Below are 53,595 nucleotides of genomic sequence, written 5' to 3' on the forward strand. Positions count from 1 at the left end.
GTGGGGGGCGGCGGGCGGGTTGCTGCGGCGTCGTCGAGCCAGATCTCTGGGCCGCTCTGGATGGGCGGTGAGCCCATCCCACGCGGTGGGCCGCCGCGAGTCCAGCGGAGGTCCGGTCAGCACGTCACAAGGGCGGACTCGCCGCCATCCGGAACCTGTCGGTGCCGTTTGCAGGTGCGGCGAGGTCCGGGTGACCCGGTGTGACGGCCCTGCGACCGGTACCCGTCATGCCGGCGGTGCCGACGCCACCGCCCGACGGTGGGGACCGGCACGTGACACCACCCGTCGGCGGACTGGGCCGGGCCCGGGCGGATGCCTACGGTCGCCCCACCCGCCCACGGTGCAGCCCCGCGGCCCGGTGACGATCCGCAGGTGCTGCAGGTGGTGGGTGAGCTGGAGGCCGCCGCGTTCGGGGCGCAGGCGGCGTTCGACGCCGTCGTCGGGCCCCTGGATCGGGCGCTGCGGGCCGAGGCGGCGGGCGCACCCCTGGCCGAGGCCGAGGTGGACGCGGTGTACACCGCCGTCTACGCCGCCCAGCAGGTGATCGCTCGGGCCGCCCTCGACGCGGCGACCGGCCTGTTCGAGGTGGGCGGGGCCTCCGCGACCCTGCGCACACGCGGGCTGGACCGGCACTGGCGCAATGCGCGGGTGCTCGCCAGCCACAACCCGCTGATCTACCGCGCCCGGCTGCTCGGCGACCGGGCCGTCAACGGCACGCCGCTCGAGCGCCACTACCGCCTGGGCGGCTGAGACCCAGGACGGCGTGGCACCGGGTCCCGGGGACCCGGTGCCACGCCGAGGAAGACGGTCGCCGAAGACACCGGACCGCATCGATGCTTCCCGCAGGCCCTTCTGTTTACCGAAACGTCATCCAGACTGTATACGCTTCCCACGGCTCTCAGACCACGCCCACCATTCCCCGGCACAGGAACTGGTTCCCCCCTGAGGCCGAGAGACCTGAGAAACAGCACTATGGTGGGTGTGAACGACGTTTCCCGAAAGGAACTCCTGCACCGATGACGGCAACATCAGCGCGCCCGAGGTTCGACCACCTGCCTCCCCTGGCCCGACATCTGCTGTTGATCCTCTGGGACAGCCTCTCCTGGGTCCTCGCGCTGCTGGGCTTCCTGCTGGTGCGGTACGACTTCGGCCTGTCCAACGCCCAGTGGAACTGGGTCCTCCTGTTCACCGGCATCGCCGTGGTGCTGCAGGTGGGCGCCGGCCTGGTCACGCAGAACTACCTGGGGCGCAACCGCGTCGGCAGCTTCTCGGACGTCGGATGGACCGGCGTCCTCGTCACCGGCATCGCCCTGGTGATCGGCCTCGCCCTGAGCGTCGTCTCCATGAACTTCCCCCGCGGCGTCGCGCTCACCCTGCCGCCGCTGGCTCTGCTGTTCATGCTGGCCGGCCGCTTCACCGTCCGCAATATGACCGACACCGGCCCCCGTGCCGACGTGAAGGACGCAGTCCCCGCGCTCGTCTACGGCGCCGGAAACGCCGGGCACCAGATCGCTCAGCTGATGCGCCAGGCCGAGGAGCCGCCCTACCGGATCGTCGGCTTCCTGGACGACGACAAGGGCAAGGCACGCCTGCGCGTCCACGGCCACAAGGTCCGCGGTCGCGGCAAGGACCTCGCCGCCGTGGCCGAGAAGCAGGGCGCGGAAGCGGTGATCTACGCGATCTCACGGGCGGATGCGGCACACGTGGACAACGTGAGCAAGGTCTGCGAGGACAAGGGCCTCGACCTGATCATGGTGCCCCCGCTGCGCGAGATGGTGGGCGGCCAGGTCACGCTCGGATCCCTGCGTCACCTCAACGTCACCGACCTGCTGGGCCGCCGGCCCATCAAGACCGATCTGACCTCCATCTCCGACTACGTGACGGGCAAGGTCGTGCTGGTCACCGGCGCCGGCGGCTCCATCGGCTCCGAGCTCGCCGTGCAGCTGCACCGCCTGGGCCCGAAGAAGCTCCTGCTCCTCGACCGCGACGAGTCCGCCCTCCACGGCGTCCAGCTGGACATCTACGGCAACGGCCTGCTGGACACCGATGACATCGTCCTCTGCGACATCCGCGACACCGAGGCGCTCCAGGCGGTCTTCGAGCGGCATCGTCCGGAGGTCGTCTTCCACGCCGCCGCACTCAAGCACCTCCCGATGCTCGAGCGCTTCCCCCTGGAGGGATGGCGGACCAACGTCCTGGGCACCCGCAACGTCCTGCAGGCTGCGCACTCGGTGGGCGTCGAGCGCTTCGTGAACGTGTCCACGGACAAGGCGGCCGCGCCCACGAGTGTCCTCGGAGCCACCAAGCGCCTGGCCGAGCGCCTCACCGCCTGGTACGCCAACGAGTACGGCGTCCCCTACCTGTCCGTGCGGTTCGGCAACGTCCTCGGCTCCCGCGGCTCGGTGCTGATCTCCTTCCGCAACCAGATCGAGAAGGGCGGGCCGGTCACCGTCACCCACCCGGACGTCACCCGCTACTTCATGACGATCCCCGAGGCCTGTGAGCTCGTCCTGCAGGCAGGCGCGATCGGACGTCCCGGAGACGTGCTCGTGCTGGACATGGGGCAGCCGGTGAAGATCCTCGACGTGGCCAAGCGCATGATCGCCGAGTCCGGCCAGGACATCGAGATCAACTTCACCGGCCTGCGGCCCGGCGAGAAGATGCACGAGGTGCTCTTCAGCAATGCCGAGGCAGGGGCCACCAGCGAGCATCCGCTGATCAGCGAAGTCCAGGTGCCTGCTCTGGATCCTGTCGACGTCGCGGCGGTGCCGGACGGCAGGGATGCAGTGCTGGGCATGATCACCGAAGAGCCGACCGCGGACGCGACGCCGGCCGACAAGGCCGCGGACGAGCCCGCCGCCACGGACCACCACGAGACCGAGACGACCGGAAACGACCAGACAGGACTGCGCCCGTGAACGACCGCATCTTCCTCTCCTCTCCCGACGTCACCCAGGCGGAGGAGGACGCCCTCGTCCGGGCATTCCGCTCTGGATGGATCGCCCCGCTCGGCCCGGAGGTCGACGCGTTCGAGACCGAACTGGCCGAGTACACGGGCCGCCGGCACGCCGTCGCCCTGTCCTCCGGCAGCGCGGCCCTGCACCTCGGCCTCCTCAACCTCGGGGTCGGGCCCGGCGACGTGATCCTGACCTCGTCCCTCACCTTCGCCGCCACCACGAACGCGATCGTCTACACCGGGGCGGAGCCGGTGTTCGTGGACGCTGACGAGACCGGCAACATGAACCCGAGCCTGTTGGAACAGGCCTTCGCCGAGCTCGAGGCCGAGGGAGTGCGCGTAAAGGCGGTCGTGCCCGTCGACCTGCTCGGAAAGGTCGTGGACCACGAGCGCATCGGACAGATCGCCGAGTCCCACGGCGCCACGGTCCTCTCCGATGCCGCCGAGTCCCTCGGCGCGACGCGCAACGGACGCTCGTCCGGCGCCTACGGCGTCGCCGCCGCCGTGTCCTTCAACGGCAACAAGATCATGACGACCTCGGGTGGCGGTGCCCTCCTGACCGACGATGAGGACATGGCTCAGCGGACCCGCTACCTGGCCACGCAGGCCCGCCAGCCCGTCGTCCACTACGAGCACACGGACGTCGGCTACAACTACCGCCTGTCCAACATCCTGGCCGCGCTGGGCAGGGCACAGCTGGCTCGCCTCGAGGACATGATCGAGCGCCGTCGTGCCCTCCGCCTCCACTACCGGGAGCTCTTCTCCACCGTGCCCGGCGTGGACATGTTCGGTGAGCCTTCGGGCGCCGACGGCGGTGACACGCAGGACAACTTCTGGCTGTCGTCCATCCTCGTGGACCCCCAGGAGGCCGGCTTCACCGCCGAGGACCTGCGCGCGCACCTGGCGGACCAGAACATCGAGGCGCGCCCGCTGTGGAAGCCCATGCACCTGCAGCCGGTCTATGCACAGAAGCGGGCCTTCACGGACGGCACCGGAGAACGCCTGTTCACCACCGGCCTCTCGCTGCCGAGCGGCTCGGTGCTCGACCAGCAGCAGATCGCACGCGTCACCGAGTCGATCACGACCTTCCTGGAGGCGCGTGCATGAACATCCTCCTCTCCTCTGTGGGACGTCGCCCCTACCTCGTGCGCTGGTTCCGGGACGCACTGGCGGAGAACGGCGTCGAGGGCAGGGTGATCGCCGCCGACGTGGACCCGTTCGCCCCGTCGCGGCCCTTCGCCGACGCCTTCGTCCAGGCGCCGACGGTCGTCGACCCCACGTACGAAGACTGGCTGCGGCAGACGTTGCTCGACCACGACGTCGATCTGGCCGTGTCCATCAACGACTTCGAGCTCTCCACCTGGGCCATGCTCCCGGACTCCGACGACTGGTCTGCCCTGGTCCGGTTGGACGCGGACACCCAGCGGCTCATCGAGGACAAGTACTCGACGAGCCAGGCGCTGTCCGAGGCGCAGGTGCCGTCCCCGGTGACCTGGCTCGGCAGCGAGCCTCCCGCCGAGGGCGAGGCCGCCGGACCGTTCGTGACGAAGGGGCGCTATGGCAGCGCCTCCCGTGGACTGAGGTTCGTGGACTGCGCCGGCCTGGCGGATGCGCTGCGGGAAGCGTCCCAGGAGGTGACCACCCGCCAGGGGGTCCCCGCCGCCGAACAGGACGAGGTGGCGCCGGAGGAGCTGCTGGTCATCCAGGAGAAGATCGAGGGCGTGGAGTTCGGGCTGGACGTGGTCTGCGATCTGGACGGCCGCTTCGCCGGCGTGCTCGCCCGCCGCAAGATCGCCATGCGCAGCGGGGAGACCGACCGTGCCGTCTCGGTCGATTCGGCGCCCTTCGAAGAGCTTGCCCGCGGCATCGCGGAGGCGATCCCCCACCCCGGAACCATCGACGTTGACGTGTTCGTCGACGACGACGCCAATCCCTTCGTGATCGACATCAACCCGCGGTTCGGCGGGGGCTACCCCTTCTCGCACATGGCGGGAGCCCGCGTCCCCAACTGCTATGTCGCCTGGAAGCTCGGCCGAGAGCCGGCGGCGCAGTGGCTGCGCAGCCGCGCCGACGTCGTCGCCGGAAAGTTCGTGGAGATCGCTGCAGTGAACGGGGAGGACACGCGTGCTCACTCCTGACTCGTCCTATGAAGAGAAGTTCTCCGCCCTCAACCAGCGGATGCGGTGGGAGGTGGCGGACGAGCTGCGCGCGGCGAACCTGGACCACGTCAACCGTCTGCACCCGGTGGTGGAACCTCGGGACACCTTCTACACCCGGTACGGCAAGAGGGCCCTGGACATCGGCCTGTCCGGGGGCGCTCTGCTGGCCTCCTCCCCCGTCATCGGAGCCCTGTGCCTCGTGACCCTGAAGGACCTGGGGCGACCGATCCTGTTCACCCAGGAACGGCCCGGCCGCCTCGGCAAGAAGTTCCGCATGGTGAAGCTGCGCACCATGCGCAACGCCTATGACGATCAGGGCAAGCCTCTGCTCGGAGAGCTCCGGGTGACGAAGATGGGGCGTCTGATCCGACGAGCGTCCCTGGATGAGTTGCTGAACTTCTGGAACATCTTCAAGGGGGACATGTCCCTCATCGGTCCACGGCCGCTCGTGCCGGAGTACGTCGAACGGTTCAGCGATCGCCACCGCCAGCGCATGGCCGTCAAGCCGGGGTTGGAGTGTCCTACGCCCCGGCCGCCCAAGGGACCCATGTCCTATGACGACCAGTTCGAGAACGACTGCTGGTACGTGGAGAACGTCTCGCTCAAGACCGACGCCTGGCTGATGTTCCGGGTCCTGCAGACGGCCCTGGACCGTCGGCAGAACAAGGCGAGGGGCTCCTCCTCACGCGGGTCCTTCATGGGCTACGACCGCGAGGGGCGAGTGATCACCACGGCGGCCCTGCCGGCCTGGGCCCTGGACAAGGTGCTGATCCGCAACGGACTCATGACGGCCCCCGCCCCTCACGCTCAGCAAGGAGCATGACCATGGACCTGAACTCCAAGCCACTGGCCGGAAAGAAGCTCCTGCTGCTGGACGGTTCGCGCAAGGCCATCGAGATCATCGACGAGGCCCACCGTCTCGGACTGCATGTGATCGTCACGGACTACAACACGCCCGAGCAGTCCCCGGCGAAGTTCGCCGCAGACGAGCACTTCCAGGTCAGCACCAGTGATGTGGCGGCCGTGGTGGAGCTCGCCCAGCGCGAAGGCGTATCCGGGATCCTCGCCGGCTTCTCCGACCGGTGGCTGCCCACCTATGCGGAGATCTGTGCCGAGGCCGGCCTCCCCTGCTACGCCACCGTCGATCAGATCAAGCTGTTCACGGACAAGAAGCGGTACAAGGAGCTCCTGCACGAGTTCGGCGTGCCCACGCTGCGGAACTACTCGGTGGAGGAGGCGACTTCGGGCGACATTCCCGCCGCGGAGTTCCCCCTGATCATCAAGCCCTCCGACGGAAGCGGCTCCCGGGGCATCAGCATCGCGCAGACCCAGACGGACCTCGAGGACAGCCTTGCCGTGGCCCGGGACTACTCCTGGACCCAGGACATCGTGATCGAGCGCTTCATGCCGGGCGAAGAGGCCACCGTCTACTGGGTCTTCCAAGACGGAGAGTGCCACGTCTGCCTGATGTGGAACCGGCACATGCACGACTTCGGGCCGGACCTGCAGTACCGCCTCCCGGTCGCCTATTCGTCTCCGAGTTCGCTCCTTCCCCGGTATCTCGAGGAGGTCGCCCCCCGCGTCGTGGAGATGATGAAGTCGGTCGAGATCACGAACGGCATCATGTTCATGCAGGGGCTGATCCACGACGGCGTCTTCCACACCTACGACATCGGCTACCGTGTCACGCCGACGCAGGAGTACCGAATCGTGGAGCAGCTGTGCGGGTACAACCCGCTGGCCATGCTGCTCCACTTCGCCGTCACCGGCTCCATGGGCGTGCCCGAGCTCGGCAGGCTCGCCCGTCCCTGCCATGACGGCTTCGGGTACAACGTCTCCATCCTGGTCCGCCCCGGCACCGTCGGCGAGTACCAGGGACTGGACGCCGTGGCGCAGCTGCCCGGGGTCCTCTCCGTGGGCACCTCCCTCTCCGAGGGAGAGACACTCCCCGAAGAAGGCTGGGGGCAGCTGCGGCAGATCGCCGTTCGTGTCATCGGCGTCAGCGACACGGTCGACGGCATGCGCGAGAGCATGGCCACGATCGCCGACCTCGTGGACGTGAAGGACACGTCCGGGGAATCCATGGTCATTGCAGACACGGTCCCCCCGGGCGACCTGGCAGAACGAGTCCTCTGAAGGCACAGACAGACGTCAACGTTGGGAGAGACATGCGCTTTGTGGTGACCGGTGCAGGCGGATTCCTGGGAAGCACCCTCGTGCGAGAGCTGCTGGCCACCACCGACCATGAGGTGGTGGCGGTGAGCTCGCAGGGGCCGGCGGAGATGAAGGAGCTGCTCGAGCGGCCTCCGTTCCCCCGGCTCTCCCGGGCCCCGCACGTCCACGCCCGTGAGGAGCTGCTCCAGGAAGGATTCCTCCGGAGCGGAGACGTGGTGGTCAACTGCGCCTTCCCCTGGAACCGCGGCGGGACGGCCATGGCCCAGGGCCTGGAGTACCTCACCAGGCTCTTCAAGGCCGCCGCGTCCGTGGACCTGCACAGCTTCGTGAACGTGTCCTCCCAGAGCGTCTACTCGCAGGCACGCACGGAACCCGCTGCTGAGGACAGCCCGATCGAGTGCGACACCCCGTATTCGACCGGCAAGTACGCCATGGAACTGGCCGCCGCGCTGGTGCTGAGCCCACAGGTCCTGGTCAACGCCCGGATGTCCAGCCTCATCGGCGTGGGCTATGACGTCCGGATCGTCAACCGGTTCATCACGAAGTTCCTGGCCGGTGACACGGTGACGATCCAGGGCGGGGAGCAGACGTTCGATTTCATGGATGTCCGTGATGCGGCACAGGCGCTCATCACGGTCGCCGTGGCCGGTCCTCGCCCCGAGGGCCCGGCACTCAACATCGGGAGCAACAATCCGCTGACGTTGAAGGAGATCGCCCAGACGGTCGCCGACGTCGTCCGAGCAGAGACAAGTCATCCCGCGGAGATCTCCTGGGAGGCTTCGGCCGGCGACGACCGGACACTGGGATTGGATTCAGGCGTTCTGAGCCGGCACTACAACTTCTCTGCGCGCTACCGCCTGGAAGAGTCCGCACGCCATATCCTTCACGGTCTGCTCCAGTCCCCTGAACGTCGGTGACCGGCTGGAGGATCAGCTCACGATAGTCCAAGGCCTCTGAACCCGTTCAGGTTCAGAGGCCTTGGACGTGGAGCACGCTCCTCATGCAGTCCCGGCTGAGTCGCGACGTTCTGAGAACTCACGCCACAGCTCGTCATCCATTTCGCTCCGGCTCATCCCGTCGAAGCGTCCGGCAGTCGCCAGTCTCTGCGCTTCGAGGTCGGCGAAGTCGCCAATCCTCTTCGCCGGCACACCGCCGACGATCGAGTCCGGCGGAACGTCCTTCGTAATGACACTGCCGGCAGCGACGACGGCTCGAGGTCCGATCCGCACCCCCGGAAGGATCACCGAATCAGAGCCGATGAACACGTCATCCATGACCTCGATGCAGTCCTCATGCGTCGGAAGCGAAACTCCGTTGCGCCTGCCGATCATGCGGTTGATCACGTCGTGGGCGACGAAGGTCACCCCTGCGGCGACGACGACATTGTCATGGAATCGGATGAGGTTGGCATCATTGGGCAGCTTCCTGGGCTGAAACAGGACGCCCTCGCCCATCCCCCGCACCAAACCCTTGTCACGCATGTACTTGGCGCGCCCATCGCCGGTGACGATGAACATGAAACGGGCCTTTCGTGCCATTTTGGCCATCATGCGGAGCTTACGCATGGCCTGACTCCTTCACATTCGCGGTCATGTTGCATCCTAGTCCAGTCCGCGCCCCGCAGGGCCACGGGAAACTGCGCGCACAGCACGAATCCACGAATCCGGCAGACACGTTGCCGCTCAACCGTATTCCGGTTCCGGCGCACCCGGACGTCCACGAACACCGGCTCCGAGCTCCTCCCGCGGCAAGGTGAGCGACCTCCATGTGACAGCCAGCAGTACCCAGAACCACACCGAGAGCAGGTAGGACATCGAGACCCACAGCTGGAAGATCAGGGGCAGGAAGACGACCATCAGCGCGGCATGCAGCGTGTGACGAGCTCGGAGGTAAGCCCGGATGGCCAGGGCCACCCCCACGATGACCAAGAGTGTTCCGCCCAACCATCCGTAGGTCACCCACATCTCGTCAAGGAAGTTGTGGGGATACCCCCAGTGGTACTGCCTGCGGATGTGGTAGCGGTCTCCGTAAAGACCTAGGCCGAAGGGTCCGCCCTCATCGATCAATCGGGCCGAGATCAGACCGAGGTTGTCCCGCGCATCGTCCTCCGTGAAGGAACCGTCGATGAGTCTGTCCAGGGAGCGGGCGTTCGACCCTCGAGCCGCCATCCAGGACTGGATCGAGACGAGGATCCGGTTCAGGTTGGCGATGAGGACAAGCCCCGCCGCAGTAAGGAACAGGATCATGAAGAGACTCACCGCGGCGCCTGCCAGATGCAGCCAAGGCCTGCGCCCGCTGAACGCCAGAAAGGTGAAGACGATAACGGACAGCAGCACGCTGTACCCGAACCCCAGGTCATAGGCGGAAGCGTATTCGTTTCCCTGGGAGTCCACGGCGATCCAGTACCCGCGGAGAGTGGACGCGGCGTAACGGACGACGTTTCCGGCGAACGTGGCATACGAGGCGATGATCAAGCTCAACAGGATGAGCTGGCCGGACGGGGCCAGCGTGACGATGAGGAACGCCACCACGGGTGCTGTCGGTGACAGCAGGGTGCTCCAGAGACTGCCGCTCCAGGTCTCATCGAACATGGTGGGGACGTACTCCGGATGCAGGACCACCGAGAGCAGCATCATGATCAGGAGAATGCTGTAGACGACCACGAACGGCATGAATCGCAACGGCCGCCGCTCGATGAACCTCGCGCAGATGTACAGGGCGAATGGCACGTGGATGGCCACGGGAGTGAACCAGTCGTCCGTGACCGCAGGGATCACGGCGCCCAGCGTGGAGGCGATGGTGTTCAGGACTCCCTGAGAGAGGAATCCGGTCAGAGCCAGCAGGTAGCACCAGTCCGACAGCGACAGGCTCGACAGCCTGATGAACGCAGACATCGGTTCAGCGTCCTTGCGCCCACTGTCCGTGTCAGGCCTGGCAACCACATGCGTCATTCGTCTTGTCTCCTGCAGGCTGTACCTCGACCCAGGGCCTTCGGCACCGTCGTACGATCAGTCCGCTGTGGAACTGAGGGGACGTGTGAACCCCCTATGATTCTATCTGATCTGTTCATCAGGCACGGCGGGTGCGGTCAGGGCATCAGACCTCCTCACCATCGTGCCGACATGCCACTTGACAGACGTACGGTTCGAGTCAATGATGGGCGCGCCCAGACGACTCCGTCTCGATCCACCACGACTGGTCAACGGCGGCCATTCTGATACAGGAGCCCCATAGATGAACCGCTCGCGACAGTTCGTGATGCTCCATCTCATACTGTTCAGCATCGCGAACCTGGGCCTTCCCATCCTGGCGATGCTGGTGCTGCAGCCGGCCCAGTACGGAGCATTCTCCCTGGTCTACCTGGCCGGTGCCCTCGCCAACACCTTGCAGCTGTCGACCGTGAGCGAAGTCTGGGTCAGGGCCGGGACAGACACGAATGCGGAGAACTCGTGGAATCGGTTCAGCAACGCCACCATCCTGGTGGGCGTCGCCGGAGGCGCCGTCGCCGCCGTGGTGGCGCTCACCTCCACGGAGACTCGCCCCTATTGGCCGCTGCTGTTCGTCGCGGTGTTCGCCCAGGTCTATGCCAACGGCTCCTCGTTCCGTGCCCTGCGGCTCTTCGACTGGAGATACGTCCTGCCCTCGGGCGCGCTCGGCAGTGCCGCGGTGCTGGCCTCGGCGGTCGCGCTCTTCGCGTTGCCGACCGTGGGACTCCTGGAAGTCCTTCTGTCATGGGTGCTCGTCAAGGTGGCGATGCTGCTCGGCGCGCGACCTCCCCGTCGCATCGGCGTCCGCGAGTCCTTCGCTTGGTTGCGCACGAACAAGAAGGACATCACCACGCTGGTCTCCGACGGGGCGATCGCGAATCTGTCGAACCTCGGTCCGCCCTACATGGTCGCTCCCATCCTCGGGCTCGCGCATTTCGGCACCTATCGGGCCCTGGAGAACCTCAGCGCACCGATGCGCACTGTCATCTCGTCGTTGCGTCCGGCACTGACGCGGCTGCCGCTTCGACGTCTTGGGTCCGTGAGGCTCGCCGTGCAGGTGGGGCTTGGTTCATTGCTGATCGGCGTTATCGCGTTCCTCGCGCTGCGCGGATTGGAATACACAGGCTTGGACCTCGGCACGCTGAACAGCCTCTATCCCTATGCTCCTCTCGTCGCTCTCTACATGACGGCCATCACGCTCTGGAACCTCTACCCCCTTCTGGCTCGGCAGGTGGCAGCGAGCAGGCACGTCATCACCCTTCGCGCAAGCCTTTCCGTGGTTGCGGTTCTGGGTCCCGTCGGCGGCGCCCTCGGCTGGGGCCTGCCGGGCGCCCTCTGGGGGCAGATCATCCACGTCTGGATCGCAGCACTGGCTTGGTGGATCCTGGTGAACCGCAGCGTGAAGGACGCCTGACCGGGCCTCGGGGGCTTTGGGGGCCACGGGATTCCCGAATGCCCCACGCTGTCCGGCAGGCGGTGGGACACGCGCCCTGTCCCGTGGCCCCTCCGAGGACCGTCCGCCGGGGCTTGCCGTAAAGCAGGCGTTTGGAGACCCTCTCCTCACGGCCGGGTCCTCAGAGAACTTCTTCCCGGCTGCCCACGCGGATTACGCGCGAGTGGCCCCGAGCTCACGAGCAAGCTTCGTCTTCCACGGAGGGGCGCCTGACACTCGACTCGACAGCGATCCCGCCTCGGAAGGAGAAATGGGCCCCGGCTGTCCTGCCGGAGCAGCGCGTTCGCAGTCAAGGGGCCCTGGGGGCTTATCGGACATGGGACGACGAGAGGCGCGGACCCCGGAACAATGGGGTCCGCACCTCTCGTCGTCTCTGGCGGCTGGAGCGCTGTCAGTAGTAGTACTGGGAGTATCCCCCGGACTTCGAGGCCGGCACGTCGTTAAGCACAAGGCCCAGCACCGTCACATCTGCGGTCTTCAGGATGCCCAGTGCATCAGACAGCTGCTGTTTGCGGGCGTATCCCGAACGTGCCACCACCACGGCGCCGCCGGTCTGGTCACCGAGCACTACGGAGTCGGTGACCGGCAGCAGCGGAGGCGCGTCCAGGATCACGTAGTCGTACTGACGCTCAGTCAAGGCCAGCAGGTGTGCCATGGCCTCAGACCCCAGCAGCTCGGAGGGGTTCGGCGGGACGGTGCCGGCAGCGAGCACCTTCATGTAGTCCCCGTCGGCATCGATGAGGACATCCTCCAAGTCGACTCGGCCCGTCAAGACGTCGGACAGGCCGAGCTCGCTGTCGAGGCCGAGGCGGGGGCCGACCTGCGGGCGGCGGAGATCGGCGTCGATCAGCAGCACACGCTCACCGGCCTGCGCCAGGACCCGCGCCAGATTGACCGCGGTCTCCGTCTTGCCCTCACCCTGGATGGACGAGGTGATCACCATGGACGAGCGCCGTTCACCGCCCAGGCCCACGAAGCCGATGCTGGTGCGGAGCTTCCGGTACGCCTCCGCATTCGCCCACTGCACACCCCGGGAAGGTCCGTCCTGCTCCTTGGCCTCGGGCGATGCGGTGTTGCGGTCCACCGAGGCCAGGACCGGTGCATCGGAGATGTTCTCCACGTCGTCCGTGGTCCGGATACGAGTGTCGAGGACGCTGCGCAGAATCGCCTGCCCGCATCCCAGGAGGAGTCCGACCAGAGCGCCGAGCGCCAGGTTGATCAGCAGGTTGGGGCTGGAGGGGGAATCGGCTTCCACGCCCGGCTCGATGACGGTTGCGGTGACCAGTTCAGTGTTCTCCGGCCCCTGCGGCACGACCTCGCTGGTCGCGTTGCTGAGGCTGTCGGCAACGGCATTGACCATCTCTGCGGCTCGGGCCGGGTCCTCGTCTTCAACTTTCAGCTCGATGATGGACGTGTCGGCCGGAGCCATCACGGACACCTTCTCCGCCAGTTCGGCCGTCGTCATGTCCAAGTCGAGCTCGTCCACCACAGGATCCAGCACCAGCGCACTGTCCGCCATGGACACGAAGGAAGCCACCTGACGCTCCGCGTAGGTGGCTCCGGAGGACAGTTCCCCAGCGGACGAGCCGCTCTCCACGGTGATGAACACCGATGCCGACGCCGTGTACTTCGGCGTTTGGAGGAACGTGAACGCGGCAGCCAGCCCTATACAGGCGAGCAAGGTGGCCATCGCACTGATCCAGTACTGTCGGAAGATCTGCGAGTACTGCTTTAGCTCCATCACGGTCCCTCGTCAGAGCCGCAGAGCAGCAGGTCAGATCACCACTCCACGGCTTAAGCCGGCATTAGTCAGGTCAGGCCCGTGCATCCGGAACCATCGCCCAGGCCAAAGGCCTTCGTGCAGTGTAGCGAATCACCGGGTGAACGTGTGAACTCGCTGAGTCCAGCTCATCTGACCGACGATCCGATCCCTGACTCCCTGCGTCCGGACACCATCGGAGCCAGAACCCTTTCCGTGCCCGGCTGACCTTCTCGGCTGCCGTGTCTGCATGTCCGGATAACCTGTGTTTTCGCTTTACGCCCGATCGCTTCCCTGCCGGGTGCGGTAACGTCCATCCCCTAACAACCGGGCGCAGCGAGGCGACCACCCGAGTCGCCCGGAGCACTCGCCAGGCCGTGTCCCCGCGATCACGGCCGCACACCGACCCGCAGCAAGGACGTGAGGGCATTTGTCCGACCTCTCCGCTCAGAGCACCGACATCCCCGGCCTGCTCATCCTCCGGCTGGGACTGAAGCCCACGGAGGACGGCTGGTTCAAGGAGAGCTGGCACCGGGCCAAGATGACCTCACTGGGGATGCCGGACTTCGATCCGGTGCAGCTGAACGTCTCCCATGTGGAGGCACGCGGCACCACCCGCGGCTTCCTGGCAGAGCCGTGGGACCGGATCGTCAGCCTGGACGCCGGCCGCGCCATGGGCGCCTGGGTCGATCTGCGCGAGGGTCCGGGCTACGGCCGGACCCATGTGCTGGAACTGCATCCGGGCATCGCGGTCTTCGTTCCCCGCGGTGTCGCCACGGCACATCAGACGCTGGTGGACGGAACCACCTACACCTACCTCCTCGAGTCCCACTGGACCCAGGAGGGCCGGGCGCGCTCCGGCGTCGTGGACCTCTATGATCCGGCCCTGGCGATCCCCTGGCCGATCCCCAGGTCTGAGGCGATCCTGAGCCGCAGGGACGCTTTGAAGCCTCCGCTGGCCATGGCCACTCCGCTGCAGCCGAGAAGGGTCCTGCTCGCGGGAGCGGAGACGCCCCTGGGCCGTTCGCTGCTGACCGAGATGCCGAAGGCCAGGGGCGTCGCCATCGCCGATCTCGCCCCGGACGCCATCGCCTCGGTGGACCTGTCCGCCTTCGACGTCCTGGTCAATGCCTATGGGGACACCGCAACCGGCATGGCAGGCGGCATGTCCATGCCGGACGACTGGGTGGACGCCGCCGAACGCACCACCCGCCTGGCGGACGTCGCCCGGCGACATCGCATGCGGTATGTCCACATCACCAGTGACCCGGTCTTCGAACGAACAGTCCCCAGTCACAACGAAGACGCCGTCCTCGACCTCACCGATCCGCGGGGCCGGGCGCAGGCGGCAGGAGAGCTCGTTGCCTCAACGGTGCCCCGGGCCCTCATCCTCCGGACCGCATGGGTCATGGGGCGGGACGAGGGGTTCGTCCACGACGTGTCCGTGGCCGCCCGCCGCGGTGCGCGGTCGACCGTGGTGGACGGGGAACACGGCCGGCTGACGTACACCGACCACCTCGCGGAGGCTCTGCGGCACCTCGTTTCGGCCGGTGCCGCCGCCGGCACCTACAACGTCACCGGAGAAGGACGCGTCGTCAGCTGGCTGGATGTCGCCCGCCTGGTCTACCAGTCCCATGGCGCGGACCCTTCCCTCATCCGTGGGCACGCTGTCCCCCATGACGGCGGCAGGCTGCCGGCCGTGTTGAACCTGGACAGGCTGAAGTCCACCGGCTTCCATCCGAAGAACACCTGGCTGGACCTTCCTGAGCGGCTGTCCGGCGCGTCTGCGACGCCGGAGACCTCCCCTGCGCCAGCCGACGCCGCCATGGACGAAACACCGATCGGCCATGAACCCACCCTCGACTCTGCCCGCGACTTCTCGGTGCTCTTCGTCTGCACCGCCAACATCTGCCGGTCGGCCTACGCCGACGTCACCAGCCGCGCTCGGGGACTCCACGGCGTCGAGTTCTCCTCCGCGGGAACTCGGGCCCTGGTCGACCGCCCGATCGACCCTCCCATGGCCCAGACCATCCGGACGGACGCGGACGCCTCGAAACATCGGGCACGCCAGCTGACGCGCCGGCTGGTGGAACAGGCCGACCTCGTCCTCACGATGGGCGGCGACCACCGCCGGTGGATCCTCGACGAGTGGCCGAAGCTCGGCAAGAAGGCCTTCCTCCTCGGCCATGCCGCGCGGGTCATGTCCGACCTGCCCGACCACGTCACCCTGGAGAACCTTGCCACGCACCTGTGGTCGCACCGCTCCACCGATCCGGCGGACGAGGTGAAGGACCCCTACAAGCGGGGCCCGGAGGCCATGGAGGCCGCCGCACGGCAGATCGACGCCGACATGGACGTCATCGCCTCAGCCCTGGAACGGCTCACGACGGTCTCCTCCTGACGCGCCGGGCATGACCGGCCTTCAGGGGCCGAGGCGCCACTTCAGTGCAGCACCCACCCCATCACCTAGCGTGCTAGCATCCTACCCATGACCGAGAAGTCCCAGTTCAACGTCTATCTGCCGCGCGAGCTCGTCACCCGGGTGAAGCACCGCGCTGTGGACGAGAACACCAGCCTGTCCGCGCTCGTGGAGAGGGCGCTGACCCAGTACCTGGAGAAGGAGCAGTCATGATCGTGCACCCCGTCATCACCACCCCAAACCCGAAGCGGTGGCTCGCCCTGCTGAAGGCGCTCGGCGCCTCGGTGTCCACGCACGACGACGGCACTCGCCTGGCCGAGCTCGCCGGCGGTCGGCTCTCGGTCGCCTCCGGAGACTCCCCCGGCGTGGAGTTCGGCCTCGAGGAGGTCCGAGGCGAGCTGCCGGTGAAGAGCGGCACCGTGCAGGTGGCCCCGCTGCTGTGCACACCGCAGGTCGAGGAGACCGCACAGATTCTCGCGGGCCAGGGGCTGCAGAGGCGGCTCACCTCGGACAGTGGCGACTGGGCGGACCTGGTCGGCGACGGGATCGTGGGCGTCCACATCGGCCGAGAGGAGTCCACGGTGATGGCCTTTGAGGCCGCGGATGTGGAGTCCTTGAAGGAGCCACTGGAGGGGGCCGGGTTCCGTGTGGCCCTGGTGGATGAGGCCTACGGTCGGACCCTGCGCGTGGAACACCCGGACGATCCCCGCCAGGAAGCTGAGATCTGGATCAACGAGACCCAGACCGACACCTACGGGTACACGCGGCACGAGGAGGACTGAGCCGGCGGGCCGCGCAGGGCCGTGAAGACCCACCTCCTTCCCGGCGAACGCCATCACCGGTGGCGCACAACGGCCGGCCCCGGAAGCGCTCCGGGGCCGGCCTGATCGTCCAACGACGGGCCTCCTTCGGACCGGCCCCCACGTACCCGACCTCCGTGGTCAGAGCAGCTAGGCGGCGCGGCGGCGCAGCAGCAACCACACCCCGGCTGCTGCCAGGACGACCACGCCCGCACCAATGCCCACGGTGCCCCAGATCCCCGCAGAGCCTTCGGAGGGTGCCTCGGCCGCAGCATCGCCTTGTTCGGATGCCTCCCCGGTCTCCGTCGCATCAGTTCCGCCAATAACCCCGCGGATCCAGTCAGACTGATCGGCCACCGGCGCCACTGCGACAGCGGCATTGGAGGTCATCTCCTCCTCGGTCGGGTTGTCCGGGTCTTCGAAGAGCCCGGCGGACATGATGGCGGCGACCTTGCCGTCGGCAAAGATCGCACCCCCGGAATCGCCCGGCTGAATGCGTGCGCCGTCCTTCAGCGCGACCTCAAGGGCCTTGGGTGCATCGAAGAGTGCAAGTGGCGACTCCCCACGGATCTCGGCACGGGCAGAGGGCAGCTTGGTGGAGCCACCCGAACCGTCGGAGGACCAGCCGTAAATGTTCACATCCCCGGTGGGCACCTCGTCTGCCACCTCGGCGAATTGCTCCAGGGCCATCTCCTGCTCGGTGTGCAGCAGGGCGATATCCCCACGAGGGGCGATCTCGTGGCGATCGACCTGGTACACCTGCTGCTGATCCCCCTGGCCGATGCGCACGGAGCCCCCTGGCTTGGCCGCGGCATCAACGCAGTGGCGGGCGGTGATCACCCAGTGGGGATCAATCGCGGTTCCGGTGCACACTCCGTCATCCGGGTCGGAGTCATCGACACGCACGGAGACAACCGGCTTGGCTTCCTCGGTGTCCTCCGCGAAGGTTGTGCTCTGCAGTGCATGAGCAGGCCCAGCGCTGAGCGTTACTGCTGCGATCACTCCGGCGACGGAACTAACTGCGAACTTCTTCATTCTCTTCCTTTCCAACGACCGCGATGATGCGGCGAAGCAGCGTTTCGACAGGGCCACGCGCAAAGACCGCGAGCCAGACGAATGAGATGACGATGGCGCCGGCCAGGCTGACCCAGATGCCGAACCATGTCGGCGCGAGCCAATCGGCCGTGAGCACATGGAGGCAGTACACGGTCAGTGGCATGCGACCCAGTGGCGCGAGCCAGCTGATCCAGCGCTGCAGCAGGCAGCACAGCGAGCACATGCCCACCGACGTCCCGATGCTGCCCACGACATCGCCAAGGCCTCCGGTGTGGCCGTTGGCGTCAAAGAACCCCGGCAGCAGGACGTACCAGCGCAACGCAAGATTCACGACGAACAGCCCCATCCCGACCACGAAGCCGAGAACGAGGCGCCTGGGGGCGACCATGTGCCTTTGGAACAGCATTCCGGCGACCATCAGCGTCGCCCACATCACTGGCGAGTAGGGCCAGAACGCGGCAATCAGCACCACTGAGCCGGAGGCCAGGACCGCCGAGCCGAAGGCCAGGACACAGGCCAGCCACAGGAGCACCGGCGAGCTCCAGCGCGGCGCCCAGGCGAGCAAAGCCATGCAGAGTCCGATGGTGCCGAGCACCACAAACACTTGCCCGGTGAACGGGGCGAGCGCGAAGTGCATGCCGATCAGGCACAGCCCGCGCACGATGAACTGGGCGGGGCGCGCCCGCATGTAGCCCATCGACACCCCGGAGATGAATGCGAAGAGCGCGGCCGGGAAGCCGTAGAGCACCTGCACGGCCAAGCCGTCAAGGAAGGTCAGGTGCGCGGTCATCATGCCGACGAGCGCCACGGCCCGCGCAACGTCGACACCAACGTTTCGGTTCTGCACGGCCAGGACGCTACGCACCCCGATGTTGCGAGAGCGTAAACGTACGAAGAGCCGTCGGCGCGACAGGCAGGCAGTTACGCTCGATGCCATGACGATCCGTGTTCTCGTCGTCGATGACGAAAGCTACCTGGCCGATGCCATCTGCACCGCGCTGAACGGCGCGAACATGGAAGCTGACGCGGCCTATGACGGTGCGGCTGCGGGCTCGCTCATCGACGAGATCCGCCCCGATGTCCTCGTGCTGGACCGGGACCTGCCGGGCATCCACGGCGACGACATCTGCCGCTGGGTCGTCGATACCCACCCGGCCACGAGGGTGATCATGTTGACCGCCTCGGGGACGCTCGACGACCGGCTGACGGGCTTCGACCTCGGCGCGGACGACTACCTTCCCAAGCCCTTCGAGCTCCCGGAGCTGATCGCACGGGTTGCCGCGCTGGCCAAGCGCAACCTGCCGGTGCGCGGCGAGATCTACCGCTGCGGCAACGTACGCCTGGACACCTCCCGCCGGGAAGTCACCCGAGGCGGTGCACACGTTTCACTCAGCCCGAAGGAGTTCGCGGTACTGGAAGTGCTCATGGGGGCAGCCGGCGCGGTGATCTCCACGGAGGACCTGCTCGCGGAGGCCTGGGATGAGAACGCCGACCCCTTCACGAACTCCCCGCGCGTGACGGTCTCACACCTGCGCAAGAAGCTGGGCGAACCGCGCATCGTGCACACCGTGGCAGGCTCTGGTTACTACGTGGCAGAGGTGCCGCGGTGAAACTGAGTCTGCGCGCGCGCATCACGGTGATGTTCGTGGCCACCACCCTGGGCGTGGGCCTGGCGCTGATCGGGCTGGTGTACGCCTATCTGAAGCTCACCCCGGTGCCGTTTCTGGCCCAGATCCCCACCCCGGATGACGGCCTGGTGATTGACGGGGCAGTGCCGATCACCGATGAGATTCTGCGCCGCGTGCTGCTGGCTTCCGCGGCTGCTCTGGCGCTGCTGACCGCAGTCGCCGGACTGATCGGTTGGTTCGTGGCCGGCCTGGTGATCAAACCGCTGCGGGAGATCGCACACGACGCTGCGACCGTGACCCGCGGTGACCTGAGCGCTCGGATCAGCCACGAGGGGCCCGCAGATGAGGTGGGTGAACTGGCGGCTGCGCTCAATGCGATGCTCGACGAGCTGGCGGATGCCCTCGAGCGGCAACGCCGTTTCGCGTCCAATGCCTCTCACGAGCTGAAGACGCCGATCGCGACGATTCAGACAATGGCAGATGTGGCGCTGGCCGGCGGCGACGACGTGCCGCTGCGGGAGACCTTGGGCCGGATTCGCGAGGTGAACGCGCGGGCCGCGGAGACCATAACCGCGTTGCTGCAGCTGGCGAACGTGGACGTCCGCGACAGACAGGAGATGGATTTGGCTGCGCTGTGCCGTGACATCACGCACGGGCAGGGCGTGCCGGTGGCAGCCGAGCCGGTCACGGTCACTGCCTCCCCGACCCTGGTGCGCCAGGCGGTGGAGAATTTGGTGCGCAATGGAATCACCCACGGTGAGGACGCGGCGTTGACCCTGACCAAGGTGGGCCAGCATGCGGAGATCGTCGTGGAATCCGGTGGCCCTGCCTTGGACACGGCCGAGATCCGTACCTGGGTCGAGCCTTTCGCCCGATCCCAGCGGACCGCAGGTGCCGGCCACGGTCTGGGTCTGGCACTCGTCGACGCCATTGCGAAGGCCCACGGCGGTTCGTTGGAGCTCACGCCGCGGACTGGAGGTGGGCTCGCGGCGACGCTACGCCTACCTGCTTGGACGAGCTGTGACGCGGCGCACTTCTGACCCCTTACTCGTCTCCCTCGTCGAAAATCAGCTCGATCGGCTCCGTCTCCCGCAGTTCGTGGCCCCAGACGTCGAAGCCGTCATCGCCACATCAGAAGAATACGTCGAAATCTTGCGCTTCTATCGACACATTGGCCGTGTCAAGGTTAGGCGGCAGGCTTTGTCAAACGCCAGACCGCAGTGCACTGGCCCAGCAATATCCGAAGATGCAGTCGCATGTCCAGTGGCCGCACTGCCCCGAGGAATGCCGCATCTGCCTGCGGATAGTTCGCCGCAACGAATGAACGCGCGCGGACCACGAATCCGTTCACTCGGATCACCCAACGGCACCCGGGGAGATGACACCGAGCCCAGCCGTCTCCGCCGCTTCCCCAAGCCGACGGTCATAGGTCAAGACAGCATCAGCATCAAGGCGAATGGCAGCCTCCAGATGCAAGGCATCGAGAGCACGCAGATACTGCATCGGCAGGAAGCCTGCGGATCGATACGTTGCACGGTCGAGAGCCGCCAACGACACGCCCTCCAAGAGTGCGCTCACTTTCGACTGGCCCCGACCTTCCCGGACAGCCATGCGACGCAGTTCGGTCTCCAGAAGATCACTCGAGACAAGGCGCGCATCCTCGCGATCAAGCCAGTTCACTAGCTCTTGAGTCTCGGGCTGAGCAACAAGCAGTGCGCCGAGCGCGGACGTATCGACATACACCAGCGGAGCGGTACTCACACCCGATCGCCCCGCAGATCGTCGAGGATTCGGTTCATCGGCCGATCGCGGTCAGTCGGCTGAGGCTTCAGATCGGACCAACCACCGACTCGCTTGGCCGGTCGCGAGATGCGTAGCGCGGACGACGGGGCATCGAGCGGAACGATGCGCCCGACGGGGATACCGCGATTGGTCAGCACAAACGAATGCCCCTCGCTCACCTCACGCAGCACGCGCCCAGATTCGTTGCGCAACTCGCGCTGCGAGAGGCTCTCGCTGTGCGCTTCAGCCGTACTCATGCACCGATCGTAGCACCCGTGCTACACGTTGAACCGGAACTCCACCACGTCCCCATCCCGCATGACGTACTCCTTCCCCTCCATACGGACCTTGCCGGCAGCCTTCGCCTCCGCCATAGACCCCGCGGCGATCAGATCGTCGAAACTCACGATCTCGGCCTTGATGAAGCCGCGCTGGAAGTCGGTGTGGATCACGCCGGCGGCCTCCGGCGCCGTCGCCCCCACGGGAATGGTCCAGGCGCGGGTCTCCTTCGGCCCCGCGGTCAGGTAGGTCTGCAGGCCGAGGGTGGAGAAGCCCACCCGGGCCAGCTGGTCCAGGCCGGACTCCTCCTGACCGGCCATCTCCAGCATCTCGGCGGCCTCCTCCGCGGAGAGGTCCACGAGCTCGGATTCGAGCTTGGCGTCCAGGAACACGGCCTGCGCCGGCGCCACCAGCTCCCGCAGCTCGGCCTGCCTGGCCTCGTCGGCCAGCACGGCCTCGTCCGAGTTGAACACGTAGATGAAGGGCTTGGCGGTGAGCAGGTTGAGCTCGCGCAGGTGCTCCAGCTCCAGCCCGTCCTTCGTCACGCCGGTGAAGATGGTGTCCCCGCGCTCGAGGACGGCCTGGGCGGCCTTCAGCGCGTCCAGCTCGGCCTGGGTGCGCTTCTTGCCCTTGACCTCCTTCTCGATGCGCGGGATCGCCTTCTCCACGGTCTGCAGGTCCGCGATGATCAGCTCGGTGTTGATGGTCTCCATGTCCGAGGCCGGGTTCACCGTGCCGTCCACGTGGACGACGTCGCCGTCCTCGAAGGCGCGCACCACCTGGGCGATCGCGTGGGCCTCACGGATGTTCGCCAGGAACTGGTTGCCCAGCCCCTCACCCTCGGAGGCGCCCTTCACGATGCCCGCGATGTCCACAAAGGAGACCGTGGCCGGCAGGATCCGCTCGGAGCCGAAGATCTCGGCCAGCTGCGGCAGGCGCTCGTCCGGCAGGTTCACCATGCCCACGTTCGGCTCGATCGTCGCGAACGGATAGTTCGCCGCGAGGACGCTCTGGCGGGTGAGTGCGTTGAACAGGGTCGACTTGCCCACATTGGGAAGTCCCACGAATCCGATAGTCAGTGCCACGGTGGACCATCCTACCGGCGCGCCGGGACGGGTAGCGTGGTCCCTGTGAACCAGAGCACCTCCCCCACCGGCAGCCCGCTTCCCGACGACGGCACCTCGCCTTCCGAGGGCACCTCGCCCTCCTCGGGCACCCCGGCCGAGCAGGTGGTCGGGTTCTCCACCGCGATGGCCCCGCTCATCGACCTGGCCGTGGAGCACGGCCTGGACCTGCTGGGCCGGGGACTGGACCTGCAGCCCACCGTCCTGGCCGTCACCGCGGAAGGCATGCGCGGCATGTGGACCGAGCCGGACCTGACGCCGGAGGACGCCGCAGGGTTCGTCGGACGGATCGAACCGCGTCCGGCACGCGCAGTGGCCGTCTTCGACGGCGGAGTCCAGACGGACGAGGGCCTCACGCCCTCCTACTTCGTGGAGTCGTTCGAGGCCGGGCAGGACATGTCCGTGCGGCTGGTGGTCCCGCATGACGTGGGGCACGCCGAGGAGGGCATCGCACCGAAGGTTCTGGGCGAGCCGACTCTGGTGGCCAACGGGCCGAACCCGCTCGCGTGAGCCGCCGCCCGCCGGGCACCCATGACAGCCGGGCACCCATGACATCCGTCATGTCCACCTGCTGACACCCAGCAGTTCTCCTGGCACCCCTGGTGAATCAGGCTGGTGCCATGAGCAGCACACAGCAGACCACACAGCAGACCTCAGCCCCCGAGACCTCCGCCCCTGACACCGCCGGCTCCGATCTCGCCGTCTCCGCTGCGAACGTGCAGAAGCACTTCGGGAAGGTCCGTGCCGTGGACGGCGTCGACCTCACCGTCCCGCGCGGCGAGGTGATGGCCCTGCTCGGCCCGAACGGTGCCGGCAAGACCACCTTCCTGGACATGGTCCTGGGCTTCACCCGCCCGTCCTCCGGCGCCCTCGAGGTGTTCGGTGGCAGCCCGCGCCGTGCCGTCGCCGACGGCCGGGTCGGTGCCGTCCTCCAGACCGGAGCCCTCCTCGAGGACCTCACCGTCGCACAGACCCTCCGTTACGTCGCCGGCTGCCACCGCCGCCACCTCCCGGTCGCGGACGTGATCGAGCGTGCCCAGCTCGGTCCGCTCGCCTCCCGACCGGTGAAGAAGTGCTCCGGCGGCGAGAAGCAGCGCCTGCGCTTCGGCCTCGCCCTGCTCACCGACCCGGAGCTGCTCGTCCTGGACGAGCCCACCGCCGGGATGGACGTCGGCGCCCGGGCCGAGTTCTGGGACGCCATGCACGCCGAGGCGGACCGTGGCCGCACAGTCGTCTTCGCCACCCACTACCTGCAGGAGGCCGCCGACTTCGCCGACCGCATCGTCCTGATGCGTCAGGGGCGCATCCACACCTCCGGCACCGTCTACGAGCTGACGGAGGGCGCGCCGCGCACCGTCTCCTGCCGGTGGGCCGGCTCCGGCTCCCCCGCCGAGGTCGCCGCCCGCCTGGGCGTCGCCCTTCCCGACGACGGCCCCGCCGCTGCCGGTGACCGCGTCGCCTTCTCCGTCACCGACGGCCCGGAGGCCTCCGACCGCCTCGTCGCCGCCCTGCTCACCGAGGGCCTCGGCCACGACGTCGAGGTCGAGCGCGCCACCCTCGACCGCGTCTTCCTGGACCTCACCGCCTGAATCCGCCCGCACCGCACGGAAAGGATCTCCCCATGACCGCCGCCACCCGCTCCGACGCCGCCCTGTCCACACCCCGCGGACCAGGCGCCCGCCTGGCTTCCTTCATCGGCCACGACCTGATCCGCCAGCTGAAGATGGTTGAGTCCGTCTTCTTCATCGCCGTGCTTCCCACGGCCCTGTTCCTCATGTTCGGCGCGCTGGCCGAATGGGGGGACATGCGGGTCGGCAACGGCAACATGGTCGCTCACACGATGCTCTCGATGGCCCTGTACGGTGCCATCACCGCCACCACCGCCATCGCCGGCTCGGCCGCCGTGGAACGCCAGCTCGGCTGGGGCCGCCAGCTGTCCCTGACGGCCCTGTCCGGCACCGCCTACATGCTCGGCAAGGCGATGGTGGCCGTCTGCGTCGCTGTGCTTCCGGTGGCGCTGATCTACGCCGTCGGCGCCGGCACCGGCGCGGAGCTGGACGGGGCCTGGCGCTGGGCCGCCTCCGCCGGCCTGACCCTGCTGGCCGCCGTGCCGTTCGCCTTCTACGGACTCGCCGCGGCCCTGCTGTTCCGCTCCGAAGCCGCCGTGGGCGCCGCCTCCGGCATGCTCGTGGTGTTCAGCTTCCTGGGCAACCTGTTCATGCCGCTCAACGGCCTGTTGCTGGACATCGGCCGCTTCACCCCGCTCTACGGCCCCGGCGTCCTGGCCCGGTGGCCCATGATGGAAGGCAAGGTCGTCGCCACGGACGGCAGCGTCACCACGGACCCCCTGTGGGCCGCCGTGCTCAGCGTCACGGTCTGGACGCTCGCCTTCCTAGGGATCTGCCTGCTCGCGAACCGACGGAGGACCTCTCGATGAACACCGGCCATCCCGGCCCGGCGGACACCGCGGACGCTGTGCCCCGCTCCCGCGTCCTGCCGCGCGAGGAGTGGGGTGCCGTCCTCGGCTTCGCCGGGGTCTGGCTCGTCTTCCTGCTCATGGCGGTCGCCTCGGTGACGGTCGCCCGGATCCAGGCCGGGGACGCCGCCGGCGCCGCGGTCGCCGTCGGCTCCGGTGTCCTGTTCACCGCGGTGTACCTCGTCTCGTTCATCGTCCCGGACCCCGTCCCGTCCTGGCCCCGTCCGGCGAACACCGGCCTCTACACCCTGGCGCTCGTGCTCGTCACCGCCCTGTTCGCCACCACCGCCGGCACGGCGGCGCTCAACGTGATCCCCTACTTCACGGCCGTTTGGGTGTTCTCGCAGCGCCGCCGCACCGCACTGACGGCCGTCGCCGTCATCGCCGCGATCGGCGTCGTCCTGGCCCTGACCATCACCGACGGTGAGCCGCAGATCTGGCTCACCGGCTCCATCCTGGTGGCCACCGCCGTGATCGTGGCGGTGCGCCTGGCCTCGGACAGCGAGGACACCATGACGGCCGTCCGCCACGAACTGGACCTGTCCCGCCAGCGGGAAGAGCTCGCCCGGGACGTCCACGACGTCCTCGGCCACTCCCTCACCGCCGTCCATGTGAAGGCCCAGCTGGTCACCCGCCTGATCGACGCGGACCCGGCCCGGGCCAAGGAGGAGGCCGAGCAGATCGTCACGCTGACCCGCTCGGCGATCGGCGAGGTCCGCTCCACCGTGGACGGGCTGTCCGCCCCACAGCTGGCCACCGAGCTCGCCGGCGCCCGCCGCGTGCTCTCGGACGCGGGCATCCGCGCGGAAGTCCCCGGCGTCGAAGCCGTCGCGCAGGTGCCCGCACAGGCCGCCGAACTGTTCGCCTGGACCCTGCGCGAGGCCGTCACCAACGCGGTCCGCCACTCCGGCGCCGCGCGCGTGCGCATCACCCTCGCCGCCGACCGTCTGACGGTGGTGGACGACGGCGTCGGACCGGACGGCCCCGTCCCGGTGAGCGGGCCCGATGAGGCGAGGGAGCCGTCGTCGTCACGCCGCCGCGGCACCGGCCTGGCCGGGCTGCGGGCCCGGGCCGACGCCGCAGGGGGCACACTGGAGGTACGCCCGGAGCACCCGGGCACCGAGCGTCCCGGCACCCGAGTGGAGGTCACCCTGTGAGCACCGACGCCCCGCTGCGCCTCCTGCTGGCCGACGACCAGTCCCTGGTCCGCGCCGGCCTCGCCGCGCTGCTGGACCTGGAGCCGGACATGGAGGTCGTCGCCCAGACCGACTCCGGCGCCGCGGTGGTGGACCTGGCCCGCGAACACGCCGCGGACGTGGCCCTGCTGGACGTCGAGATGCCCGGTGTGGACGGGATCGAGGCCGCCGCGGCGCTGAAGGCGTCCGGGTTGGCCTGCCGGGCGCTGATCGTCACCACGTTCGGCCGCCCCGGCTACCTCTCCCGCGCCCTGGAGGCCGGCGCGGACGGGTTCGTGGTGAAGGACGTGCCGGCAGAGGAGCTCGCCGACGCCGTCCGCCGCGTGTCCCGGGGGCAGCGCGTGGTGGACCCGTCGCTGGCGGCCGAGACCCTCTCCCTGGGCGGCAGCCCCCTCACCGGCCGCGAGCGGGACGTGCTGCGCGCCGCCCTGGACGGCTCGCCGGTGCGGGAGATCGCCGCCACCCTGCACCTGTCCCCCGGCACCGTGCGCAACCACCTCTCCAGCGCCATCAGCAAGACGCACACCTCCACCCGCGCCGAGGCCGCCGCCGTGGCACGAGACCGCGGCTGGCTCTGAGGTCCCGGGCCCGGGCCCGGAGGGGCGCGGCGGCCCGGGGACGGAAGCCGGAGGGGCGCGGCGGCCCGGGGACGGAAGCCGGAGGGGCGCGGCGGCCCTGTGGTCGAAGGGGCGCGGCGGCCCGGGGCCCGCTGCGCCGCCCGGGGCCGAAGGGGCGCGGCGGCCCTGACCGGCGACGACGGCCTACCCTGTCCGCGGCGGGTGGCACCCTGGGATGCATGGACGTCTTCTCCCTGATCCTGGGCCTCGGCCTGGGCCTGGTACTCGGCGCCGGGCTGGCCGCCTGGCTGCTCTCCTCCCGTGCCCGCCTGCGTGAGGAGGAGTTGCGCCGTCGCTCCGAGCGCGCCGCGGACGAGGCCGCGCAGGCCCACGAACGGCTCGCCCGCGCGGAGACGTCCGTACGGATGCTCGAGCAGGGCCGGCAGGAACAGGAGGACGCCCGCCGGCGGGACGCGGACGTGCTCAAGGCCCTGGCACCGATGGGTGAGCGCATGCGCCACCTGCAGGAACAGGTGGCCGTGCTGGAACGGGACCGCGTGGACCAGTTCGCCGCCCTCGGGGAGCAGCTGCGCCAGGCGGCGCGGACGGACTCGGCGCTGATGCACCGGACCACCGAGCTGCTCTCCACCCTGCGGTCCACCACCGCACGCGGCCACTGGGGCGAGGTGCAGCTGCGCCGCGTGGTGGAGGCCGCGGGGATGGTGGCGCACACGGACTTCTCCGAGCAGGTCACGCTCTCAGGCGCCGACGGGCAGCGACTGCGCCCGGACCTGCTGGTGCACCTGCCCGGCGGAAAGGCCCTGGCCGTGGACGCCAAGGCCCCCGCCGCAGACGGTGTGGCCGCCCAGCACCTGGCGGACGAACACGACGACCATGCCCGCGAACGCCGGGAGCAGCTGCGGGCCAGCCACGCCGCGGCCGTGCGCCGCCACGTGGACGCCCTCGCCCAGAAGTCCTACTGGTCAGGGCTGGACGAGAGCCCGGAGCTGGTCCTGTGCTTCCTCCCTTCAGAGTCCCTGCTGGCCACCGCACTCGAGGAGGACCCCGGCCTGCTGGACCACGCCTTCTCCCGCGGGGTGGCCCTCGTGGCCCCGGTGTCCCTGCTGACGGCCCTGAAGTCCGTGGCGCACGCCTGGCGGCAGGAGCGCATCGCCGAGGACGCGCACGAGGTGGTGGCCGCCGCCCGGCAGCTCTACGACCGTCTCGGCACCCTCGCCGGCCACCTGACGAAACTGGGCTCCTCCCTCGGCAAGTCCGTGGAGCACTACAACCGCCTGCTCGGCACCCTGGAGAGCCGGGTGCTGCCGTCCGCACGGCGGATCCAGGAGCTGGACCCGCAGCTGGAGCCCCCGCTCTCCGGCGCCGCGCCGGTGGAGCAGCTGCCCCGCCCGCTCTCCGCGCCCGAGCTCACCGCGCAGCAGGGCGAGCTCTGGCCGGACGGCACTGAGGGCCAGGAGTCCGACGGGCGGCGCTGACCCGCACGGGCTGGACAGGCTGGACCGAAACGCGTGACACAGAGCACATTCCCGGCTGTCGCGCTGTTACCTTGTGGGCAGGAACGTCACAGGAGGACCACATGCCCTCCGCCGACACCGCCAGGGCACCCCGTCTGACTGCACAAAGGAGTGGCCATGTCATCCTCGTCGCCACGGTCCACCGTCCACGGTGACCACCTCAAGAAGTACGACCCCCAGACCAAGGCGAAGGACTTCGCCCAGGAGCTCTCACCCGGCATGCGCGCCGAGGCCGTCCCCGGGGGCACCGTCCGCAACCGCATCATCGGCCTCCTGCTCGGCCCCGCCCTCGGCCTGCTGCTCTTCTTCCTCATGCCGGCGGACATCGGCGTGTGGCCGCGCCTGATCGCTGGCACCGCCGTGCTCATGGCGATCTGGTGGATGACCGAGGCCATCCCGATCCCGGCCACCTCGCTGCTGCCGCTGGTGCTCTTCCCCGTGTTCGTCCCCGCTGCGGAGACCCCGGAGGGCGAAGGAGTGTCCGTCTCCGCCGTCGGTGCCTCCTACGGCGCGGACACGATCTTCCTCTTCATGGGCGGCTTCATGCTGGCCCTGGCCATGCAGCGCTGGAACCTGCACCGCCGCATCGCGCTGTCCGTGCTCGCCACCATGGGCTCGAAGACCGCGAACCTCATCGCCGGCTTCATGATCGCCACCGGCTTCCTCTCCATGTGGGTGTCCAACACCGCCACCGCCGTGATGATGCTCCCCATCGGCATCTCCGTGCTCATGCTGGTGCAGCGGTACGCCACCGGCGCCGAGGCCGAGGCCGTCGAGGCGGACCTCTCCGACGAGGAGCTCGAACAGGACCCGGCCGAGATGGACGACCAGCAGCTCCAGAAGCTGACCAAGTCCAACTTCGGCACCGCCCTGATGCTCGGCATCGCCTACGCCGCATCCATCGGCTCCCTCGGCACGCTGATCGGCACCCCGCCGAACACCCTGCTCGCCGGCTTCATGCGCGAGACCCACGGCGTGAACATCGGCTTCGCCCAGTGGATGCTCGTCGGCATGCCGGTGGCGATCCTGCTCATGGTCGCCTGCTGGTTCGTGCTCACCAAGCTCCTGTTCCGGCCGGAGATCGATCAGATCGAGGGCGGACAGGACCTCATCCGGGAGGAGAAGGCCAAGCTCGGCCCCATGTCCTCCGGCGAAAGGCGCGTGCTTGCCCTGTTCGTCCTCGCCGCCCTGGCCTGGGTGGCCGTGCCGCTGGTGTCCGAGTACGTCCTGGGCCTGGACTCTGCCCCGATCGCAGACGCCGGCATCGCCATCGCCGTCGGCATCCTGCTCTTCCTGCTGCCCGCCGGCGGCGACGCCCAGCGCGGCGTGCGCCTGCTGGACTGGGAGTCCGCCATCCAGCTGCCGTGGGGCGTGCTGCTCCTCTTCGGCGGCGGCCTGGCCCTGTCCAAGCAGTTCGGGGACTCCGGCCTGTCCGAGTGGATCGGCGAACAGGTGGCCGGCCTCGGTGGCATCCCGGTGATCGTCCTGGTGGCCGTCGCGGCCGTCGGCATCCTGCTCCTGACCGAGATGACCTCGAACACCGCCACCGCCGCGACGTTCCTCCCGGTCGCCTCCGGCGTGGCCATGGGCACCGGCATCGATCCGCTGATGCTGTGCGCCCCGGTGGCCCTCGCCGCCACGTGCGCGTTCATGCTCCCGGTCGCCACCCCGCCGAACGCCATCGCCTTCGGCTCCGGCTACGTGACCGTGGGCCAGATGGTGAAGGGCGGCGTCTGGATCAACCTGATCGCGACCGTGCTCATCATCGCCGCCTCCATGACCCTGCTCGTCTGGGTCTTCGGCCTCACCTACTGACGCCACCGTGCCCCGGGGCGGCGCTCCCGGGGCACGGACGCGCCGGCGCCGAACCAGAAGAAACGGCGGCGCCGAACCAGAAGAACCGGCCACTTCACGCCACGGCCAACCAGCCAAACCTTCTGGCTCGCCACCGAGACGCCGAACCAGAAGAACTGGCCACTTCACACCACGACCAACCAGCCAAACCTTCTGGCTCGCCGCTGGGACCGTGCCCAACCTTCTGGCTCGCCGCCGGCGGCCCCGCTCAGTCGCGGCGGCGTCCTCCGAGGTTGCGGTCCTCGTCCCCGATCCGCTTCAACTCGGCGCGCAGCTCCTTGGGCAGGGAGAACATGATGTCCTCCTCCGCGGTGACCACCTCGTCCACGTCCGCGTAGCCGTAGTCCGCCAGGAGCGCCAGGACGTCCTGGACCAGCACCTCCGGCACGGACGCACCTGAGGTCAGGCCCACGGTGGCCACGCCCTCGAACCAGGACTCGTCCACCTGGTGTGCGAAGTCCACGCGCTCGGCACGGGCGGCACCGTACTCGAGGGAGACCTCCTTCAGGCGCACCGAGTTGGAGGAGTTCGCCGAGCCGACCACGATCATCAGGTCCACCTCCGGGGAGATGACCTTCACCGCGGCCTGCCGGTTGGAGGTGGCGTAGCAGATGTCGTCCGACGGCGGGTCCTGGAGGTTCGGGAAGCGCTCGCGCAGCACGGAGACGATCTCCAGGGTCTCGTCCACGGACAGGGTGGTCTGGGACAGCCAGATCAGGTTGTCCGGGTCCTCGACCTGGACGGTGCGAGCCTCCTCCACGTCGTTGACGACGATGGTGTGCTCCGGGGCCTCGCCGTAGGTGCCCTCGACTTCCTCATGACCCTCGTGGCCGATCAGCAGGATCTGCTTGTCCTGCTTGGCGAAGCGCACGGCCTCGCGGTGCACCTTGGTCACCAGCGGGCAGGTGGCGTCGATGGTCTGCAGGTTCCGCTGCGCGGCGTCCGCCACCACGGCCGGGGACACGCCGTGGGCGGAGAAGACGGTGACGGCGCCCTCGGGCACCTCGTCCAGCTCGGAGACGAACACCACGCCACGCTCGGACAGCGAGTCCACCACGTGGCGGTTGTGCACGATCTCCTTGCGCACGTAGACCGGGGCGCCATGGACCTCGAGGGCCTTCTCCACGGCGATCACGGCACGGTCCACGCCGGCGCAGTAGCCGCGCGGGGCGGCGAGCAGGACACGCTTGTTGCCGGCGACGGGTGCGGCGGCCTCGATCTCCTCGCGGCTGCGGCGCACGCGAGGCACATGAGGCATGCCGAGGCCGACGGAGACGGGGGCGGATGCAGTGGTGGGGGTGGACATGCCCACCACTCTATCGGTCGGGTCCACCCGGCGGGGCGGCCCCTGCCGTGGCCGTCAGGAACGCCGGCGGCGCTCGGCGAGCGCCGCCCACAGCAGACCCACGACGACGGCCGCTCCCCCTCCGAACAGCAGTCCCGTCGTGCTCGGGCCGAAGGAGTCGGCCACCGCGGACCGCACGACCCCGTCGACGGCCTCGGTGAGATCGGCCAGGGAGCGCGGGGCGTCCTCCGGAACGGAGAGGCGGACCAGATCCGGGGAGGCCACCGCCTCAGGGATCGCCAGTCCCCCGCCGACCAGCAGCAGACCGACCACGGCGATCGCGATGCCGCGCCACCGGCCGGGGCCGAGGATCACGGCGGCCAGGCCGAGCACCGCGGCGGCGACCGCGGCCCAGACCCAGTGGGCCGAGGCCCGCATCAGCGCGGGGGCGTCGGCGAGGGACGAGGAGACCGAGACGAGGGCGTCGTCTCCGCCCACGTGGACCAGCACGGAGAGCCGGTCCTGCCCGGCGAACTCGCGGATCCCGTCCCGGGCGCGGTCGAACAGGACGGCCAGGTCCGTCTCCGGCATCTCCACACCGAACATGCTGCCGCCGGGGACGACGAGCGAGCCGTCGTCGTTGCCGAGCAGGTCGGCGGTGCCGTCGGCGAGGTCGTCCACGAGGCCGACGCCCACGTGGGAGACGACCGGGCCGAGCGGGACGGTCAGCGTGCCTGCATCGGAGTCGCTGCCGGACTGCACCTCGCCGGCGTCGAGCCGGTCCGCCCAGTCCGCACGGGCCTGCTCGGCGGACTCGACCACTCCCGCACGGACGCGCTCGTCCTCCAGCGCGGCACCGGTGCTGTGGTCGGTGACCTCCCGGATCAGGTCGCCGGCCACCAGGGAGATCTCCCGCGGCAGGGCCGCCTCCACCAGGTCCAGCACGAAGCGGGGGGCGGCGTCCTCCACGTCCGGATCCTCCATGACGCGGTCCACGGCGGTGTGGGTCAGCTCGGGTTCGCGGATCGCCTGGTCGACGGCGGCACCGACGACGGCGAGTACGCCGGCGAGGCCGGCCAGGACAGCCAGCAGCAGGGACACGATACGACGGGCCACGCGGCTCCTCTTCGGGTTCGGCCGGGTGACCTCCACACCCGCGCTACCGTGTCCCAGGGTACTGATAGTCAGGACGAGACCCAACAGAGCGGAGGCAGACGCATGGAGCAGATCCCGGACCTCGCGGGCGACGGCCCGGCCGCCGTGCCCGAACGCGCCGCAGACACGTCCCCGGACAACCCCTGGCCGCTGGCCCGGCTCTCCAAGAACCTCAAGGCCCACATCGAGCGCGCCCCCGCCACGTGGATCGAGGGCCAGCTCATCGAGTTCAAGAACAACCGCGGCAACGTCTACATGACCATGCGGGACCTCGAGGAGGAGGTCTCCCTGCCGCTCACCGCTTGGCGGAACGTCGCCATGACCCTGGACGGGACCGTCCAGCAGGGCTCCCGGGTGGTGGCGCGCGTCAAGCCGAGTTTCTGGCTCAAGGCCGGGCGCCTGTCCATGAACGTGCACGAGATGCGCCCGGTCGGCCTCGGCGATCTGCTGGCCCGCGTGGAGCTGCTGCGCCGGGCCCTCGCCGAGGAGGGGCTGACCTCCCCCGCGCGCAAACGGCCCCTGCCTCTGCTCCCCCACCGGATCGGGCTCATCACCGGCCGCGACTCGGACGCGAAGAAGGACGTGCTGCGCAACACCCTGCTGCGTTGGCCCGGCGCCGAGTTCGAGATCCGTGAGGTCACGGTGCAGGGTGCCGAGGCTCCTCGGCAGGTGGCCGCCGCGCTCGCCGAGCTCGACGCCGACCCGGCCGTGGACGTCATCGTCATCGCCCGCGGCGGCGGCGCGCTCGAGGAGGTCGTGCTCCCCTTCTCGGACGAGGCGCTGGTGCGCGCCGTGGCAGCGGCGCGCACGCCCGTCGTCTCGGCGATCGGCCACGAAGCGGACCGCCCGGTCCTCGACGACGTCGCCGACCTGCGCGCGTCCACGCCCACGGACGCGGCCAAGCGGATCGTCCCGGACGCGGCCCAGGAGGCCGCGGGACTCGCGGATGCGCGCCTGCGGCTGGCCGCGGCCGTCGAGCGACGCGTGCGCACCGAGGCCGAGGGGCTCTCGGCCCTGCGGTCCCGGCCCGTGCTGGCCCGCCCGCATGTGATGGTGGACACCCGGCAGGAGGAGACAGACCGGTGGCGCGAGCGCGGCCGGTCTGCCCTGGGCCACCGGCTCGTCCGCGAGGAGGACGCCCTCACGCAGCTGCGCGCCCGCGTCCGCGCCCTGTCCCCGCAGCACACGCTGGACCGCGGCTACGCGGTGGTCCAGCACGCCGGGCATGTCGTGCGTGACGCGGACCAGGTCGCCTCGGACGACCGGCTCGACATCCTCGTGGCGGCCGGGCGGATCGCCGCGGACGTCGTCGCGACGCATCGGACCACCCCGCCCCCATCCCAGGAGAGGACACGACAGGCATGAGTGAGCAGGGCATGGAGCAGACGCAGGACGCGGGCCGCCCCAGCGGCGTGGAGGGCTTCACCTCCGCGGACGTTTCGGACGTGGCCCGGATGAGCTACGAGCAGGCGCGGGCCGAGCTGGTGGAGACCGTGGGGAGGCTGGAGGCCGGTGGCGCCGGCCTCGAGGAGTCCCTGGCTCTGTGGGAGCGCGGGGAGGCGCTGGCCGATCGCTGCCAGGCCTGGCTCGACGGCGCCCGCGCCCGCCTCGACCAGGTGCGCGGCGAGGCCGACCCCGACGCCGACTGACCCCGCCCCCGCCTTCGTTCGGGAAGCGGCGGCCTCCGCGGCGCTATCGTTCGGGAAACGGCGGGGGCGGGGGCCATCGGCCCCCGCCCCCGCGCGACTTACGCCCGACGTCGGTCAGGCGGTCTGGTCCTCGTGCTTGCCCTCGCCCAGCTCCTCCACGAGCTTGGCGTTGAAGGCGTCGAGGTCCTCCGGGCTGCGCGAAGTGGTCAGCCCGTTGTCCACGACGACCTCCTCGTCCACCCACTGGGCACCCGCGTTCTTCAGGTCGGTCTGCAGGGACGCGTAGCTGGTCAGACGGCGGCCGTCCACGACGCCGGCCTCGATCAGGGTCCACGGGGCGTGGCAGATGGCCGCCACCGGCTTGTGCTGCTCGAAGAAGGCACGCACGAACGCCTGCGCGTCCGTGTTGACGCGCATGGCGTCCGCGTTCAGGGTGCCGCCCGGCATCACGAGGCCGTGGAAGTCCTCGGCCTTGGCGTCCTTCACCGTCGTGTTCACCTCGAAGGACTCGCCGTGCTCCCAGTCGGACTGCATCGCGGTGATGGTGCCGGACTTCGGGGAGACGAGCACGGGGGTCGCGCCGGCGGCGATCACGGCCTCCCACGGGGAGGTCAGCTCGACCTGCTCGACACCGTCGGTCGCGAGGAACGCGACGGTCTTGCCGGTCAGCGGGGCGTTCTGGGCAGCGTTCTCAGTCATGAGTCCACCTTTCGGATCGGGTCCGGCGCGCCTCTGCGGCGCCCGGTGTTCCACTATCCACTCACCGCGACCCCGGGCTTGGCAAGGCCCGACCACCACGGCCCCGCCCACCGCGACGGCGGCGCTCAGCCCGCCAGCAGCCGACGGCGGGCCGCCGCGACGTCGAAGTCCGCCTCCGGCCAGTCCAGCCCCATCCCCTGCAGGGTCTCGATGATCAGCTGCTGCACCGCCAGCCGCGCGAACCACTTGCGGTCCGCCGGCACGATGAACCACGGTGCGTCCTCGGTGTCCGTCCGCTCGATCGCGATCCGGTACGCGTCCGTGTACTGGTCCCAGTACGCGCGGTCGTCGAGGTCGCCCTCGCTGAACTTCCAGTGCTTCGTGGGGTCGTCCAGGCGGGCCAGCAGGCGCTCGGCCTGCTCCTCCGGCGAGATCCGCAGCATCACCTTGACGATCCGCGTCCCGGCGGCGCGCACGGCCGCCTCGAACTCGCGGATCGCCCCGTAGCGCTCCTCCACCTCGGCCAGCGGGGAGAGCCCGCGCACGCGGTGCACGAGCACGTCCTCGTAGTGGGAGCGGTCGAACACGGAGACCAGGCCCGGCCGCGGCAGGTGCGGTCGGATGCGCCACAGGAAGTCGTGGGCGCGCTCCTCCGGGGTCGGCGCCTTGAACGCGTGCAGGTGGAGGCCCTGCGGGTCCATCGCCCCGATCACGTGGCGCATGATCCCGCCCTTGCCGGCGGTGTCCATGCCCTGCAGGATCACCAGCAGGGACGGCACCTCCCCCAGGGGCGCCTCGCGCACCGACTGGGCGAACAGCAGCTCTTGCAGGTCGGCGAGCGCCCGGCCGCGCGCGGCCAGGTCCTTCTTGCCCTTCGGCTTGTCCCCGCCGTAGCCGGGCGTCGCGGCGGCGTCGACGTCGGCCGGGCCCCGGACCTCGTCCCCGCGGCGGGCGGCGAACAGCTCCCGCGCGGGGGCGTCGAAGACGCCGTCGTCGTCGGTGGCACGGGCGGGTCGGCCCGCCTTGTCGTCCTTCTTCTTGCCCACGGTCTCTCCCTGCATCTCTCGGCCCGGGTGGTCACACGCGGCGCTCGCGCCAGTCCGCGAGGAAGTCCTCGAGACGGTCCAGGGCGATGCCGAGGTCCTCCACGCTGGGCAGAGTGACCAGACGGAAGTGGTCGGTGTCCTCATAGTTGAAGGCGCGGCCGTGCGAGACGAGGATCTTCTTGGCCTTCAGCAGGTCCAGCACGAAGCCCTCGTCGTCCTCGATCCCGTAGACCTCCGGGTCCAGGCGCGGGAACAGGTACAGGGCGCCCATGGCCGGCTGGCAGCTCACGCCCTCGATGTCGTTCAGTCGCCGCTGGGCCAGGTTCCGCTGCTCCAGCAGGCGGCCTCCGGGCAGCACCAGGTCGTCGATGGTCTGGTAGCCGCCGAGGGCGACCTGCACGGCGTGCTGGGCCGGGACGTTGGCGCACATGCGCATGTTGGACAGCAGCGTCAGCCCGTCCAGGAAGTCCTTGGCGCGGTGCTTCGGGCCGGAGACGGCCACCCAGCCGGAGCGGTAGCCGGCCACGCGGTAGGCCTTGGACAGGCCGGAGAAGGTCAGGGTGAGCACGTCGTCGGACAGGCCGGCGGCGTTGAGGTGCTTGGCGCCGTCGTAGGTGATCTTCTCGTAGATCTCGTCCGCCATGAGCACCAGGTTGTGGCGGCGGCAGATCTCGACCATGCCCAGCAGGGTCTCGCGGGAGTACACGGCTCCCGTGGGGTTGTTCGGGTTGATCAGGACCAGGCCCTTGGTGCGCTCGGTGACCAGCGACTCGATGTGCTCCAGGTCCGGCTGCCAGCCCTCCTCCTCCACGCACCGGTAGTGCTTGGCGACGCCGCCGGCTAGGGTGGTCGCCCCCGTCCACAGCGGATAGTCCGGGGACGGGATCAGCATCTCGTCCCCGTCGTCCAGCAGCGCGGTGAGGACCATGGAGATCATCTCGGACACGCCGTTGCCGATGAACACGTCGTCCACGCCGATGCCCCGGATGCCGCGGGACTCGTAGTACTGGGAGACCGCGGTGCGGGCCGAGTAGATGCCCTTGGAGTCCGAGTAGCCCTGTGCGTGCGGCAGGTGCTGGATCATGCCCTGCAGGATGGCGTCCGGGGCCTCGAAGCCGAACGGGGCGGGGTTGCCGATGTTCAGCTTCATGATGCGGTGGCCGGCGGCCTCCATCCGCTGGGCCTCCTCCAGGATGGGGCCGCGGACGTCATAGCGGACGTCCAGCAGCTTGGAGGACTGGCGGATCTGACGGGGGTCACCGGTGGAAGACATGCCCCCATCCTTCCACCGGCCGGGCCGTCCGCCCAGCACGTGTCATGCCCTGCACCCGAGCGCCCGCCGTGGTTCCGGGGTCAGAACCATCCCGGCCGCGGCACGACCCAGTCCTCCGGGGCGTCCTCGAGGCCGCGGTCCACGAGCCAGTACTGGGCGGCGTCCTCGGGGCTGAGCGCGTCCGGGCCGGAGACCAGCTCCTGCAGGTCGGTGAGCCCCTCGGCGTCCATCCGGCCCATCACCTCGCGGATCGCCTCGCGGGTGGCCTTCGGGAAGTGCTCGGCCTGGCCCAGCACGGAGATGCGGCCCTCCGGGAGGACGCGGCCGGAGTCCTCCAGGGCCACGAGGGCGTCGTCCTCCACGGCCGGGTCGATCCCGTAGGCGAAGCCCAGCTGGGCGCGGTCGAAGACGAGGTCACCGGTCACCGCGGAGTACGCCGGACGCCATTGATCCGGCCGGCAGCCGGAGAGGCGGTCCAGGCGCTCGCGCAGCAGGCGCGTGGCCTCCGGGCGGGCCTCGCTGTTGACGTCCACGCGGGCGGCGGCGACGAGCGGCTCGCACCGCACGTTGAGATCGTCGATGGTCTCCAGCTCCAGGCGGGACGCCGTGGACGCCGTGACCAGCGCGGTCAGGCGCAGGGTGCCTGCCGAGGGCGCGAACACGGTCACCTCATCCGAGGGCTCGGCGGAGGCCGAGGGCGTGCCGCCGGCCTCGGTCCCCGCGGAGCCGTCGTCCTCGGACGGCGTGGCAGAGCCCGCGGCGGCGCGGCGCCGCTCGGCCTCCGCCGCCAGGTGCTCCTCGATCAGCCGGTCCACCTTGTCCGCGCCCATGGCGGACTCGCCGTTCGGCAGCGGGGTGGGGGTGGGCGTCGGGCTCTCGGTGCTCGACGCCGCGGCGGACTCTCCGTCACCGTCCCCGGACGGGGACGACGACGGCGAGCCGGTGCCGGAGGGCGACGGGTCCGTCGTCGTGCTCTGCGCCGATGCGGACCCGGAGGCGCCGGGTGTGGGCTCAGGAGGCTCCGGCATGACCTTCTCCGGCGCCACCTGCAGGGCATAGGCCAGGGTGTCCACCACGGCGACGGTCGTCTGGTCCGTCCGCGCCCACGGCTGCGGCACAGGCTCGGACTCCGCGACCTCGTGGCCGCGGTTGCGCAGATGGCGTTCGACCACGGCGGCCACCGCCTCGGACACCACGGCATCCGTGTGGGCCACCGAGATCGGACCCTGCGGCGCGGGCGGCCCCGTCGGCTCGTCGTCCCCGGTGCAGGCGGTCAGGCCGAGGGCCAGCACGCAGGCGCCGGCCAAGGCGCGCAGGCGGCGGCTCATGCGACCTCCTCCGCCGGCAGGTGGCCGCCGAGCCGCAGGGCACTGGTCAGCCAGGAGGAGGTGAGGACAGAGTCCAGTTCGTCCAGGCCGAACCACCGGGCATCGTGGGACGAGCCGCCGACCTCCGGACGCAGGGTCCCGCCGGTGATCTCTCCGCGGTACAGCACCTGGACGGTCAGCAGGTCCACCGGCTCTCCGCGCAGGCGCTTCGCGGCGGGGATGTGGCCCGTGGTCACGCCGAGCAGGCCGACCAGACGGCAGTCGTGCCCGGTCTCCTCCCAGACCTCGCGCACACACGCCTGCTCCGGGCTCTCCCCCAGCTCGATGCCGCCGCCGGGCAGCGTCCAGTAGACGTCGTCGGACGGGCTGCGCCACGCCGAGAGCAGGACCGAGTCATCCTGCACGATCAGCGCATAGGCGCCGGCGCGCGTCTGGAACGGGACGGCCGCGGCGGGCACGGTGCCGGTGGGCTGGGACACGTCGGCTCTCCTGTGAGGGGCGCGGGGTCGGACGGTCCCCCAGTCTACGGGCGCACCCGGTGGCCGTGGCGGCGGCCTGCGCACCGCGCCCCGCAGCGGACGCGGGCCCTGGGATACTGGTCGGACCCGGCGGCAGCCGCCGCCCCGCCTCGTCCGGATGGAAAGGAGTGTCCCCGTGCACCACCACGACGACGGCCCCGCACCCGGGTCCGACGACCTCACCTCGGACGCGGCCTCCCCCGCGGCCGAGGCCGCCGCGGCCTCCGAGGTGCCAGCCGCCGGCCGGAACGAGCTGCGGCTCGTCGGTGCGCTGAAGACGGCGCGCTCGGCACGGCTGCCGGACCCGGACCGCGCGGAAGACGCCCTGGGCTGGCTGGATGTGGCCGTGGAGGCCGCCCTCGGCGACGACGGCGCCCGCGCCGCCGCCGCAGCGCGCGCCGGCCTCGATGCCCCGGGCAGCGATGCACCGGACTGCGCGCTGGCCCTGTGGCGCGCCGCCGCTGTGGCCGCGGACATCACGCAGGACGCGGACGAGCTCTCCACGGCGCTCGAGGCCCGCTCCGCGCTGCTGCGCCGGCTCGGCCGCCCCGTGCAGGCCCGGGTGGAGCTGCAGCTCGGCGCCGCCCTGCTGCACGAGCCGGATTCCTTCGAGGCGACGGTGCTCGCCGGCGTGGTGGAGGACGAGCGTGCCCGCCTCCGCGGTGCCGGGGCCACCGCCGACACGGTGCTCCCCGAGGCCCTCACGGCCCTGGCCGTGGCACGCACCCAGGACGGCGACCACGCCGGCGCCCTGCAGCTCGTGGACGAGGCCATCGCTCACATGCGCCGCATCAAGGTGGCCGGCGACGTGCTGCCCTGGGGCTCGCTGGCCTCCGCCCAGCTGCTGCGCGGCCGCCTCTGCCTCTGGACCTCGGACCCGGACGGGGCACAGGACGCCGCCTGCGATGTGCTGGCCCGCCCCTGCGGCCGTGCTGTGCGGGCCTCCGCGCTGCTGGTCCGGGCCCTGGCCTGCCATGCCCTGCAGAGACTGGACGATGCCGCGGACTGGGGCATCGCGGCCCTGGAGCTGATGCAGCGGGCCGGACTGCGCCGCGGCGCCGCCTCCGCGGCGGCCCTGGTGGCCCGGGCGCTGGGGGCCTCCGCCGCCCCGAGCCGCGCGGCGCTGCTGGCGTGGGAGATCGCCGCGGTGAACGCCGAGCGCGCCGAGTCCCCCGACGCCGCGACGCTGACCTACTGGTGGGGCCACCAGCTGATCATGCACGGCCGCGCCGAGGAGGCCGTGGACGTGCTGGACCCCGTGGTCCGCCGGGCCCGGACCACCGGAACGGCGGCGGACGAGGCGCGCGCCCTCGTGGACCTCGGCCACGCCCACCATGAGCTGGACCGCACCGACTCCGCCCTCGAGGCCTGGGGGCGCGCCGCCGACCTGTTCGAGGACTGCGGCCGCGCCGACGACGCCGCCCGCACCCTGCTCGCCGCCGGCGCCCTGCTCAACCGCCAGGACGAGGCGCAGCGGCCCCGAGCACAGGCCCTGTTCGAGCGCGCCGTGCAGCTGGCCCGGCAAGTCCGGGAGGAGGACCCCACGGTCCTGCCGATCGCCCTGCACTCGCTGGGCTACGTCACCTGCGAGCTCGGAGACCCCTCCGGCCTGACGATGCTGGACGAGGCCCTCGCCCTGGTCCGCGAATCGGCCGCCCGCTGGCAGGAGGCCGACTACCTGGACACCCGTGCCCGCTCTCTCTGGGCCCTGCGCCGCGGCGACGAGGCCGTCTCCACCGCCCTGCAGGCCGCCGACCTGTTCGTGGACGCCGACGACCCCGGCGGAGCACGGCAGGCGGAGCTGTTCGCCGCCTTCGTGGCCGCCGAGGACGGTGCCCCGGACACCGGCGTCACCCTGTTCTCCCTGCTGGCCGACGACGCCCAGGCCCCGCACCTGGTGCGCCTGGCCGCCCTGACCGGCCTCGAGCAGTGCCACGTGCGGCTCGGGGACGAGACCTCGGCCGCCCGCGTCCACGCGCGGCTGCTTCAGCTGCAGCAGGAGGCGGACGCCCCGGCCGGGCACCGGGCTGCCGGGAACCGGGCCGCCGGGAACCGGGCGGCGGAGGACGACGTCCCCTGACGATGTGGCCTCTCATCATGGCCTCATCCCGGCCCCGGAGCATGGAGCCATGTTCACGAAGAGAGCCATCGGCGTCGGGCTGGCCGTGCTCATCGCCCTGATCGCTGTCGCCGCCGCCGTCGCCATCGCGATGCCGTCCCTGCGTCCGTCGGAGACGGACCTGGGCCCTCAGATCCACCTCGGCACGCCGGGCCAGGACGCCTCGCACGCCCCGTCCGAGCGCGGGCGCGACGGCGACGACGATGCCCCGTCGGCAGCCGACGCCTCCCGATCGGCCGCCGTCGCCTCCTTCGCCGAGGAGGAGTCGCAGCGTGCCACCGCCTCGGCAACGTCCCGGGCCTCTGCCTCGTCCGAGGCATCGGCCTCCGGCTCGGGCGCCTCCTCGTCGGCCGCGCCCACACTGGCCGCCTCGGCGACCGCGCCCACGTCGGCCGCCTCTGCGAAGACCTCGTCCGTGCCAGGCCAGGAGTGGGCCTCCGCCTCGGCGCCGGCCCCGAGCCCGAAGCCGGTCACACCGCCGGCCCCGAGACCGGAGCCGGCCACGCCTTCGGCACCTTCTCCCACCTTCTCCCGCGTTCCGGCTGCTCCGCCGACCGTCCTCGACGACGATGATGACGACGACGAAGACGACGAGGACGACGAATGGGAAGATGACGACGACGAAGACGACGATGACGACGACGAGGACGACGATGACGACGACTGGGACGACGACTGACCGGTCGCCCCGCCGCCACTGGTGGTCCGGCGCGCCCGTCCGCGTCCGCCTGACCGTCCTGTTCGTCCTTATGACGATCGCGGCGCTCATCCTCTCCGGCGTCACGGCCTACCTGCTGCAGCGGGCCTCGGTGCACGAGCGCATCGAGAACGCCCTGGGCCGCACGGTCACGGAGCTGAACCTGCTGTCCCAGAACGGCGTCGTCCCGGACACCGGCAAGCCGATCTCCTCGGCGTCCGAGCTCATCGAGGTCGCCATGGTCCGCACCCTCCCCGTCCGCAACGAGGGCCTGCTCGGCCTGGAGAACGGCCGGGCCACCCTCGGCGCCGCGGACGCGGTCAAGCTGCGTCTCGAGGACGACCCCGAGCTCGTCGCCTGGGCCCTGGAGCGCGAGGACTCGGACGTCGTGCGCATCTCCACACTGACCACCCGTCAGACCACCTACCGGGCCGCCGTCGTCCCGGTGGGCGGCACCGCCGCCGAGGACCGCGGTGCACTGCTGGTGGCCTTCGACGTGGAGGCCGAGATCGACGAACTGCAGGAGACGTACTCCGGCTATGCGCTGGCCGCCCTGCTGTCCACCCTGGTGGTCGTCCTGCTGGCCTGGATCCTCCTGCGCCGGGTCTTCACCCCCCTGGACCAGCTCAGCGCCACGGTCCGCACGATCACCGAGCGCGACCTCTCCCGCCGTGTGCCGGTGACCGGACACGACGACGTCGCCAAGCTCAGCACGGGCTTCAACGAGATGCTGGAGCGACTCGAGGCGGCGTTCTCCTCGCAGCGCCAGCTCCTGGACGACGTGGGCCACGAGCTGCGCACCCCCATCACCATCGTGCAGGGCAACCTCGAGGTGATGGACCCCGAGGACTCCGAGGACGTCCGCGAGTCCATGGACATCTCCCTGGACGAGCTGCAGCGCATGCGCCGGCTCGTCGACGACCTGGTCCTGCTGGCCAAGACCGCACGCCCGGACTTCGTGGCCCCCGAGGCCGTGGACGTGGCCGCCCTGACCTCCGCCGTGCTGGAGAAGGCCGCGCAGCTGGGCGAGCGGGAGTGGCTCCTCGAGTCGGCTGCCGAGACCACCGCGATGCTGGACGTGCAGCGCATCACCCAGGCGTGGCTCCAGCTCGCCTCCAACGCCGTCCGCTACTCGGAGGACGGGACCCGCGTGCAGCTCGGCACCGCCGTCGCCGGGGACACCCTGCGTCTGTGGGTCCGTGACCAGGGCATCGGCGTGGCGCAGGAGGACCGTGAGCGCATCTTCGAGCGCTTCGGACGCGGCGCCAGCACCCGGCAGGAGGGCTCCGGCCTGGGCCTGACCATCGTCTCCGCGATCGCCGCCGCGCACGGCGGTCACGTGAGCCTCGAGTCCGTGGAGGGCACCGGATCGGTGTTCACCATGGAGATCCCCCTGCGCACTCCACCGAAGGACCGAGCCCCGGAGGCACCGACACCATGACGCCGATCCTGCTCATCGAAGACGAGGAGCGCATCGCCCGCTTCGTCACCAAGGGCCTGAAGGCGGAGGGCTTCTCCGTCACCGTCGCGGACACCGGTCAGGAGGGGCTCGGGCTCGCCCTGACGGGCTCGTTCGATCTCATCATCCTCGACCTGGGGCTGCCGGACATCGACGGCTTCGACGTCCTGCGCCGGCTGCGGGTGCATGACGAGGACGTCCCCGTGATCATCCTGACCGCCCGTTCCTCCGCCCAGGACACGGTCTCCGGACTCACCGGCGGCGCAGACGACTACATGCCGAAGCCCTTCCGCTTCGCCGAGCTGGTCGCCCGTGTCCGGCTGCGTCTGCGCGGCACCGGCGGCGGTGCCCCGGCGGCACCGGAGGACCCGGTCCTGCGCCACGCCGACCTCGAGCTCGACCCGGTGGCCCACGACGTGCGCATCGGCGGCAGGAGCGTGGACCTGTCCGCCCGCGAGTTCGCCCTGGCGGAGGAGTTCCTGCGCCATCCGGGCCAGGCCCTCAGCCGCGAGCAGCTGCTGGACAGCGTCTGGGGCTACGACTTCGACCCGGGCTCCAACGTGGTGGACGTGTACGTGCGCTACCTGCGCGGCAAGATCGGCGCCGACCGCATCGTCACCGTCCGCGGCGTCGGTTATCGCCTCGCCCATGAGGACGACTACCCGCCGGCCTCCTGACGGACAGGGCCCGGGCACAGACGCGGAACGGCCCGCTTCCTCGGCGATGAGGAGGCGGGCCGTTCTGCGTCAGGTGCGGTGACGGGTGCCGGAGGCCGTGAGCGGCCTGCGGACGATCAGGAGGCGCGGCGGCGGGCCAGCACCGAGTCGAGGTCGAGCGCCGGGGTGGCCTGGTCCCGCAGGCGACGACGCTGCAGCTCGGAGACGCCGTCGGCCAGGCGCACGTCGCCGGAGGGCACCTTCTCGGCGGTCTCGATGCGAGCAGGGGCGGAGCGCTGCATCTCCGGAGCGTCGAGGTAGGTCGGGCGGGGCACGGTCGGCAGCACCACGGTGCGGGGCTTCTGTGCTTCCTCCACCCGGACCGGCAGCGCCTGCTCCGCGGCCGAGGCCTCGGTCTGTGCCGCCTGCGCGGCGGCAGGACGGACGTCCACGGACGGGGCGGCCTTCTCCGCCGGCGCCGCAGCGACCGGGGCGGCGGTCTCGGTCCTCTCCACCGCCGGCTCGGCGGTGCGGGCGGCGGACCGGGCGACGTGCACGCCGCGGGCGATGTGGGCCGGCGCCCGGTGGGCCTCGGCCTCGGCCCGGGCCGCGCGGGCGGCACGACGGGCCTTCCGCTCACGGACGGCCAGGACGCGCAGGGTGGCGACCGCGGCAAGGGCTCCGAGCAGGGACCATCCCGCGACGGTCACGGTCTCCGCGCCGAAGGCGGCGGCGACACCGGTCACGAGGAAGGTCACGGCCAGCGCGACCGCGGCCAGGAACAGGGCCGTGCGGCCCCAGCGCACACGGAAGCCGCCGGCCGGAGCGGCGCGGCGGGTGGCGAAGGAGGGGCGGCGGACGGCGGGAAGGCGGAAGGTGCGGCGCTTGGGCGCCGGCGCGGACGCGCTGGTCATGGGTGTCCCCTCCTGAGGCGAGGTCGTCGAAGCGGAGTCTACGGCCGCGTCAGCGGCAGGGGAAGCAGCGGCCTCGGCGGCGTGTGCCTCACGGGCGTCGGCGCGTCTGCGCTCGGCCGTGACCACATTCCATCCGAGCCAGAGGGTGAGGGCGAGGATCACCAGCGACGCGCTGACGCGCAGGTCGGAGAACACGCCGAGGACGGCGTTGAGCTCCGCCGCAAGGGTGTTGATCTCATCCATGCCTCCAGCGTAGCGGCTGGAATCACACGGTTGTCATTCACCGCGGCGTGTCGTCTCGAACACACCGGCAGTCGCCGGATTCAGGCCGCGGTCAGCCCCCGGCGGGTCCTCTCCGGCGGCTCTCCAGCCACCCCGCGAGCACCCCGTCCGGGACCTCTTCGACGGTGAGTGCGTAGCTGATGTGGTCGCACCACCGGCCCGCCACGTGCAGGTAGCGCTCACGCAGCCCCTCCCGACGGAAGCCGAGCTTCTCCGGCACGCGCAGGCTGCGGGCGTTCTCCGGGCGGACGTTGATCTCCACCCGGTGTAGGCCGAGCCCGTGGAAGGCCCAGTCCGTCACCATGGCCACGGCGGTGGGAGTCAGCCCGCGGCCGGCCTGGCGGCGGTCGATCCAGTAGCCGACCGCACCGGAGCGCACCGAACCGCCCTGGATGCCTCCGAGGCTGATCAGCCCCACCAGGCGGTCCCGGCCCGGAGCGTCCTCGTCCAGGGCCATCGCCCAGGTGTAGGACAGCCCCTGCCGCGCCGAGCGGCGGTACCACCGCACCATCTGCGCGAAGGTCGTCGGACCGCTCCCCGGCTCCGGGCTGGTGGCGTCCCAGGGGGTCAGCCACTCCGCGTTGGCACAGCGCTGCTCCTCCCAGTCCCGCCGGTCGCCGCGCACCAGGGGGCGCACGGTCAGGGTGTCGTGCCGCAGCACGGCGGGCCAGGGGTCGGTCAGCCAGGACATGCCCCCGATCCTAGGCGGCACAATGAGGGACATGGACACCCCTGAGACCTGCGCCGAGGCCAAGGCGCGGCTGCGCACTCAGGTGCGCAGCCGTCGTCGGGAACGGGACGACGCCGAGCGCGCCCGACTGTCCGAGGCGGCGGTGGGACACCTGTGGTCCTGGCTCGGCCCGCGGATCGCCGAGCGTGCCGCGGCCGGCGCGGACACCACGGTCGCGACCGTCCTGCCGATGCCCACGGAGCCGGACACCGCGTCCCTGCGCACCCGCCTCCACGCCGCCGACGCCCGGGTCCTCGTCCCCGTCACGGCCGAGGGGAGGCGGATGGACTGGACGGTGTGGACACCCGGCGTGGCCACAGCCCGGTCCGCCCACGCCCCGGTGGAGGAGCCGGTCGGCGAGCGCCTGCCGACGTCGGCGTTGCACACGGCCGCCGCGCTGATCATGCCCGGTCTCGCGGTGGACTCGGCGGGCATGCGGCTGGGCCAGGGCGGCGGCTACTACGACCGTGCCCTCGCCGCGCTGCCGGACCGGCTGCCCCGGGTCGCGCTCCTGTTCCCGGACGAGGTGCTGCCGGCCGGTCAGGTGCCGGCCGAGGCGACGGACCGGCCCGTGCACGGCGTCGCCACCGCGGACGGGCTCGTGTGGTTCGGCCCGCCTTTCGCCGACGCGGACCCCACCGGCGCAGGCCGTGCCGGGCAGCGGGACTAGGATTCTGCATCGAGCCGGGCCCGCACGGGCGCGACCGGCACCGACGCACCGCTCCCCCACGGAGGAACCCATGCCCACCTATGCCTACCGCTGCAAGGACTGCGACCACGCCTTCGACATCGTCCAGTCCTTCACCGACGACTCCCTCACCGAGTGCCCCGAATGCGGCGGCACGCTGCGCAAGCAGTTCGGCTCCGTGGGTGTGACGTTCAAGGGCGGCGGGTTCTACCGGACCGACTCGCGGAGCTCGGGCGGGTCCTCCTCCTCGGAGTCCTCGCGCTCGGGCGCGGGTTCGGGATCGGGTTCAGGCTCGAGCTCCTCGTCCTCGGCCTCGTCGTCGGCCTCGTCGTCGTCGGGCTGAGCCGAGGCATCCGGAAGCCCTCGTTCCGATCTAGAGCATGCCTCTCATGCTCCGGATCGGAACGAGGGCTTCGTCGTCGGGTGCCGACGCCCGGTCCGGCGCCCCGTTCAGCCCCAGCGGTGCCCCGTTCAGCCCCAGCGTCGCCCCGTTCAGCCCCAGTGGGGCGGGCGCTGGTCGAGGATCCACCGTCCGCGCGCATCGGTCGCGGCAGGCCTGCCCGCCCCCGGGACGACGGCGTCGCTCGGCTCCGCGTTGAGCCCCACGATGCGCGGCTCGGCACCGTCCGCTCCCGCCGGTCCTGTGCCGGGCACCGAGGCGCGGCGCGGGCCACGGCGACGGCGAGGCTCGGCCGGCTGCGTCGCCGCAGGCCAGCGGTCCGCACCGGTCATCGCACTGTCCCTCTCAGCGCCGACCGACCCCGACCGCTCCGGCCCCTCCGGCGCCGGGTCCCCGCTCACTGCTGTGCGTCCCCGTCCTCACCGGTCCAGCCCAGGTGCGCGGCGTCGGCGTCCACGCCGAGACGGTCGGCATAGCGGTCCGCCAGCGCCTCCGGGTCAGCGAACACGTCGATGGTCCACTGGGTGACCGGGTCCCAGCCACGGGCCTCGAGGGCCTCCGGCAGCAGGCGGGACCGCTCGCGCACGGTCAGCGCCGTGTAGGTGTCCGCGCCGTCCGAGGCAAGTGCCAGCGGCGCGGACTCGCCCTGCGGGTCCCACACGGCCATGTCCATGACGGACCCGAACAGCGGCCACACCTTCGCCCCGTGCTCGCCGAGGCGGCGGATGAGGTCCTGGTTGAGCGGGTTCGGCACGCCGGCGCCCGGTGCCTGCTGCTCGTCGCCGAAGTAGGCCTGGAGGATCCGGTAGAAGTCCAGGGCGCCGCCGGAGAGGCGGTCCTCCTCGAGGTCCTCGGCGCGCAGGGCGGAGACCAGGTGCATGCGCTCCCGGGCGCGGGTGAAGGCGAGGGCCACCATACGGGCGCCGTCCGGGTCGGAGAAGGCGCCGAAGTGGTGGACCACGCGGCCGTGCGGGGTGCGGCCGTAGCCGTGGGAGAACACGACCTCGTCGCGGACGATGCCTGCGGCGCGCACGACCGGGGCGATCACGAACGGCTCGCGGGCGTCGTCGTCTCCGCGGCCGCGGGACAGGAAGTCCAGGGCCCACTGGTTCTTCGCGGCGGTGGCGCGCACCGCGGCGGCGACCTTCCGGGCGTGCTGCTCGGAGACCGTGATGACGGCCAGGGACTTCTCCGGGCGGGTGCGGATGTGCTCGAAGACCAGCTCGACCGTGCGGGTCACGTCCGCGACGGTGGACACGACGGCGTCGCCGCCGGTCAGCGGGATGCCGGTGCCGTCCTCGAGGTAGTGGGCCACCACGGGGCGGTCGCGGCCGGTGAGCTCGCCGGCGTGCGGGACGGCGTCCAGGGCGCCCTCATAGTCCGCGGCGGACAGGATGCGCACGAGAGTGCGCTCGAGGCCGCGGTGCATGGTGCGCAGCGGCACGCTCGGCAGGACCTGTTCGAGAGCGCTGTGCGCGGAGGTGAGCGGACGCAGCGGGCCGGCGGTGGCCGTGGGGTCCACGGAGACCTGGAACGGCTGCGGGCGGCCGAGCACCGGGTCTCCGAAGGCGATGACCTGCTTCGCACGGGTCAGGGCGCCCATGGCGGAGGCCAGCGAGGTCGACGCGGACTCGAGCAGGATCACCGCGTCAGCCTCCCACTCGTCGCCGAACTCCGTGAGGGCCATCGGCGAGGTGGTGACCACCGGCACCAGCGGCTGAAGCAGCTCGGGGGCGAGGGTGGTCAGTCCGGAGACGGTGACGCTGCCCTGCTTGAGCATGGTGCGCAGCACGGAGGCGTCGGCGCGGTAGCGGCCGAGGGCCTCCTTCCACTGCGTGCCGAGGTGGTGGCGCAGGCGTGCGGCGCCGGAGTCCAGGTGGGCCCGGTCCAGCTCGCGGTAACGGCGCTCGACGCCGGTGAGGGCCGGGCCGTCCATCATGGCCAGGAAGTCGTCGCCGGAGATCATCGCCTCGAGGGCGGACTGCCACCAGGCGAGCTCGAGCTCGCTGGTGAGGCCGGCGGTCGGCACCTCGCGACGGTGCAGGTCCTGGAGCAGCTCGTCCAGGCCGTGGTCCCGGAGCTGGTCCAGCACGAGGGTGCGCTCCGGCAGGGAGGCGAGGGTGTCGCGGTCTGCGACGAGGCCGTCCACCAGCGCGGCGAGCTCGTCCACGTCCCGGTCCACGAGCTGCACGTCCTCGGTCTGCTCGGCGGCGAGGACCTCCTGCAGGCGGTCGAGACGGTCCACGACGTCCGCGACGGCGTCCAGGGCGCGGTCGGTGATGCCCGGAGCGGTGGGGGTGGACGGACCTCCGGCGAAGCGGGTCCAGACGGCCTGCTGCTCCTCGACCTGGACGAGGGCGGCGTGCAGGTCCTCCGGGTGGACGCCCGGACGCACGACGTCCTTGGCGGCGCGGCGCAGGCGGGCGCGGGTCACCGAGGACATCTCCACCATGTGGCCGCGGCGCCACGAGCTCGAGGCGGTGGCGGCCACCATGGCGGGCACATCCTGCGCGTAGACCTCCGGGGTGAAGGTCTGCAGGGACCGGCGGACGGCGTGGTAGAGCTCGACCTGCTCGGCCCAGCCGGCCACGGTGTCCGCCGGGCGCAGGCCGGCCTCGCCGGCGGCGGACTCGACGGCGCGGCGGGCGATCGCCAGGCGCGCGGCCAACTCCTCCGCCAGCTCGGTGGCCGCCTCGGTCTCCTGGACGTTGCGCACGCGCGCACCGAACCAGCGGGACTGCGTGGAGGCGGCGGAGAACGCGCCGAGCTCGCCGGCGCGGACCAGCTGTTCGGCCACGGCCTGGCGGTTCACGGTGGAGTCCAGCACGGAGCGGTTCAGGCGCACCGTGGTGGACGGGGAGGTCGGCAGGGAGGTCAGCGCGGCGAGGGCCTGCATGGCCTGGTACGGCGAGCAGCCCCACCGCGGACGCACGTGGTGCAGCGAGGAGACGTGCTCGGACAGGCGCGCATGGTGCGCGGCGAGCTCCTGCTGGAGCGGGCCGGTCTCCGGGTCCGGCGCCCGCTCGGCACGCAGCACGGCCTGGACGAGCTGCCGACGCAGCGGCTCGGCCTCCGGGTGGGCCGGCACGTCCAGCACGATGTCCCGCAGTCCCACGGAGTCCAGGCGGTCCTGGAAGTCCTCGAGGGCCGCGGAGCGCTCGGCCACCACGAGCACGCGCTTGCCGTCCCACGCCAGCTGGGCGGCCAGGTTCGCGGCGGTCTGGGTCTGGCCGGTGCCGGGGGCGGCCTGGACGAGGAACGACTCCCCTGCGAGCGCATGGTCCAGCACACGCTGCTGGGACGGGTCCGCGTCCAGCACGTGGCGCTCGTCCGCGGCCCGGCGCTGGGCCACCGGGAGCAGGCCGGTGTCCTCGAGGCTCCGGCGGCGCGGGACCATGCCGGTGTCGGCGTCGTACAGGGCCTGCACCACGGGGCGGTGCTCCAGGGACTCGGGCACACGGGCCGTGTCCCCCAGGTCCGCGAACGTGGAGATGAGCAGGCGGTGCTCGACCTCGAAGTCGGTGAGGTGGCCGGCCTTCTCCTGCAGCAGGTGCAGCGCCGGGGCCGGCTCGAGGCGTGCCATGGCGTAGGCGGCGTGCCGGAACTGCTCCGGGTCCAGCTCGATGCCGTGGTGACGGCGCAGATTGCGCACGAGCGCCGGGTTGAGCTCGGCGTGCTCGATGATCTGCACCTCCATCTCGTCCCGGCCACGGGCACCACGGCGCATGGCGGTGGCCACGCGGGCGAGCAGCACGGGGGCGGAGCGTCGCTCCCGGCGACCGTCCTCCACCGCGGTCCAGGACGCGACGCCCACGGCGAGGGCGCCGACGTCGATGCCGCGCTCCTCGGACAGCTCCCGGACCTTGGCGCGCAGGGCCAGGGAGACGCTGCGGGCCTGCTCGCGCTCCTCCTCGGACCGCAGCAGCGTGGACAGGCGGGTGCGGCGGCCGAGCATCAGCTGGGACAGGCCGGAGCTGTTGCCCTGCGTGACGTCGATGCTGTTCTGCGCCGACGGGGCGAACCGCAGCATCGTGTCGTTCTCGGCCCCGGAGCCCAGCGAGGAGACCCAGGTGGCCGGGTCCGGGCGCTGCTCGTCGCCCGCGGTCTCGCCGGAGGCGGCGGCGCGGGCCCGGTTCAGGCGCGGGAACTGGTGCTCGGTCACGGTCGGTGCGGTCCTTCCTGGTCCACGCGGGGACGGTGCGCGGGATGCGAGGTCGTCGGGCGGTGTCGGACGGGGCGGGAACGGCGGTGCGACCGCCGCGGGCAAGGACCCTCTGGGCCCGAGTCCACGGCGGTCGCCCCGGCCGCTCACTCCCACTCGATGGTGCCCGGCGGCTTGCTGGTGATGTCGAGGACCACGCGGTTGACCCCGTCGACCTCGTTGGTGATGCGGTTGGAGATCCGGGCGAGCACGTCCTCGGGGATGCGCGCCCAGTCCGCGGTCATGGCGTCCTCGGAGGTGACCGGGCGCAGCACGATCGGGTGGCCGTAGGTGCGGCCGTCGCCCTGGACGCCCACGGACCGGACGTCCGCCAGGAGCACCACCGGGCACTGCCAGATGTGACGGTCCAGGCCGGCGGCGGTCATCTCGGCGCGCACGATCGCATCGGCGGCGCGCAGCAGGTCCAGGCGCTCGGCGGTGACCTCGCCGATGATGCGGATGCCCAGGCCCGGGCCCGGGAACGGCTGGCGCCAGACGATCTCGTCCGGCAGGCCCAGCTCGGAGCCGACGGCACGGACCTCGTCCTTGAACAGGGCGCGCAGCGGTTCGCAGAGCTCGAACTCGATGTCATCCGGCAGGCCGCCCACGTTGTGGTGCGACTTGATGTTCGCCGTGCCGTCGCCGCCGCCGGACTCGACGACGTCCGGGTACAGGGTGCCCTGCACCAGGAACTTCACGTCCGGGGCGTGCGGGTCGTCCGCGGACTCCCGGACGATGTCCGCCTGGGCCTTCTCGAAGGTGCGGATGAACCGCTCGCCGATGATCTTGCGCTTCTGCTCGGGATCCGTGACGCCGGCGAGGGCGCTCAGGAAGTCCTCGCGGGCGTCGACCATGATCAGGCGGGCGCCGCCGGTGGACTCGCCGAAGGCCTTCTCGATCTGTGCGGACTCGTCCTGTCGCATGAGGCCGTGGTCCACGTAGACACAGGTCAGGCGGTCGCCGATGGCGCGCTGCACCAGGGCGGCGGCCACGGCGGAGTCCACGCCGCCGGAGAGGGCGCAGATCGCGCGGGCGTCGCCGATCTGCTCCTGGATCAGGGCGACCTGCTCGTCGATCACGTTCGTGGCGGTCCAGTCCGAGCCCAGGCCGGCGCCCTCGTGCAGGAAGCGGGAGATGACCTCCTGGCCGCGCGAGGAGTGGCCGACCTCCGGGTGCCACTGCACGCCGAAGATGCGGCGCTCGCGGTCCTCGAACGCCGCGACCGGCGCACCGGAGGTGGTGGCGGTGACGGCGAAGCCCTCCGGGGCCGCGGTGACGGCGTCGCCGTGGGACATCCAGACCACCTGGTCGTCGTCCTGGCCGGCGAAGAGCACGGAGTCGGACTCCACGGTCTCCAGGCGCGTCGAGCCGTACTCGCGGGTGCCGGTCTTCGCCACGGTGCCGCCCAGCGCATGCGCGATGGACTGGAAGCCGTAGCAGAGGCCGAGCACGGGCACGCCGGCCTCCAGCAGCGCCGGATCGAGCTGGGGGGCGCCCTCCTCGTAGACCGAGGACGGGCCGCCCGAGAGCACCAGAGCCGCAGGCTTGCGGGCCAGGATCTGCTCGGCGGGGGTCGAGGCCGGGACGACCTCGGAGTAGACGTTGGCCTCGCGTACGCGGCGGGCGATCAGCTGTGCGTACTGTGCGCCGAAGTCCAGCACCAGGACGGTCGGCATCACCTCGGCCAGCTCGGTGGCGTTCTCCTCAAGGGGTGCGTTCTCAGTCACCCGTCCAGGATAGTCGAGCCACCGGAGGCGGGGGGACGACGACGGCCGCGCGCCCGGCTCTGGTGAGCCGACGCCGTCGTGGGCAAGTCTCGGGAGCCCCGCCGGGGCGCCGGGGGCGGGTCAGTAGCGGAGGGCGGCGTCCGGGAAGCGGTGCAGCTCGGCCTCGACGTCCCGGTCGATCTTCTTCTCCACGATGAAGGACAGGAACGGGACCACGCCGCCGCCGGCCATGAGGAACAGCCGCAGCGGGTTCCAGCGCATGAAGTTCCACACGCGGAAGCCGGCGAACAGGTAGACCACGTACATCCAGCCGTGGGCGATCAGGATGGCGCTGGAGAGGTTCACTCCCCCGGTGACCGAGTCCTCCGGGTGGAAGCCGACGGTGTTCTCCACGCCGTCCGCGGTGACCCCGCCGGCGAAGATCTCGTTGCCGAAGCCGTACTTCGCGATCATCTCCGCCACGAGCAGCAGCAGCATGACGCCGGTGATCCACGCACAGACCTTGTAGAAGGTCTTGGCCCCACGGATCTGCTGGCGGGTGCCGGCGAAGCGGCGGCGCGTCTGGGGGCGGGCG

Annotated in this window: 48 protein-coding genes; 28 read left to right on the forward strand and 20 right to left on the reverse strand. The window is 70.6% G+C overall.

The features are described 5' to 3' along the window. The first annotated feature begins 372 nt into the window (after positions 1 to 372). The 7 genes from FM125_RS07075 to FM125_RS07105 all read left to right on the forward strand — a co-directional run bounded on the left by FM125_RS07075 (position 373) and on the right by FM125_RS07105 (position 8,207). Positions 373 to 750 (forward strand): acyl-CoA dehydrogenase family protein, encoded by a 378-nt coding sequence (locus tag FM125_RS07075; protein ID WP_245829873.1) that lies wholly within the window; start codon positions 373 to 375, stop codon positions 748 to 750. A 266-nt stretch (positions 751 to 1,016) separates the two neighbouring features. Beyond that, the gene (locus FM125_RS07080) at positions 1,017 to 2,918 is read left to right on the forward strand and encodes a polysaccharide biosynthesis protein (protein WP_087134110.1); all 1,902 of its coding nucleotides are present in this window, start codon (positions 1,017 to 1,019) and stop codon (positions 2,916 to 2,918) included. Then, a complete protein-coding gene (locus tag FM125_RS07085; protein ID WP_087134111.1) occupies positions 2,915 to 4,063 on the forward strand; it encodes a DegT/DnrJ/EryC1/StrS family aminotransferase in 1,149 nt (382 codons plus the stop codon). The genes FM125_RS07080 and FM125_RS07085 overlap by 4 nt, the downstream gene beginning before the upstream one ends. Beyond that, a complete protein-coding gene (locus tag FM125_RS07090) occupies positions 4,060 to 5,094 on the forward strand; it encodes an ATP-grasp domain-containing protein (protein ID WP_087134112.1) in 1,035 nt (344 codons plus the stop codon). Before FM125_RS07085 ends, FM125_RS07090 begins: the two co-directional genes overlap by 4 nt. Further along, a complete protein-coding gene (locus FM125_RS07095) occupies positions 5,081 to 5,938 on the forward strand; it encodes a sugar transferase (protein WP_087134113.1) in 858 nt (285 codons plus the stop codon). Before FM125_RS07090 ends, FM125_RS07095 begins: the two co-directional genes overlap by 14 nt. 2 nt (positions 5,939 to 5,940) lie before the next feature. Next, positions 5,941 to 7,251: an ATP-grasp domain-containing protein gene (locus tag FM125_RS07100; protein ID WP_180525423.1), complete on the forward strand. Its 1,311-nt coding sequence runs from the start codon at positions 5,941 to 5,943 to the stop codon at positions 7,249 to 7,251. Positions 7,252 to 7,283: 32 nt separating this feature from the next. Continuing rightward, positions 7,284 to 8,207, forward strand: a complete 924-nt coding sequence (locus FM125_RS07105; protein ID WP_087134115.1) for an NAD-dependent epimerase/dehydratase family protein — start codon at positions 7,284 to 7,286, stop codon at positions 8,205 to 8,207. Between the two features lie 81 nt (positions 8,208 to 8,288). Here the strand turns inward: FM125_RS07105 and FM125_RS07110 are convergent, their stop codons facing one another. Continuing rightward, a complete protein-coding gene (locus tag FM125_RS07110) occupies positions 8,289 to 8,855 on the reverse strand; it encodes an acyltransferase (RefSeq protein ID WP_087134116.1) in 567 nt (188 codons plus the stop codon). Between the two features lie 117 nt (positions 8,856 to 8,972). Next, a complete protein-coding gene (locus FM125_RS07115; protein WP_143745275.1) occupies positions 8,973 to 10,184 on the reverse strand; it encodes a hypothetical protein in 1,212 nt (403 codons plus the stop codon). A 340-nt stretch (positions 10,185 to 10,524) separates the two neighbouring features. Here FM125_RS07115 and FM125_RS07120 point away from each other — a divergent pair, with 340 nt between their 5' ends. Then, complete coding sequence (locus FM125_RS07120; RefSeq protein ID WP_087134118.1) at positions 10,525 to 11,691, forward strand: MATE family efflux transporter; 1,167 nt, start codon at positions 10,525 to 10,527, stop codon at positions 11,689 to 11,691. Positions 11,692 to 12,121: 430 nt separating this feature from the next. On the opposite strand, the gene FM125_RS07125 is transcribed toward FM125_RS07120, so the two are convergent. Beyond that, on the reverse strand, positions 12,122 to 13,471 hold the full coding sequence (locus FM125_RS07125; RefSeq protein ID WP_087134119.1) for a tyrosine-protein kinase domain-containing protein: 1,350 nt from the start codon (positions 13,469 to 13,471) through the stop codon (positions 12,122 to 12,124). Positions 13,472 to 13,919: 448 nt separating this feature from the next. Here FM125_RS07125 and FM125_RS07130 point away from each other — a divergent pair, with 448 nt between their 5' ends. The 3 genes from FM125_RS07130 (at position 13,920) to FM125_RS07140 (ending at position 16,690) form a co-directional block, all read left to right on the forward strand. After that, the gene (locus FM125_RS07130; RefSeq protein WP_087134120.1) at positions 13,920 to 15,890 is read left to right on the forward strand and encodes a dTDP-4-dehydrorhamnose 3,5-epimerase family protein; all 1,971 of its coding nucleotides are present in this window, start codon (positions 13,920 to 13,922) and stop codon (positions 15,888 to 15,890) included. Positions 15,891 to 15,977: 87 nt separating this feature from the next. Then, positions 15,978 to 16,121: a ribbon-helix-helix domain-containing protein gene (locus FM125_RS07135; protein ID WP_087134121.1), complete on the forward strand. Its 144-nt coding sequence runs from the start codon at positions 15,978 to 15,980 to the stop codon at positions 16,119 to 16,121. After that, entirely contained in the window at positions 16,118 to 16,690 is a 573-nt protein-coding gene (locus FM125_RS07140) for a hypothetical protein (protein ID WP_087134122.1), read from the forward strand. Before FM125_RS07135 ends, FM125_RS07140 begins: the two co-directional genes overlap by 4 nt. A gap of 168 nt (positions 16,691 to 16,858) precedes the next feature. Here FM125_RS07140 and FM125_RS07145 read toward each other — a convergent pair whose 3' ends face one another. Next, a complete protein-coding gene (locus FM125_RS07145) occupies positions 16,859 to 17,743 on the reverse strand; it encodes a trypsin-like serine protease (RefSeq protein ID WP_087134123.1) in 885 nt (294 codons plus the stop codon). Continuing rightward, the gene (locus tag FM125_RS07150) at positions 17,724 to 18,611 is read right to left on the reverse strand and encodes a DUF418 domain-containing protein (RefSeq protein ID WP_087134146.1); all 888 of its coding nucleotides are present in this window, start codon (positions 18,609 to 18,611) and stop codon (positions 17,724 to 17,726) included. Before FM125_RS07150 ends, FM125_RS07145 begins: the two co-directional genes overlap by 20 nt. 94 nt (positions 18,612 to 18,705) lie before the next feature. On the opposite strand from FM125_RS07150, the gene FM125_RS07155 reads away from it, so the two are divergent. Together FM125_RS07155 and FM125_RS07160 are read left to right on the forward strand one after the other, a co-directional pair. Then, positions 18,706 to 19,374 (forward strand): response regulator transcription factor, encoded by a 669-nt coding sequence (locus FM125_RS07155; protein WP_180525426.1) that lies wholly within the window; start codon positions 18,706 to 18,708, stop codon positions 19,372 to 19,374. Beyond that, on the forward strand, positions 19,371 to 20,432 hold the full coding sequence (locus FM125_RS07160; protein WP_087134125.1) for a sensor histidine kinase: 1,062 nt from the start codon (positions 19,371 to 19,373) through the stop codon (positions 20,430 to 20,432). Before FM125_RS07155 ends, FM125_RS07160 begins: the two co-directional genes overlap by 4 nt. 316 nt (positions 20,433 to 20,748) lie before the next feature. On the opposite strand, the gene FM125_RS07165 is transcribed toward FM125_RS07160, so the two are convergent. The 3 genes from FM125_RS07165 to ychF are packed head-to-tail and all read right to left on the reverse strand — an operon-like array spanning position 20,749 to position 22,538. Then, a complete protein-coding gene (locus FM125_RS07165) occupies positions 20,749 to 21,153 on the reverse strand; it encodes a type II toxin-antitoxin system VapC family toxin (RefSeq protein WP_082739628.1) in 405 nt (134 codons plus the stop codon). Beyond that, positions 21,150 to 21,431, reverse strand: coding sequence for a type II toxin-antitoxin system Phd/YefM family antitoxin (locus tag FM125_RS07170; RefSeq protein ID WP_082739630.1), 282 nt, complete (start codon positions 21,429 to 21,431; stop codon positions 21,150 to 21,152). The genes FM125_RS07165 and FM125_RS07170 overlap by 4 nt, the downstream gene beginning before the upstream one ends. A 21-nt stretch (positions 21,432 to 21,452) precedes the next feature. After that, positions 21,453 to 22,538: a redox-regulated ATPase YchF gene (gene ychF / locus FM125_RS07175; protein ID WP_087134126.1), complete on the reverse strand. Its 1,086-nt coding sequence runs from the start codon at positions 22,536 to 22,538 to the stop codon at positions 21,453 to 21,455. 45 nt (positions 22,539 to 22,583) lie between these two features. On the opposite strand from ychF, the gene FM125_RS07180 reads away from it, so the two are divergent. The 7 genes from FM125_RS07180 (at position 22,584) to FM125_RS07210 (ending at position 30,156) form a co-directional block, all read left to right on the forward strand. Next, the gene (locus FM125_RS07180; protein WP_245829876.1) at positions 22,584 to 23,087 is read left to right on the forward strand and encodes a hypothetical protein; all 504 of its coding nucleotides are present in this window, start codon (positions 22,584 to 22,586) and stop codon (positions 23,085 to 23,087) included. Positions 23,088 to 23,197: 110 nt separating this feature from the next. Then, the gene (locus FM125_RS07185) at positions 23,198 to 24,166 is read left to right on the forward strand and encodes an ABC transporter ATP-binding protein (protein WP_087134127.1); all 969 of its coding nucleotides are present in this window, start codon (positions 23,198 to 23,200) and stop codon (positions 24,164 to 24,166) included. 32 nt (positions 24,167 to 24,198) lie between these two features. Then, positions 24,199 to 25,014, forward strand: a complete 816-nt coding sequence (locus tag FM125_RS07190) for an ABC transporter permease (protein WP_245829878.1) — start codon at positions 24,199 to 24,201, stop codon at positions 25,012 to 25,014. Further along, complete coding sequence (locus FM125_RS07195) at positions 25,011 to 26,210, forward strand: histidine kinase (RefSeq protein ID WP_087134128.1); 1,200 nt, start codon at positions 25,011 to 25,013, stop codon at positions 26,208 to 26,210. Before FM125_RS07190 ends, FM125_RS07195 begins: the two co-directional genes overlap by 4 nt. Then, the gene (locus FM125_RS07200) at positions 26,207 to 26,827 is read left to right on the forward strand and encodes a response regulator transcription factor (RefSeq protein WP_087134129.1); all 621 of its coding nucleotides are present in this window, start codon (positions 26,207 to 26,209) and stop codon (positions 26,825 to 26,827) included. The genes FM125_RS07195 and FM125_RS07200 overlap by 4 nt, the downstream gene beginning before the upstream one ends. 218 nt (positions 26,828 to 27,045) lie before the next feature. Next, positions 27,046 to 28,302, forward strand: coding sequence for a DNA recombination protein RmuC (locus FM125_RS07205; RefSeq protein WP_087134130.1), 1,257 nt, complete (start codon positions 27,046 to 27,048; stop codon positions 28,300 to 28,302). A gap of 156 nt (positions 28,303 to 28,458) precedes the next feature. Continuing rightward, positions 28,459 to 30,156 (forward strand): SLC13 family permease, encoded by a 1,698-nt coding sequence (locus tag FM125_RS07210; protein ID WP_087134131.1) that lies wholly within the window; start codon positions 28,459 to 28,461, stop codon positions 30,154 to 30,156. Between the two features lie 247 nt (positions 30,157 to 30,403). Here the strand turns inward: FM125_RS07210 and FM125_RS07215 are convergent, their stop codons facing one another. Beyond that, positions 30,404 to 31,501 carry a 4-hydroxy-3-methylbut-2-enyl diphosphate reductase gene (locus FM125_RS07215; RefSeq protein ID WP_067191767.1) on the reverse strand — a complete coding sequence of 366 codons (1,098 nt, stop codon included), beginning with the start codon at positions 31,499 to 31,501 and terminating at the stop codon, positions 30,404 to 30,406. 54 nt (positions 31,502 to 31,555) lie between these two features. Next, a complete protein-coding gene (locus FM125_RS07220) occupies positions 31,556 to 32,596 on the reverse strand; it encodes a hypothetical protein (RefSeq protein WP_067191761.1) in 1,041 nt (346 codons plus the stop codon). Positions 32,597 to 32,698: 102 nt separating this feature from the next. Here FM125_RS07220 and xseA point away from each other — a divergent pair, with 102 nt between their 5' ends. Beyond that, complete coding sequence (xseA, locus tag FM125_RS07225) at positions 32,699 to 34,000, forward strand: exodeoxyribonuclease VII large subunit (RefSeq protein WP_087134132.1); 1,302 nt, start codon at positions 32,699 to 32,701, stop codon at positions 33,998 to 34,000. After that, positions 33,997 to 34,284, forward strand: a complete 288-nt coding sequence (locus FM125_RS07230) for an exodeoxyribonuclease VII small subunit (protein WP_067191757.1) — start codon at positions 33,997 to 33,999, stop codon at positions 34,282 to 34,284. Before xseA ends, FM125_RS07230 begins: the two co-directional genes overlap by 4 nt. 114 nt (positions 34,285 to 34,398) lie before the next feature. On the opposite strand, the gene FM125_RS07235 is transcribed toward FM125_RS07230, so the two are convergent. The 5 genes from FM125_RS07235 to FM125_RS12270 form a co-directional block, all read right to left on the reverse strand. Beyond that, a complete protein-coding gene (locus FM125_RS07235; protein ID WP_087134133.1) occupies positions 34,399 to 34,983 on the reverse strand; it encodes a type 1 glutamine amidotransferase domain-containing protein in 585 nt (194 codons plus the stop codon). Positions 34,984 to 35,108: 125 nt separating this feature from the next. Then, positions 35,109 to 36,044, reverse strand: coding sequence for a PPK2 family polyphosphate kinase (locus tag FM125_RS07240; RefSeq protein ID WP_087134134.1), 936 nt, complete (start codon positions 36,042 to 36,044; stop codon positions 35,109 to 35,111). A gap of 16 nt (positions 36,045 to 36,060) precedes the next feature. After that, positions 36,061 to 37,302, reverse strand: a complete 1,242-nt coding sequence (locus FM125_RS07245; protein WP_087134135.1) for a pyridoxal phosphate-dependent aminotransferase — start codon at positions 37,300 to 37,302, stop codon at positions 36,061 to 36,063. A gap of 80 nt (positions 37,303 to 37,382) precedes the next feature. Beyond that, complete coding sequence (locus FM125_RS07250; protein WP_087134136.1) at positions 37,383 to 38,630, reverse strand: type 2 periplasmic-binding domain-containing protein; 1,248 nt, start codon at positions 38,628 to 38,630, stop codon at positions 37,383 to 37,385. After that, positions 38,627 to 39,109, reverse strand: coding sequence for an NUDIX hydrolase (locus tag FM125_RS12270; RefSeq protein ID WP_143745277.1), 483 nt, complete (start codon positions 39,107 to 39,109; stop codon positions 38,627 to 38,629). The genes FM125_RS07250 and FM125_RS12270 overlap by 4 nt, the downstream gene beginning before the upstream one ends. Before the next feature lie 175 nt (positions 39,110 to 39,284). Between FM125_RS12270 and FM125_RS07260 the strand changes: the two genes are divergently transcribed. Genes FM125_RS07260 through FM125_RS07275 form a run of 4 tightly spaced genes read left to right on the forward strand, consistent with a single transcriptional unit; the run spans position 39,285 to position 44,100 of the window. Continuing rightward, complete coding sequence (locus FM125_RS07260) at positions 39,285 to 41,228, forward strand: hypothetical protein (protein WP_143745279.1); 1,944 nt, start codon at positions 39,285 to 39,287, stop codon at positions 41,226 to 41,228. A 49-nt stretch (positions 41,229 to 41,277) separates the two neighbouring features. Beyond that, positions 41,278 to 41,946 (forward strand): hypothetical protein, encoded by a 669-nt coding sequence (locus tag FM125_RS11995; protein ID WP_087134139.1) that lies wholly within the window; start codon positions 41,278 to 41,280, stop codon positions 41,944 to 41,946. Continuing rightward, positions 41,879 to 43,405 (forward strand): sensor histidine kinase, encoded by a 1,527-nt coding sequence (locus tag FM125_RS07270; protein WP_245829882.1) that lies wholly within the window; start codon positions 41,879 to 41,881, stop codon positions 43,403 to 43,405. Before FM125_RS11995 ends, FM125_RS07270 begins: the two co-directional genes overlap by 68 nt. Beyond that, positions 43,402 to 44,100: a response regulator transcription factor gene (locus FM125_RS07275; RefSeq protein WP_067191743.1), complete on the forward strand. Its 699-nt coding sequence runs from the start codon at positions 43,402 to 43,404 to the stop codon at positions 44,098 to 44,100. Before FM125_RS07270 ends, FM125_RS07275 begins: the two co-directional genes overlap by 4 nt. Positions 44,101 to 44,216: 116 nt before the next feature. Here the strand turns inward: FM125_RS07275 and FM125_RS07280 are convergent, their stop codons facing one another. Beyond that, complete coding sequence (locus tag FM125_RS07280; protein ID WP_087134141.1) at positions 44,217 to 45,236, reverse strand: hypothetical protein; 1,020 nt, start codon at positions 45,234 to 45,236, stop codon at positions 44,217 to 44,219. Between the two features lie 91 nt (positions 45,237 to 45,327). Beyond that, positions 45,328 to 45,966 (reverse strand): GNAT family N-acetyltransferase, encoded by a 639-nt coding sequence (locus tag FM125_RS07285; RefSeq protein WP_070637615.1) that lies wholly within the window; start codon positions 45,964 to 45,966, stop codon positions 45,328 to 45,330. 31 nt (positions 45,967 to 45,997) lie between these two features. Between FM125_RS07285 and FM125_RS07290 the strand changes: the two genes are divergently transcribed. Both FM125_RS07290 and FM125_RS07295 read left to right on the forward strand, forming a co-directional pair. Continuing rightward, positions 45,998 to 46,675: a 5-formyltetrahydrofolate cyclo-ligase gene (locus FM125_RS07290; protein ID WP_070637613.1), complete on the forward strand. Its 678-nt coding sequence runs from the start codon at positions 45,998 to 46,000 to the stop codon at positions 46,673 to 46,675. A 70-nt stretch (positions 46,676 to 46,745) separates the two neighbouring features. Further along, positions 46,746 to 47,036, forward strand: a complete 291-nt coding sequence (locus tag FM125_RS07295; protein ID WP_087134143.1) for an FmdB family zinc ribbon protein — start codon at positions 46,746 to 46,748, stop codon at positions 47,034 to 47,036. A 454-nt stretch (positions 47,037 to 47,490) separates the two neighbouring features. On the opposite strand, the gene FM125_RS07305 is transcribed toward FM125_RS07295, so the two are convergent. The 3 genes from FM125_RS07305 to FM125_RS07315 form a co-directional block, all read right to left on the reverse strand. Next, the gene (locus FM125_RS07305; protein WP_087134144.1) at positions 47,491 to 51,255 is read right to left on the reverse strand and encodes a hypothetical protein; all 3,765 of its coding nucleotides are present in this window, start codon (positions 51,253 to 51,255) and stop codon (positions 47,491 to 47,493) included. Between the two features lie 146 nt (positions 51,256 to 51,401). Next, on the reverse strand, positions 51,402 to 53,021 hold the full coding sequence (guaA, locus tag FM125_RS07310; protein ID WP_067191939.1) for a glutamine-hydrolyzing GMP synthase: 1,620 nt from the start codon (positions 53,019 to 53,021) through the stop codon (positions 51,402 to 51,404). A 120-nt stretch (positions 53,022 to 53,141) separates the two neighbouring features. Next, positions 53,142 to 53,595: DUF3817 domain-containing protein (locus FM125_RS07315; protein WP_087134145.1), on the reverse strand; the 454-nt coding region annotated here is incomplete at its 5' end.

Origin of the sequence: Micrococcus lylae (assembly GCF_900163825.1) — a bacterium.
Taxonomy (GTDB): Bacteria; Actinomycetota; Actinomycetes; order Actinomycetales; family Micrococcaceae; genus Micrococcus; species Micrococcus lylae.

What these genes read in the sequence shown, in the direction of transcription:
- FM125_RS07080 (WP_087134110.1), top strand. Translation starts at nt 1,017, where the DNA reads ATGACGGCAACATCAGCGCGCCCGAGGTTCGACCACCTGCCTCCCCTG.
- FM125_RS07100 (WP_180525423.1), top strand. Translation starts at nt 5,941, where the DNA reads ATGGACCTGAACTCCAAGCCACTGGCCGGAAAGAAGCTCCTGCTGCTG.
- FM125_RS07215 (WP_067191767.1), bottom strand. Translation starts at nt 31,501, where the DNA reads ATGTCCACCCCCACCACTGCATCCGCCCCCGTCTCCGTCGGCCTCGGC.
- FM125_RS07185 (WP_087134127.1), top strand. Translation starts at nt 23,198, where the DNA reads ATGAGCAGCACACAGCAGACCACACAGCAGACCTCAGCCCCCGAGACC.
- FM125_RS07090 (WP_087134112.1), top strand. Translation starts at nt 4,060, where the DNA reads ATGAACATCCTCCTCTCCTCTGTGGGACGTCGCCCCTACCTCGTGCGC.
- FM125_RS07140 (WP_087134122.1), top strand. Translation starts at nt 16,118, where the DNA reads ATGATCGTGCACCCCGTCATCACCACCCCAAACCCGAAGCGGTGGCTC.
- xseA (WP_087134132.1), top strand. Translation starts at nt 32,699, where the DNA reads ATGGAGCAGATCCCGGACCTCGCGGGCGACGGCCCGGCCGCCGTGCCC.
- FM125_RS07205 (WP_087134130.1), top strand. Translation starts at nt 27,046, where the DNA reads ATGGACGTCTTCTCCCTGATCCTGGGCCTCGGCCTGGGCCTGGTACTC.
- FM125_RS07285 (WP_070637615.1), bottom strand. Translation starts at nt 45,966, where the DNA reads ATGTCCTGGCTGACCGACCCCTGGCCCGCCGTGCTGCGGCACGACACC.
- FM125_RS07295 (WP_087134143.1), top strand. Translation starts at nt 46,746, where the DNA reads ATGCCCACCTATGCCTACCGCTGCAAGGACTGCGACCACGCCTTCGAC.
- FM125_RS07270 (WP_245829882.1), top strand. Translation starts at nt 41,879, where the DNA reads ATGACGACGACGAAGACGACGATGACGACGACGAGGACGACGATGACG.
- FM125_RS07240 (WP_087134134.1), bottom strand. Translation starts at nt 36,044, where the DNA reads ATGCAGGGAGAGACCGTGGGCAAGAAGAAGGACGACAAGGCGGGCCGA.
- FM125_RS07250 (WP_087134136.1), bottom strand. Translation starts at nt 38,630, where the DNA reads ATGAGCCGCCGCCTGCGCGCCTTGGCCGGCGCCTGCGTGCTGGCCCTC.
- FM125_RS11995 (WP_087134139.1), top strand. Translation starts at nt 41,278, where the DNA reads ATGTTCACGAAGAGAGCCATCGGCGTCGGGCTGGCCGTGCTCATCGCC.
- FM125_RS07145 (WP_087134123.1), bottom strand. Translation starts at nt 17,743, where the DNA reads ATGAAGAAGTTCGCAGTTAGTTCCGTCGCCGGAGTGATCGCAGCAGTA.
- FM125_RS07245 (WP_087134135.1), bottom strand. Translation starts at nt 37,302, where the DNA reads ATGTCTTCCACCGGTGACCCCCGTCAGATCCGCCAGTCCTCCAAGCTG.
- FM125_RS07115 (WP_143745275.1), bottom strand. Translation starts at nt 10,184, where the DNA reads ATGTCTGCGTTCATCAGGCTGTCGAGCCTGTCGCTGTCGGACTGGTGC.
- FM125_RS07235 (WP_087134133.1), bottom strand. Translation starts at nt 34,983, where the DNA reads ATGACTGAGAACGCTGCCCAGAACGCCCCGCTGACCGGCAAGACCGTC.
- FM125_RS07275 (WP_067191743.1), top strand. Translation starts at nt 43,402, where the DNA reads ATGACGCCGATCCTGCTCATCGAAGACGAGGAGCGCATCGCCCGCTTC.
- FM125_RS07125 (WP_087134119.1), bottom strand. Translation starts at nt 13,471, where the DNA reads ATGGAGCTAAAGCAGTACTCGCAGATCTTCCGACAGTACTGGATCAGT.
- FM125_RS07280 (WP_087134141.1), bottom strand. Translation starts at nt 45,236, where the DNA reads ATGGATGAGATCAACACCCTTGCGGCGGAGCTCAACGCCGTCCTCGGC.
- FM125_RS07230 (WP_067191757.1), top strand. Translation starts at nt 33,997, where the DNA reads ATGAGTGAGCAGGGCATGGAGCAGACGCAGGACGCGGGCCGCCCCAGC.
- FM125_RS07110 (WP_087134116.1), bottom strand. Translation starts at nt 8,855, where the DNA reads ATGCGTAAGCTCCGCATGATGGCCAAAATGGCACGAAAGGCCCGTTTC.
- FM125_RS07170 (WP_082739630.1), bottom strand. Translation starts at nt 21,431, where the DNA reads ATGAGTACGGCTGAAGCGCACAGCGAGAGCCTCTCGCAGCGCGAGTTG.
- FM125_RS07120 (WP_087134118.1), top strand. Translation starts at nt 10,525, where the DNA reads ATGAACCGCTCGCGACAGTTCGTGATGCTCCATCTCATACTGTTCAGC.
- FM125_RS07190 (WP_245829878.1), top strand. Translation starts at nt 24,199, where the DNA reads ATGACCGCCGCCACCCGCTCCGACGCCGCCCTGTCCACACCCCGCGGA.
- FM125_RS07290 (WP_070637613.1), top strand. Translation starts at nt 45,998, where the DNA reads ATGGACACCCCTGAGACCTGCGCCGAGGCCAAGGCGCGGCTGCGCACT.
- FM125_RS07105 (WP_087134115.1), top strand. Translation starts at nt 7,284, where the DNA reads ATGCGCTTTGTGGTGACCGGTGCAGGCGGATTCCTGGGAAGCACCCTC.
- FM125_RS07195 (WP_087134128.1), top strand. Translation starts at nt 25,011, where the DNA reads ATGAACACCGGCCATCCCGGCCCGGCGGACACCGCGGACGCTGTGCCC.
- FM125_RS07210 (WP_087134131.1), top strand. Translation starts at nt 28,459, where the DNA reads ATGTCATCCTCGTCGCCACGGTCCACCGTCCACGGTGACCACCTCAAG.
- FM125_RS07135 (WP_087134121.1), top strand. Translation starts at nt 15,978, where the DNA reads ATGACCGAGAAGTCCCAGTTCAACGTCTATCTGCCGCGCGAGCTCGTC.